The following is a 55,153-nucleotide window of genomic DNA, read 5'->3' on the forward strand; positions in this document are numbered from 1 at the left end:
GACTGCCGGGGTCAACTCGGAGGAAGGTGGGGATGACGTCAAGTCATCATGCCCCTTATGTCCAGGGCTTCACGCATGCTACAATGGCCGGTACAATGGGCTGCGATACCGTGAGGTGGAGCGAATCCCAAAAAGCCGGTCTCAGTTCGGATCGGGGTCTGCAACTCGACCCCGTGAAGTCGGAGTCGCTAGTAATCGCAGATCAGCAACGCTGCGGTGAATACGTTCCCGGGCCTTGTACACACCGCCCGTCACGTCACGAAAGTCGGCAACACCCGAAGCCGGTGGCCCAACCCCTTGTGGGAGGGAGCCGTCGAAGGTGGGGCTGGCGATTGGGACGAAGTCGTAACAAGGTAGCCGTACCGGAAGGTGCGGCTGGATCACCTCCTTTCTAAGGAGCACCTTCACCTGAAAGGGTGTAAGGAGCCCGCGACCTGCGAATGTCGGGTCGGGGTGCTCAATGGCGGAGACACTGGTTAGTCGGATGCCGGCAACGGTCACGGATGTCTAGTACACGCCCTTTGGGGTGTAGGAACGGTGGATGTGATGCGGCTGGGGTTCGGCGTTAAGCACCCTGTTGGGTCCTGAAAGAACAACCCGGTGGTTGTTTCTTTCGGAGCCATGGCCTTCACCTGTGGGTGGGGGATGGTTGCCAGGCATGGCCTGGTCTCGCATACCGTCGGCGGGTTGTCGGGCTGGTGTGGGGCTGTGGGTTGTGGGTTGGTCGTTTGTTGAGAATTGCACAGTGGACGCGAGCATCTTTGTGGTCAAGTTGTCAAGGGCGAACGGTGGATGCCTTGGCACCAGGAGCCGATGAAGGACGTGGGAGGCCGCGATAGGCCTGGGGGAGCTGTCAACCGAGCTGTGATCCCAGGGTGTCCGAATGGGGGAACCCGGCATCAGTCATGTGGTGTCACCTGCACCTGAACACATAGGGTGTATGGAGGGAACGCGGGGAAGTGAAACATCTCAGTACCCGTAGGAAGAGAAAACAAATTTAGTGATTCCGTGAGTAGTGGCGAGCGAAAGCGGATTGAGGCTAAACCGGCTGCGTGTGATACCTGTCAGGGGTTGCGTGGTCGGGGTTGTGGGACCCTGCGACACGAGCTGACACTCGTGTGAGGAGTTACAAAGCCAGTTGCTAGCCGAACAGTCTGGAAAGGCTGACCGTAGGCGGTGATAGTCCGGTAGGTGAAAGTGGCTGGTCTCCTGTGGGTGTTCCCGAGTAGCGGCGGACCCCTGTAATCTGCCGTGAATCTGCCAGGACCACCTGGTAAGCCTAAATACTTCCTGGTGACCGATAGCGGACGAGTACCGTGAGGGAATGGTGAAAAGTACCCCGGGAGGGGAGTGAAATAGTACCTGAAACCGTTCGCCTACAATCCGTCGGAGCCTTGCGGGGTGACGGCGTGCCTTTTGAAGAATGAGCCTGCGAGTTAGTGGCATGTGGCGAGGTTAACCCGTGTGGGGGAGCCGTAGCGAAAGCGAGTCTGAATAGGGCGATTCAGTCGCGTGTCCTAGACCCGAAGCGGAGTGATCTAGCCATGGGCAGGCTGAAGCGCGGGTAAGACCGCGTGGAGGGCCGAACCCACCAACGTTGAAAAGTTGGGGGATGACCTGTGGTTAGGGGTGAAAGGCCAATCAAACTCCGTGATAGCTGGTTCTCCCCGAAATGCATTTAGGTGCAGCGTCGCGTGTTTCTTGCCGGAGGTAGAGCACTGGATGGTCTAGGGGGCCCACAAGCTTACCGAAATCAGCCAAACTCCGAATGCCGGTAAGTGAGAGCGCGGCAGTGAGACTGCGGGGGATAAGCTTCGTAGTCGAGAGGGAAACAGCCCAGATCACCAGCTAAGGCCCCTAAGCGTGTGCTAAGTGGAAAAGGATGTGGGGTCGCATAGACAACCAGGAGGTTGGCTTAGAAGCAGCCACCCTTTAAAGAGTGCGTAATAGCTCACTGGTCAAGTGGTTCCGCGCCGACAATGTAGCGGGGCTCAAGCACACCGCCGAAGCTGTGGCATTCACATTTTTACCTCGCTTGGACGTGATTCCTTGTGCAGGTGTGTGGATGGGTAGGGGAGCGTCGTGCCGCGAGTGAAGCATCCGAGTGATCGAGGTGTGGACGCGGCACGAGTGAGAATGCAGGCATGAGTAGCGAAAGAAGGGTGAGAAACCCTTCCGCCGGATGACCAAGGGTTCCAGGGCCAGGCTAATCCGCCCTGGGTGAGTCGGGACCTAAGGCGAGGCCGAGAGGCGTAGTCGATGGACAACGGGTTGATATTCCCGTACCCGCGAAAGAGCGTCCCTGATGAACCTCGTTGTGCTAACCACCCGAACCTGGGGCGGTCTTCGGACCTAACTGGGGGAGCGTGGGAACCTGGCGGGTAGTAGTCAAGCGATGGGGTGACGCAGGAAGGTAGCTGAGCCCGGCCGGTGGTTGTGCCGGGGTAAGCGTGTAGGCCGTGCTGTAGGCAAATCCGCAGCACACATAGGCTGAGACGTGATGCCGAGCCGATTCAGGTGAAGTCAGTGATCCTATGCTGCCGAGAAAAGCCTCTAGCGAGTTCTTAGCGGCCCGTACCCCAAACCGACACAGGTGGTCAGGTAGAGAATACCGAGGCGATCGGGCGAACTGTGGTTAAGGAACTCGGCAAATTGCCCCCGTAACTTAGGGAGAAGGGGGGCCGGAGACGTGAAGCCCCGCGCGGGTGGAGCGTTGTATGGCCGCAGAGAGCAGGGGGAAGCGACTGTTTACTAAAAACACAGGTCCATGCGAAGAAGTAATTCGATGTATATGGACTGACGCCTGCCCGGTGCTGGAACGTTAAGGGGACCTGTTAGCTCTTCGGGGCGAAGCGGAGAACTTAAGCGCCAGTAAACGGCGGTGGTAACTATAACCATCCTAAGGTAGCGAAATTCCTTGTCGGGTAAGTTCCGACCTGCACGAATGGCGTAACGACTTCCCCACTGTCTCAACCACAGGCCCGGCGAAATTGCATTACGAGTAAAGATGCTCGTTACGCGCGGCAGGACGGAAAGACCCCGGGACCTTTACTATAGCTTGACATTGGTATCCGAATTAGCTTGTGTAGGATAGGTGGGAGCCGGTGAAGCTCATACGCCAGTATGGGTGGAGGCAATCTTGAAATACCACTCTGGTTGATTTGGGTATCTAACTTCGGACCGTTATCCGGTTCAGGGACAGTGTCTGGTGGGTAGTTTAACTGGGGCGGTTGCCTCCTAAAGGGTAACGGAGGCGCCCAAAGGTTCCCTCAGCCTGGTTGGCAATCAGGTGTTGAGTGCAAGTACACAAGGGAGCTTGACTGTGAGACTGACAGGTCGAGCAGGGACGAAAGTCGGGACTAGTGATCCGGCACTTGCGAGTGGAAGCGGTGTCGCTCAACGGATAAAAGGTACCCCGGGGATAACAGGCTGATCTTCCCCAAGAGTCCATATCGACGGGATGGTTTGGCACCTCGATGTCGGCTCGTCGCATCCTGGGGCTGTAGCAGGTCCCAAGGGTTGGGCTGTTCGCCCATTAAAGCGGTACGCGAGCTGGGTTTAGAACGTCGTGAGACAGTTCGGTCCCTATCCGCCGTGCGCGTAGGATACTTGAGAAGGGCTGTCCCTAGTACGAGAGGACCGGGACGGACGAACCTCTGGTGTGCCAGTTGTCCCGCCAGGGGCACGGCTGGTTAGCTACGTTCGGAAGGGATAACCGCTGAAAGCATCTAAGCGGGAAGCTCGCTTCAAGATGAGGTATCCCACCCACTTTGTGGGGTAAGGCCCCCAGCTAGACGACTGGGTTGATAGGCCGGAAATGTAAGCCCGGTAACGGGTTCAGTTGACCGGTACTAATAGGCCGAGGACTTGACTACTAAGCTGCTACGCGTCCACTGTGCAACTCTCGATGAACGAACAACAGACCACGTGTGGTGTTGTTTGATATGTCGATAGAGTTACGGCGGTCATGGCGGAGGGGAAACGCCCGGTTACATTCCGAACCCGGAAGCTAAGCCCTCCAGCGCCGATGGTACTGCACTCGGGAGGGTGTGGGAGAGTAGGACACCGCCGGACAATCTTTCGTTCAGGGCCACCCCAATCGGGGTGGCCCTGAACGCATTTGGTCGAGGCCGGGTCGCCACCGCGGCCCGCCGGCCCGCCGACGGCACCGCGCCGGTCAGCGGCGGGGACGCCGGGGGCCGGCGAGCCGCAGGGCGTTGCAGACGTCGACGACACCGCGCACGTCCCAGGCGATCTCGGCGGCCACCTGCCGGGCGTCCGGGCCCGCCACGACGCCCGTGAGGATGACGACCCGGTTCTGCGCGGTCACCACGATCTGCTGGCCGCGGGTGGTCCAGTCGCTGCTCAACCGCTGGGCGACCAGCGCGGCCAACCGGGCGTCCTCGTCGCCGGGCGCCGGCCGGGGCGACTCGGGACGGAACGCGCCATCGTCCGGGTACGGCCAGGGCATGAGCATGTGGGCGTCCTCTCGCCAGAGTGCGGGTGCGGGTGACCGTGTCGGCTCAGCGGGACGGCGTGTCGGCCGGCGCCGGGTGGCCGGCCCGGTCCGGTCCGACCACGGTGGCCGTCAGCCCGGCGGGCTCGCCCGCCCCGGCCGGGGAGAGCCGCCGGACGGCCTCCTCCGGGCTGACGAAGATCGGGAACAGGCCGTCCAGCCGCATGGTGTGCAGGACGGTGAGGATGAAGCGGGACGGGGCGGCGAGGCAGAGCACGGCGCCGCGTTCGCGGGCGTCGCGGTGGGCCCGGACGAGCAGGCCGAGCCCGTTCGCGTCGATCAGGTGGACCCGGGTCAGGTCGACCACGACGTGCCCGCAGACGTCGACCGCCTGCCGCAGCGCGGTCCGCAGGTCGTCGGCGATGTCGACGTCGATGTCACCGGAGGCGGTCGCCACGGCGACGTCGTCGAGGTGGTCCACCCCCAGCACCCCGCCGGCCACCTGGGTGCCGCGCCCGGCCTCGCCGCCGCGGCCGGCGTCCGGGCCGAGGAGGCTGCAGCGGGGGCAGCGGTGCGGGCCCGTCGCGAAGGGCGAGCCGCTCCAGCCGTGTTCGGCGACGAGGGTCCAGACGACCTCGGCGTCCGGCAGGACGCATGCGGTTCCCGTCGTCACGTCTCCGCAGCTGTCGCAGATCAGCGTCATCGAGTTGTCGTCCGGTACGACGGTCATGGCTTCCTCCACGGGAGGTCGGGCGAGGCGACGTGCCGGTCCACGACCGGCGGCGTCGGGTTGGAATCGAGGTCCGGCCGCGTCCGGCGGGCCGGCACGGGCGGGCGCCGGGGGCCCGCGGTGGCGGCCACGAGAGCGACGCCGAGGACGGCGGAGCCGGCCGGGACGGCCAGGCGCCACAGGCCGGACCGACCGGTGTCGAGGCCGACGATGCGGGCCAGGATGATGCCGAGGACGGCGGTGACGATGCCGGTCACCAGGGCCAGCCAGGCCGGCACCTCCCGCCGGCGGAGGAGCGCCAGCCAGCCCGTCGCGGCGACGAGGAGACCCACGGCGAGTGCGGTGAGGAGACCGGCGACGGTCATCTGCTCCCTCCTCCGCAGGATCGGTCGGCCGACGGCTGCCGCTCCGGCGGGCCCGGCCCGACCACGGTGAGCGGCGGACCGGCCCAGTGTCGTCCACCACCCTGGGCGGCGCCCGTGGCGCGGGCCACGCGGTTGTATGACAGTTGCGTGACAAAACCGTCGAACGCCGGACACGGTTGGGCGTTCGTGCCTGCCTTGGGGATGATGCGGGTTATGACGGGCGTGCTGGTGATCGAGGACGACGACCGGATCCGTCTGGCGCTGCTGCTCGCGCTCGAGGACGAGGGCTACGCCGTCCGGGGGGCGGCCACCGCCGAGGAGGGGCTGCGGATGCAGCGCCGGGAGCCGGCCGACAACGTGCTGGTCGACCTGATGCTGCCGGGCCTCGACGGCTTCGAGTGCATCCGGCAGCTACGCCGCGACGACGACGTACCCATCGTGGTGGTCAGCGCCCGCGACGACACCCACGACATCGTGGCGGCGTTGGAGGCCGGCGCCGACGACTACGTGGTCAAGCCGGTGGCGGTCAAGGAGCTGTCGGCGCGACTGCGGGCGCTGCGCCGCCGGGCCCGGGCGGTGCCCGCGCCCGTGCCGGTCCTCACGTTCGGCCCCTTGGAGATCAGCCCGGACGCGGGGGAGGTGCGTCGGGCCGGCCGACCGGTGCCGGTGACCCGCACCGAGTTCCGGTTGCTGTGCGAGCTGGCCGAGCACGCCGGCCGGGTGCTGTCGCGCCAGCAGCTGCTCCAGCGGGTCTGGGGCTACGACACCGGTGACGAGCGGCTCGTCGACGTGCATGTGGGCCGGCTGCGGCAGAAGATCGAGGACGATCCGGGCAGCCCCCGGCACCTGGTCACCCTGCGCGGCCTCGGCTACAAGCTGACCCGGTGAGGCGGCTCGGGCTGCGGGCCCGGGTGTCCGCCGGATTCGCCGTCGGCGCGCTGCTGCTGTCGGCGTCCATGGCGCTGGTCTCGTACGAGTTGACCAGGCGGTCCCTGCTCGACGAGCGGGAGCGCACCGCGGTGCGGGCGGCGTACTTCGACGCGGCGGTGGTGCGTACCGGGCTGGACACGGAGGACCCCGACGTCGTGGAGGTGCTGCGGTCCCTCGACACCGGCGGCAACCGCCGACCGCTGTTGCACCGCGGCGACGACTGGTACGCCCGCACCGCCGACGCCGGCCTGACCGCCGCCATCCCGGTCGACCTGCAGCAGCTCGTCCGGGCGGGGGAGCCGGCCGTGCAGCGGGTGCGGGTCAACGGCCAGCCCACCCTGCTCGTCGGCCTGCCGCTGGCCCCGTCCACCAGCTACTACGAGCTGACCTCGCTGCGCGAGCTGGACGAGACCCTCCAGGTCCTGGCGCTCGCGCTGACCGCCGTCGCCATCGTGGTGTCCGGCTCCGGCGCCGCCCTGGGCTGGTACGCCACCCGGCACAGCCTGCGCCCGTTGACCGCGGTGGCCGACGCCGCCCAGGAGATCGCCGACGGCAACTTCTCCGCCCGGCTCGCGCCCACCACCGACCCGGACCTCACCCGCCTCTCCACGTCGTTCAACCACATGGTCGACCAGCTCTCCCAGCGCATCGAGCGGGATCGCCGCTTCGCCGCCGACGTCAGCCACGAGCTGCGCTCGCCGCTGCAGACCCTGGCGGCGGCGGCCAGCGTCCTGGCCCGCCGCCGGGAGCACCTCGACGACCGGACCGCCACCGCGGCCGGCCTGGTGGCCGACGAGATCACCCGGTTCCAGCAGCTGGTCAACGACCTGATCCAGCTCGCCCGCAGCGACCAGCCGGCGGACCGGGGGCCGGTCGACGTGGCGGCGCTGGCCCGCCGGGTGTGCCAGGCGCGCGGGCTGCCGGGCGCGCTCGTGCACGCGGCCGGCGGGGCCGCCACGACCTGGCTGGTCGACCAGCGCCGCGTCGAGCAGATCCTGGCCAACCTGGTCGACAACGCGGTCCGCCATGGCGGTGGCCCGGTGGCGGTGCGGCTGTCGCAGCGGGGCGGGACGGGCATCGTCGAGGTCGACGACGAGGGGCCGGGCGTGCCCCCGGCCGACCGGGACGTCGTCTTCGACCGTTTCGTCCGTGGCCGTGCCGCGCACGCCCGCGCGGCCGGCGACGGCACCGGCCTCGGGCTCGCCATCGTCGCCCAGCACGCCGCCGCGCACCGGGGACGCGCCGGTGTGGGCGACCGTCCCGGCGGGGGCGCCCGCTTCCGGGTCGAGCTGCCCGGTGTGTCATCGTGAGCCGCCGCGCGCGCCAGCCGGGACGGTGGCGGGGCACCGGTGCTGCGCTCGTCGCCCTCATGCTGCTCGTCGGCTGCGGCGTCCCGACGGAGGACGCCCCCCGCACCGTGGCGCCCCCGCCCGGGCCGTTCCCCACCTCGGGCACGCTCGTGGCGACCCCGACCCCGACCCTGACGGCGGGGCGGGCGACGGCGGTGCTCTGCTTCGTCCGCGACGACCGTCTGGTGCCTGTCGAGCGCCGAGTGGACGCCACGCCTACCGTCGACGCCCAGCTCCAGCAACTGCTCGCCGGCCCGACCACCGCCGAGCGCGACAGCGGCCTCAGCACCGCCCTGCCGGGGGCCGTCGAGGCCGCCGTCGCCCGGCCCCGGGGCATCGACGTCGAGGTCGACGTCGGTGAGGCAGGCGACGAGACGGGCCGCAGCGACGAGGTCCTCGCCTTCGGCCAGATCGTCTGCACCCTGACCGCCCGCTCCGACGTCGACACCGTGGCGTTCCTGCGGGGTGGGGCGCCGCTCGGGGTGCCGCGCGCCGACGGGTCGCTGTCCCGGCGCCCCCTCACCGTCGCCGACTACGCCGACCTCGTCGCGCCCCGGTGACGGCCGGCCTCCCGGCCAGGCGGAGCCGACGGGTCGCCTGCGGCGGCAGGCAAGAGCAGGCGGGCCGCCCCGGTCGGCCGGCACCGCAGCAGGCGGGCCGACCGCCACCGGAGCAGGCGGCCCGCGGACCGGCACTGGAGCAGGCGGGCCGACCGCCACCGGAGCAGGCGGCCCGCGGACCGGCACTGGAGCAGGCGGCCCGCGGACCGGCACTGGAGTAGGCGGCCCGTGGACCGGCGGGGGCCGGGACTGGGCAGGGTGCCGAAGGCCGTCGCCCCCGGTCAGCCCTCTGGGGTGCCGGGGGTCATCCGCTGAAGGCGGTCAGGAACCGGTCGCGGAAGGCGTCCATGGGCCAGACCGGGGCGCCCGGGCCGGGCCGCAGGCCGTCGGTCCAGCCCCAGCCCGCGATCCGGTCCAGCACGGCCGGATCGCGGGCGACGACGGTGACCGGCACATCCCGGCCGGCGCCGTCGCCGGTGACGACCGGGGCAGGCTGGTGGTCGCCGAGGAACACCAGCACGAGGTCGTCGTCGCCGTGTCTCTCCACGTAGGACACGAGGGCGGCCAGCGAGTATCCGACGGCCCGGCGGTAGCCGGCACGCGCCTGCGACGACGGGCTCTCCTCGGCCGCCCCGTGGAAAACGCTGCCGTCGCCGACCGCCGCCCAGTCGACCAGCCGGGGGATCTTCGTCCAGGGGGAGTGGCTCGACACGAGCGCGATCTCGGCCATCACCGGCGCCCGGTCCGCCCGAGCCCGCTCCAGGCGCTCGAAGGCGGCCAGCGTGTACTGGTCGGGCATCGGGGCGTAGCCGAACCTCGGCCCCCGGTAGCCGAGGCCGCGACCGTCGTAGAAGCGCTGGTAGCCGAAGAAGGCGCCCTCCGGCCAGGGTCGGGTGGCGGCCGGCATCACGCCCACCGTGCGCCAGCCGGCCCGCCGGAACGCGCCGCCCGTCAACCGGTCGCTGGCCAGCAGGCTGCGGTGCCGCTGCTCGGTGTCGATCCACAGCCCGGACAGCAGCGTGGCGTGGGCCAGCCAGCTGCCGCCGCCAACCGTCGACGAGGTGAGGAAACCGCTGCGGGAGGCGTAGCCGGCCGCGCGCAGGCGGCGGTCCCCGTCGGCGAGCACCGCGCCGACGGCCGGGGCGAACTCCGGGTCCTCCACCGCGTCGCGCCCGTAGCTCTCCACGAAGGCGACCACCACGTCCTTGCCCCGCAGCGCGGTCAGCAGCCGGTCGCCGGGGACGTCCCGGAACGGATCGGCCCCGACCTGGGCCGCGAAGACCTCCCGGTCCCGCAGCCGGGCGCGTACCTCGCGCGCGTGGCCGCCGACCAGGTCGGTGGCGGCCGTGTCGGCGACCGGTACGCCGGGGACGATCCGCACGCCGAACGCGGCGCAGGCCAGCCACACGACCACCAGCGCCGCGACTCCCCGCCGCGTGGCCGTGCGGCGTCGGACCAGCAGGCGGGTCAGCCGCAGCACGGACCGCGTCGTCCCGACGACCAGGGCGGCGAGCAGCAGCACGGCCGCGACGACCGCGCCGGTCGCGCCCGCCCGGCCCATCGAGTCGGTGAGGAACCCGACGGCGTCGTCGAGCAGCGCCCAGTCGAGCACCAGGTCGAACGGGCGGCCGAGCGCCGCGAGGAAGCCCAGGTCGGCGACCTTCAGCACGGTCAGCAGGCCGAGCAGCGCGCCGGCGAGCGCCGCCACCGGCCGCCGCGCCCGCGCCGGCAGGGCGAGCAGCAGGGCGACGGCGAGCAGCCCCTCCAGGGGGATCCGCACGAACCCGCCGGGCGTGAGCCGACCGGGCTGGTGCGGCACGGTCAGGGCGGCCAGCACCAGCAGGGCGGCCGACGCGGTGGTCGCCCGCGCCGCGACCCGGCGCGCTCTCCGCCGAGCCCCGACCTGCCCGGGGGTACGCGCCGTCGAGTCGCGGTCGGTCGGCGCGGGCGGGCGGCGGTCGGTCGCGGGCGGCGGCGGGTCCGGGCGCGTCGCGGGCGGCGGCGGGTCCGGGTGCGGCGCGGGCGAGGGGCGGTCAGTCACGGGCGGCGACGAGTTCCCGGTGTACCGGCGACGGCCGCGCGCCGACCGGGCTCGCCGACCCGGGCCGCCGGGGCGGGGCCGCTCGGGCGGGCCGGTGCCGCCACAGCCAGCCGACGTCGCGGCCGAACGACTCGACGAGCAGGGCCAGCGCCACCACCAGCACGAGTACGCCCCCCGGCCCCGGCAGTACCCCGGTCGCCGCCACCAGCAGCAGGACGCCCTGCGCCGCCGCGACGACCTTGCGCCAGTACCGCGCGGGCAGCGGCCGGCGCATCCAGGGCAGCGCCCAGCCCGCGGCGACGAAGGCGTACCGCATGGCGCCGAGGAGGAGCACCCAGCCGCCCACGGCCGGTGCGACGTGCAGGCCGAGGACGAGGATGAGGAACGCGTCGACCTCCATGTCGAAGCGCGCCCCGAGCGCGCTGGCGGTGCCCGTACGCCGGGCCACGTACCCGTCGACCGCGTCGAGCGCCAGCGCCACGGCGGTGAGGGCGACCAGCACCCCCACCGGCGCGGCCCGGTCGACGGCGGCCGGGAGCGCGTCCACGGTCAGCGCCGTCACGCCACCGACGAGGAGGGCCCGGGCCAGCGTCACCCGGTCGGCCGGCCCGAGGACGTGCCCCGCCGCGCGGCTCAGCCCGCAGCTGAGCGCCAGGCACAGCACCGCCCCGTACGCGGTCCCGGCGAGCCAGCCCGCCGGCCCGAGGCCGACCGCGCCGGCCAGCCCCGCCAGCAGGACGATCTGGACGACGAACCCGATTGCCGGGCCTTTTCGAACCGTGGGCACCGTGCCTCCGTGTCTATGACCGATGACTCTCGACAGGAAACACGGGAAATGCCGCCGTCCGGTTCGCTCCGGACGCGGGTGAGGGGGAACCGGTGACCCGCGAGGCGCGCGCCTTCTGGCTCCGTACGCCCGGCGAGGGCGAGATCCGGGCGGTGCCGCTGCCCGTCCCCGGCCCCGGCGAGGTGCTCGTGCGCAGCCGCTACTCCGGTGTCAGCCGGGGCACCGAGACCCTGGTCTTCGCCGGCCGCGTCCCCGCCGACCAGCACTCCGCGATGCGCGCGCCGTTTCAGGAGGGCGACTTTCCGGCACCGGTGAAGTACGGCTACCTCAGCGTGGGCGTGGTCGAGCAGGGGCCGGCCGAGCTGCGCGGCCGGACGGTGTTCTGCCTGCACCCGCACCAGACGGCGTACGTGGTCCCGGCCGAGGCGGTGGTGCCCGTACCGGATGCGGTGCCGCCGGCCCGCGCGGTGCTCGCCGGGACCGTGGAGACCGCGGTGAACGCGCTCTGGGACGCCGCGCCCCTGGTCGGTGACCGGGTGAGCGTGGTCGGCGGCGGCATGGTCGGCTGCTGCGTCGCGGCCCTGCTCGCCCGCTTCCCCGGCGTGCGGGTCGAGCTGGTCGACGCCGACCCGGCCCGGGCGGAGGTCGCCGCCGCGCTCGGCGTCGGGTTCGCCCCGCCCGCGCGGGCCGTCGGCGGGCGGGACCTCGTGGTGCACGCGAGCGCCACCGCCGCCGGCCTGCGGCGGTCGCTGGAGCTGCTCCGCCCCGAGGGCACGGTCGTGGAGCTGAGCTGGTACGGCGACCGGACCGTCGACCTGGCGCTGGGCGGGGCGTTCCACTCCGGACGGCTGACCATCCGCAGCAGCCAGGTGGGCGCGGTCGCGCCGGCCCGGCGGGACAGCCGCACCTTCGCCGACCGGCTGGCGCTGGCCCTGGACCTGCTGGCCGATCCCGCCTTCGACGCGCTGCTGACCGGGGAGTCCCCGTTCGCGGAGCTGCCCGACGTGCTTGCCCGCCTGGCCGCGGGCAGCCTGCCCGCGCTGTGCCACCTCATCACCTACGACGGGAAGTGATCCGTGTTCAGCGTTACCGTCCGTGACCACATGATGATCGCGCACAGCTTCCGGGGGGAGGTGTTCGGCCCGGCGCAGCGCCTGCACGGGGCGACCTTCGTCGTCGACGCCACCTTCCGCCGCGCCGACCTCGACGCCGACGGCGTCGTCGTCGACATCGGACTGGCCACCGAGCAGCTCAGGGCCGTGCTCGGGGAGCTGACCTACCGCAACCTGGACGACGAGCCGGCCTTCGCCGGGGTGAACACGACCACGGAGGTGCTCGCCCGGACGGTCGCCGACCGCCTCGCCGAGCGGGTGCGGGCCGGCGACCTCGGCGCGGGCGCCCGCGCGCTCGCCGGCATCACCGTCACGCTGCACGAGTCGCATGTCGCCTGGGCCAGCTACGAGCGGCCCCTCTGAGGCCCGGGTGGGCGACCACGAGGCCGCAGCGGGCGGAAGCGGGGCCGCGTCGGGCGACCACGAGGCCCCGCCTGGCGGAAGCCGGGCCGCGCCGGGCGGAGGCGTGGGCGTGGCGGGCGGAGGCGTGGGCGTGGCGGGCGGAGGCGTGGGCGTGGCGGGCGGAGGCGAGGGCGTGGCGGGCGGAGGCGAGGGCGTGGCGGGCGGAGGCGAGGGCGTGGCGGGCCCGACGGTCGCCCGGCGCCGCCGGGCGACCGTGCACGTCGTGCTGCCGAACGACATCGACGACCCGGCCACGCCGAGCGGCGGCAACACGTACGACCGCCGGCTCTGCCGGGGCCTGTCGGCGGCCGGCTGGGCGGTCCGGGAGCACGCCGTGCCCGGCGACTGGCCCCATCCCGACGCGTCCGCGCGTGCCGGGCTCGCCCGGCTGCTCACGGCGCTGCCCGACGGGGCGGTGGTCCTGCTCGACGGGCTGGTCGCCTCGTCCGCGCCGCAGGCGCTGACCCCGCAGGGCCGGCGGCTGCGCCTCGTCGTCGTGGTGCACATGCCGCTGGAGCACGACGACGAGGGCGCGGCCCTGAGAGCCGCCGTCGCGGTGGTCACCACCAGCGAGTGGACCCGGCGGCGGCTGCTCGGCCGGTACGCGCTGCCCGCCGACCGGGTGCACGTCGCCCCGCCGGGTGTCGACCCGGCCCCGCCCGCGCCCGGGACGCCGGCCGGCGGGAACCTGCTCTGCGTCGCGGCGGTCGCCCCGCACAAGGGGCACGACGTGCTGGTGGAGGGCCTGGCGGCGGTCGCCGACCTGCCGTGGGACTGCGTCTGCGTGGGCGCGCTGACCCGGGACCCGGGGTTCGTGGCGCGGCTGCGCCGGCAGGTGGTCGGGCACGGCCTCGCCGACCGGGTGCGCCTGGTCGGCCCGCGCACCGGGGCGGCCCTCGACGCCGCGTACGCCGCCGCCGACCTGCTGGTGCTGGCCTCGCGCCGGGAGACGTACGGGATGGTGGTCACCGAGGCGCTCGCGCGCGGGATCCCGGTGCTGGGCACCGCCGCCGGCGGGCTGCCCGAGGCCCTGGGCCGCGCGCCGGACGGCGCGCCGCCGGGCCTGCTGGTGCCGCCCGACGACCCGGCGGCCCTGGCCGGCGCCCTGCGGCGCTGGCTCGGCGAGCCGGGGCTGCGCCGGCGGCTGCGGCGGGCGGCGCGCGACCGGCGGGAGACGCTCGACGGCTGGCCGGTCGCCGCGACGGTGGCGGGCGCCGTGCTGGAAGGGGTGACGACCGCATGACCGTGGAGCTGCCGCCGCACTTCGCGGACTGGCTGACGCTGCGTGAGCCCGCCGACGCGGCGGCCCGCGCCGGGGACCTGGTGGACCTCGCCCGCCGCCGGTTGGCCCCCGGGCCGCTGGTCGTGCACGACCTCGGCACGGGCACCGGGTCGATGGGTCGCTGGCTGGCCCCGCGACTGCCCGGCCCGCAGCACTGGGTCCTGCACGACCAGGACGCCCACCTGCTGGCCCGCGCGGCCGCCGGGCTGCCCCGGGCCGCCGACGGCGGCCCGGTCACCGCCGAGGTCCGGCGCGGCGACCTCACCCGGCTGTCCGCCGCCGACCTGGCCGGCGCGTCGCTGGTGACCGCGTCCGCGCTGCTGGACATGTTCACCGCCGAGGAGGTCGAGCGCCTCGTCGCGGCCTGCGCCGGGGCCGGCCGCCCGACGCTGCTGGCCCTCTCGGTGACCGGCCGGGTGCGGCTCACCCCGGCCGACCCGTGGGACGCGGAGATCGCCGCCGCGTTCAACGACCACCAGCGCCGCACGGTCGGCGGGCGCGTCCTGCTCGGGCCCGACGCCGTCGACGCCTGCGCGGCGGCGTTCGCCCGGCACGGCGTCGACGTGGCGCTGCGGCCCAGCCCGTGGCGGCTCGGCCCGGAGCAGGCCGCACTGGCCGGCGAGTGGTTCACCGGCTGGCTCGACGCCGCCCGCGAGCAGCGGCCCGAGATGGTCGGCCAGACCCGGGCGTACGCCCGCCGGCGCCGCGCCGAGATCGCCGCCGGCCGGCTCGGCGTGCTGGTCGACCACCTGGACCTGCTGGCGGGGTGTGGCTGAACCCGGGAGGTGTCCGGTGCGTGCCTACCGACAGGAAAACCGCCGAGGGAGGGCCGAGGTGGAGGCGACGTGACCGCGCCGGCGCGGCGGTTCGGGGCGTGGGCGCCGGCCCTCGGCGGCCTGGCCGTGCTCCTCGTGCTGCTGGGCTGGCTGGGCGCCGGCCCGTTCCTCGACGGGCTCCGGCTGATCGACGCCCCGGCGCTGGCCGCCGCGCTCGCCATCGGGGCGGTGACCACCGTCTGCTGCGCCTGGCGGTGGAGCCTGGTGGCCGGGGGACTGGGGGTGCGGCTGCCGCTGCCGACCGCGGTCGCGCACTGCTACCGCGCGGTGTTCCTCAACGCGACGCTCCCCGGCGGGGTGCTGGGTGACGTGCACCGGGCGGTGCGGCACGGCCGCGACGTCGGCGACGTCGGCCGGGGCGTCCGCGCGGTGGTCTGGGAGCGCACGGCCGGGCAGGTGGTGCTGGCCGCCGTCGCGGTGGTCGTGCTCGCCGCGTTCCCCTCCCCGGTCCGGCCGTACCTGCCGGCCGTCGGCGCGCTGCTGGTGGCGGCCGGGCTCGGCGCCGTCGTGCTGGCCCGCGCGCTGCCCACCGCCGGGCCGTCGCGGTGGGCGCGGGCGGCCCGCGCGGCGACGGCCGACGTCCGGGCCGGGCTGCTCGCCCGCCGGACCTGGCTGGGGGTGCTCGTGGCGTCCACCGTGGCCGTCGCCGGCCACCTGGCCACGTTCGTGCTGGCCGCACGCACCGCGGGCTCCACCGCGCCGCTGACCCTGCTGGTGCCGCTGACGCTGCTGGCCCTGCTGGCCATGGGGGTGCCGGCGAACGTAGCCGGCTTCGGCCCCCGGGAGGGCGTGGCCGCGTGGGCCTTCGGCGCCGCCGGCCTGACCGCCGCCGAGGGCGTGGCCACCGCCACGGTGTACGGGGCCCTGGTGCTCGTCGCGAGTCTTCCCGGCGCCGCCGTCCTGGTGGCCCGTCGTGTCCGCGTGCCCGCCGGCACCGTCTGACGAGGAGTCCGATGTCCGAAACCCCGCCCGCCGCCACGGTCCGTACGCAGGTCACGGTCCCGTTGAGGTTCCCCGACGGATACGCCACCACCGCGCGGGTGTTCTCCTTCGACGGCCTGGCCGACGGCCGGGAGCACCTCGCGTTCGGCCTCGGTGACCGGGCCGGCCCGCGCGACCGGGGGGCGGCGCCCCCGTCGTCGCCGCCGCTGGTGCGCCCGCACAGCGAGTGCCTGACCGGGGACGTGTTCGGCAGCCAGCGCTGCGACTGCGGCCCACAGTTGCGCGAGGCGGTCGAACGCATCGCCGCCGCCGGCGGCTACCTGCTCTACCTGCGCCAGGAGGGACGCGGCATCGGCCTGTACGCCAAGCTCGACGCGTACGCGCTGCAGGACGCCGGGCTGGACACGTACGAGGCGAACCTGGCGCTGGGGCACCGGCCCGACGAGCGGGACTACACCGTGGCCGCGCAGATGCTCGCCGCCCTGGGCGTGGAGCGGGTCGCGCTGCTGAGCAACAACCCGGACAAGGCGGCGCAGCTCGGCCGCCTCGGGGTGGTGGTCGCCTCGCGGGTCGCCACCGGGGTCCACCTGTCCCCGGCCAACGCCGGCTACCTGGCGGCGAAGGTCAGCCACGGCGACCACGCCCTCGACCTCCCGCTCGTCCGTGACTGAGCGCCCGTACGTCCTGCTCAGCTGCGCGACGTCGATGGACGGCTACCTGGACGACGCGAGCGGGCAGCGGCTGGTGCTGTCCAACGAGGCGGACCTGGACCGGGTCGACGAGGTCCGGGCCGGCTGCGACGCGATCCTGGTCGGCGCGGGCACGGTCCGGCGGGACAACCCGCGCCTGCTGGTCCGCTCCGCGCGGCGCCGCGCCGCCCGCCTCGCCCGCGGCCTGCCGGCCTCACCGCTCAGGGTGACGTGGACGGGCTGCGGCGACCTGGACCCGGCCGCCCGGCTCTTCACCACCGGCGACGCCGACCGGATCGTACACTGCGCCACCTCGACGGTGGAGAAGACCGCGGACCGGCTGGCCGGCCTGGCCACGGTGGTGGACGCGGGCGAGCCCGTGGACCCGGCGCGGGCGCTGGCCGACCTCGCCGCGCGGGGCGTGCGCCGGCTGATGGTGGAGGGCGGGGCGAGCGTGCTCGCGCAGTTCCTCACTGCCGGCCTCGCCGACGAGTTGCACCTGGTGGTGGCCCCGTTCTTCGTCGGCGACCGCCGGGCGCCCCGGTTCGTCGGCGACGGCCGCTTCCCGTGGCACCCCGGCCGCCGCGCCCGGGTGGCGGAGGCCCGCCAGATCGGCGACGTGGTGCTGATCCGCTACGCCCTCTCGGCGCGGTGCGACGGAGGCTGAGCCCACCCGGCGTTGCCCGGGCGCCCGCCGGCCGGACTGTGCACGGACGGGCCTGGTGGCACGTGCGGCGCGGCCCCGTCGCCTGGGCCCGGGGAGCGGCTCCGGCGGTCAGCGGCGTGCCTCGAACGACTCCCGGTCGAGGAACATCAGCCGGGCCCGCTTGTCGGGCAGGTCGATCAGCGGGCCGGCGACGAAGCCGGTCCGCAGCAGCCGGTCCACCGCCTTGTCGTTGCGCGCGTCCGGCTCCATCACGATCCGCCGGCGCAGCGGGTCGGCGAAGACGAAGCCGAGGAACACGCCCAGCAGCGCGCCTGTGAAGCCCCGCTCGGTCGTGGTCGGCGGGCCGATCAGCAGGTGCGCCCCGTGGTCGCCGGGCCGGACGTCATAGCACTGGCCGACCGGGTCGGCCGCCGGCTCGTACGTCTGGAACAGCGCGACCGGCACGCCGTCGCGGTGCACCAGCCACGCGTGGTGGGTGGTCAGCGAGTCCAGGTAGCGGTAGATCTCGGCGACCCGCTCGCGACCGGCGTCGCGCATGCCCCAGAACCGGGCCCGTTCCTCGCTGACCCAACCGTGGATCAGGTCGACGTCGGTGTCCGGGTCGACGGGGCGGATCGCCACCCGGCCGAACCCGTCGACGTCCTGTCCGTAGGTGTTGGTCGCCTCACGCATCGCGCCCACCGTACGACGATTCCGGTCGATGCGCCCGGACGTGGCCCCCGTGGCGCCCGGCCGGCGCGAGGCGGGGGCTCACGCCGGGTCCCCGCCGGCGACCGCGACCGCCGGGGCACCCGCGCCGGCCCGGCGGCGGGCGGCGGGGACGACCAGGGGGGTGCCGGTCTCCGGGTCGTCGATGACCCGGCAGGGCAGCCGGAAGACCTCCTCGACCAGCTCCGCGGTGACCACCTCCCGGGGCGGGCCGGCGGCGACCACCCGACCGTCGCGCATCGCGATCAGGTGCGTCGCGTAGCGGGCGGCGTGGTTGAGGTCGTGCAGCACCGCCACCAGGGTGCGGCCCTGCTCCTCGTGCAGCCGGGCGCAGAGGTCGAGGATCTCGATCTGGTGGGCGATGTCCAGGTAGGTGGTCGGCTCGTCCAGCAGCAGCAGGGGCGTCTGCTGGGCCAGCGCCATCGCGATCCACACCCGCTGCCGCTGCCCGCCGGACAGCTCGTCGACCGGCCGGTCGGCCAGGTCGGCCACCCCGGTCGCGGCCATCGACTCGGCGACCACCCGCTCGTCCTCGCGCGACCACTGCCGCAGCAGCCCCTGGTGCGGGTACCGGCCGCGCGCGACGAGTTCGGCGACGCCGATGCCGTCCGGGGCGACGGACGTCTGCGGCAGCAGGCCGAGGGTGCGCGCGACGCCCCGGGCCGGCAGCCGGTGGATGTCCTCCCCGTCCAGCAGCACCGCCCCGGCCGTCGGCTTCAGCAGCCGGGACAGGGCGCGCAGCAGAGTCGACTTGCCGCAGGCGTTGGGGCCGATGATGACGGTGAAGGAGCGGTCGGGTACGGCGACGCTCAGGTCCTCGGCGATGGTCCGCCGTTCGTAGGCGAGGGTCATCGCGCTGCCGCTCAGCCGGGACTGCATGCTCCGTGCTCCGTTCTCGTCGTGGGTGACCCGCCGGCCGTCCCCGGTCACAGCCGGCCGGCCCGGCGTTCGGTGGCGAGCAGCCAGATCAGGTAGGCGCCGCCCAGCACCCCGGTCACCACGCCCACCGGCAGTTGGTGCCCGGGGAACGCGCGTACCGCGAGTTGGTCGGCGGCGACCAGCAGCACCGCCCCGACGGCCGCCGACGGCAGCAGGTTCGGCCCCGGTGCCCGGGTCAGCCGCCGGGCCAGGTGCGGCGCGGTGAGCGCCACGAAGTTCACCGGCCCGGCGGCGGCTGCGGCGAGGGAGACCAGCAGCACCGCCGCCGCCAGCACGACCAGGCGCACCCGCTCCACGCGTACGCCGAGGGCGGAGGCGGTGTCGTCGCCCATCTCGACCAGGCGCAGGGCCGGCCCGAAGCCGACCAGCAGCACGGGCACCAGCACCGCCAGCGCGACCAGCAGCGGCAGCGCGTTGACCCAGCCGCGCCCGTCCAGGCTGCCGGTGAGCCAGAGGACGGCGCGGGCGGCGTCCATCAGCTGGGCCCGGGTCAGCAGCCAGCCGTTGACCCCGGTCAGGATCGCCATGGTGCCGATGCCGACCAGGATCAGCCGGAACCCGTGCACGCCGCGCCGCCAGGCGAGCGCGTACACCAGGATGCCGGTGGCGAGGCCGCCGATCACCGCCGCCGAGGCCAGCAGCATGCTGCTGCCGCCGAGCACGACCACGACCAGCGCGCCGGTCGACGCGCCCTGGGTGAAGCCGAGCATGTCGGGGCTGCCCAGCGGGTTGCGGACCAGCGACTGGAAGACCGCGCCGGCCAGCGCGAGCGCGGCGCCGACGCAGAGCGCGGTCACCAGCCGGGGCAGCCGCAGCTCGGTGACGATGAACTCCTCGGCCGGGCTGCCCCGGCCGGCGAGGGCGCGCAGCACGTCGGCGGGGCCCATCGGGTAGTCGCCGCTGCCGATGGCGAGCACGCTCAGCGCCAGGGCGAGCACCACGCAGGTGAGGCCGACGGCGACGGCGCGGGGGCGCAGCCGCAGGGACACGCCGCCGGGGGTGCGGATGGTGATCACGGGTGGGCCACCCGCCCGCGCAGCACCAGCCAGAGGAAGAGCGGCCCGCCCGCCACGGCGGTCACCATGCCGACCTGGAGCTCGCCCGGTCGGCTCAGCACCCGGCCCAGCACGTCGGCGCCGAGCAGCAGCACCGGGGCGAGCACCGCGCAGTACGGCAGCAGCCAGCGCAGGTCCGGCCCGGTGAGCGCGCGGACCAGGTGCGGCACGAGCAGACCGACGAAGACGATCGGCCCGCAGGCCGCCGTGGCGGCGCCGCAGAGCAGCGTGATCGCCACGATGACGGTGCCTCGGACGAGGGCCGGCCGGGCGCCGAGCGCGCGCGCCGCGTCGTCGCCGAGCGCCAGTGCGTTGAGCGCGCGGGTGGCGGCCAGGGCGACCAGCAGGCCCGCCGTGATGAACGGCGCGACCGTGCGTACGGTCGATGCCTCGGCGCTGGCGAGCGAGCCGACCGTCCAGAACCGCAGCCGTTCCAGCGACGCCGTGTCGAGCAGCATCACCGCGCTGACGTACGAGTAGAGGGTGGCGTTGAGCGCCGCGCCGGCCAGCGCCAGCCGGGCGGGGGTGGCCCCGCGCCCGCCGCCGACGAGGTAGACGGCGGCGGTGACGACGGCCGCGCCGAGCAGCGCGAACCAGACCTGGCCGCCGACGCCGCCGACGCCGAGCAGCGCCGCCGCGCTGGCCACCGCCGCCGAGGCGCCGGCGTTGATGCCGAGCAGCCCGGGGTCGGCCAGCGGGTTGCGGGTCAGCGCCTGCATCACCGCGCCGGCCACGCCGAGCGCCGCGCCGGCGAGCAGGCCGAGCAGCGTACGCGGCAGCCGCATCCGGTGCACGACGGCGTACTCGGCGGCGTCGCGGTGCAGCAGGCCCTGCCACACGTCGGTGAGCGGGAGCTGCTTGGCGCCCACGGCGATGCTGAGCACCGCGACGGCGACGAGCAGCAGCACCGACGCCGCGAGGCCGGCGGCCCGCAGCGCGGCGCGGCCACGCCGGGGCGTGACGGGCGGTGCCGGTGGCGCGCCGATGCGTGAGGTGAGGGTGACGGACAGTGTGGGCTCCGATGTGGTGCGTGATTCCGGGCGGGGCTTGACAGCGATTTAGGTTAGGTTAACCTAACTCCGCTGTCCATGGTCCTTCGCCCGACCCTGATCGAAAGACACCGCCATGCCGCATCCCGTGTCCGCCCGCCGACTCTCCCGCCGGGGCCTGCTCGCCGCCGGTGGCGCCGCCACCCTGGCCGCCCTGCTCGCCGGCTGCGGCCGGGACGACGACTCCGCCCCCGCCGTGGCCGGCTCTGGCGGACCCTGGTCGTTCACGGACGACCGCAACGAGAAGGTGAGCGCCGCCAACCGCCCGACCCGGGTGGTCGCCTTCACCGGGGTCGCCGCGGCGCTGGTCGACTTCGGACTCGACAAGCAGATCGTCGGCGTGTTCGGCGAGACGAAGCGCGCCGACGGCAGCGCCGAGCCGCAGGCCGGCGACCTGAACGTGGACGCCGTGGAGGTCCTCGGCAACGTCTGGGGCGAGTTCAGCCTGGAGAAGTACGCGGCCCTGCGACCGGAACTGCTCGTCACCCACATGTACGACCCGGGTGCCCTGTGGTACGTGCCGGACGAGAGCAAGGACAAGATCCTCCCGCTCGCCCCCAGCGTGGCGATCACCACCGCCCGGGTGCCGATGACCAAGCCGATCGAGCGGTACGCGCAGCTCGCCGAGTCTCTCGGCGCCGACCTGTCCGCGAAGAAGGTCACCGACGCGAAGGCCCGCTTCGAGGCCGCCGCCGAGGCGGTCCGCCAGGCGGTCAGGGCGAACCCGGGCATCAAGGTGCTGGCCTCCTCCGGCAGCCCCGACCTGTTCTACGTCTCCAACCCGAAGGTCAGCACCGACCTGATGTACTTCGCCGAGCTGGGCGTGGAGATCGTCGTCCCCACCAAGCTGGAGGCCGGCGACTACTTCGAGGCGCTGAGCTGGGAGAACGCGGGCAAGTTCCCGGCCGACCTGATCCTGCTCGACAACCGCAGCACCGCCCTGCAGCCCAAGGACATGGCCAGCAAGCCGACCTGGCAGCAACTCCCGGCGGTCAAGGCCAACCAGATCACCCCGTGGGACGCGGTGCCCCGCTTCTCGTACGCCGGCGCCGCGCCGCTGCTGGAGAACCTGGCCACCGCCATCCGCAACGCGAAGAAGGTGACCGCGTGACCACGGCGGTCGCCCTCCAGTACCGCTTCTACGCCGCGCAGGTCGTCGGCGCGCGGCGGATCGGCGCCTCCCTGATCCGGGTCACCCTCGGCGGGCCGGAACTCGCCGACTTCGCCGGCGGCGGCCGGGACCAGAGCGTCTCCCTGTTCCTGCCGCACCCCGGCCAGCCCGCGCCGGTGCTCCCGGTCGATGCGGGGGAGGACTGGTTCGGCGCGTACCGGGCGATGGACCCCGACGTGCGCGCGGTGATGCGCTCCTACACCATCCGGGAGCAGCGGCCCGAGCGCGCCGAGGTGGACATCGACTTCGTCAGCCACGGCGACACCGGCCCCGCCTCCCGCTGGGCGGGGCACGCCCTGCCGGGCGACCGGGTGGTGCTGCTCGGCCCGGCCGTGCGCGACAACCGCAGCGTCTGCTTCCGCCCGCCGGCCGGCACGGACTCGGTCCTGCTGGTCGCCGACGAGACCGCGCTGCCCGCCGCCGCCGGGATCCTGGCCTGGCTGCCTGCCGACGCGCGGGTGCGGGCCTTCATCGAGGTGCCCGACGCGGTGGACATCCAGGAGCTGCCCACCGACGCGCGGGCCGAGGTGCGCTGGATCGTGCGGGGCCGCACCGCCCCCGGCAGCACCCTGCTGGCGGACGCGGTCCGCGCCGCCCGGCTGCCGGCCGGCACCCCGTACGCCTGGGTCGCCGGCGAGTCGTCGATGGTGCGGGCGGTGCGGCGGCACCTCGTGAGCGAGCGTGGCCTGGACCGGCGTCACGTCACGTTCGCCGGCTACTGGCGTCGGGGCGCCTCCGAGGAGGACCTGCGCGCCGAGGCGACCGCCGCGGCCGTCGCCTGACGGTCGGGCGACCGCGGCCTGACGGTCGGCGGCCCGGCGGCGGCACAGCGGCGGTTCGGGCGCCGCCCGGTGGACCGGGCGGCGCCGGGTCAGAACTCCCGGTACATCACGTGCAGGCCGACCCGGCCGAGGGCGGGGTGCGCGAACGCGCCGGGCACGGTGCCGACCACGGCGAAGCCCTCGCGCCGGTACAGCTCGACGGCCGAGGCGTTCGTCTCGACCACCGCGTTGAACTGCATGCCCGCGTACCCCCGGTCGCGGGCCCAGTCGAGCGCGTGCCGGCACAGCGCGGTGCCCACGCCCCGGCCGCGCGCCGCGCGGTCGACCATGAAGCTCGCGGTGGAGACGTGCGACCCCGGCCCGGGGCGGTTGCTGCCCATCTTGGCGGTGCCGAGCACCCGGTCGCCGTCGACCGCCACCACGGTGCGGCCCGGCGCGGCCTCCACCCACATGTCGTACGCCTGCTCGGCGGTCATCTCCGGGTCGTAGGGGAAGGTCTCCCGCGCCCGGACCACCTCACGGACGATCGGCCACACCTGGGCCCAGTCGGCCTCGTCGAACTCGCGGATCAGCACGCCGGCACCCTAGGGGGCCGCCACCGGGTCGGCAAGGCGTTTCCGGCGGGACCGGACCGCGCACGACAGCGTGTCGCCGACGCCTCGCGGCCGGGCACCGCCGGACCAGGCCGGTACGGCGGTCGCCGCCCGGCTGTCCCGTCGACCCGCCGGCGTCCCGGCCCGTGCGTGTCCACCCCCGGCCGTGCGGCGGGCGGCTCAGCCGAGGCGTACCTGCGCCGGCCGTTCGGGCCGGGGGGCGCCGTCGAGCGTGGTGCCGGCCGGGGCATCGGGCCGGGCCGGCATGATGGGGGCGTCCCGGCCGGTGCCCCCGCGGCCGTTCCCGTCGCGCGTCGACTCCTCGTGGTAGTCCTGCTCCACGTTGACCGACCAGACGTCGTGGCGGGTCCCGCAGGCGATGTTCTCGGCGGTCAGCATCGCCGTGAGCATCGAGTGGTCCTGGTTGTTGTAGCGGTGCATGCCGTTGCGGCCGACCGGGTGCACGTTCGGCACCTCCCGCGCCAGCCAGTCCCGGATCACGTCCACGTTGCGCTGGTAGCGCTCGTCGTAGACCGGGTAGGCCTTCGGCATCCGCACCACGTACCCGGCCTCGACGACGCCCGGCCGGACCAGGCCGAGCCGCTCCAGCTCGGCCGTCGCGGCGGCGACCAGGTCGGCGTCCGGCGTACGCCAGGTCTCGTCGTCCTCGAAGACGAAGTACTCCAGCCCCAGGCAGGTGCGGCCGTCCTTGACCAGGTACGGCGACCACGACCCGAAGTTCTGGATCCGGCCGACCCTGACCGCCGGGTCGTGCACGTAGATCCAGTTGTCCGGGAACGAGAACTCCTCGGGCACCACGAGCGCGACGGTCAGGAAGTCCCGGTACCGCAGGTCGGCCGCGGCGGCCAGCACCTCCGGCGGGGCGGCCGGGCGCAGCGCGGCCACCAGTTCCGAGATCGGCATCGAGGAGACGACGTGCTCGGCGGGCTCGGTCCGCTGCCCGCCCACCCCGTTGACGGTGACCGCCACCGCCCGGCGGTGCGTCGGGTCGCGGTGCACGGCGGTCACCCAGCTGCCGGTCTCCACCCGGCCGCCGCGCCGGCGGACCTCCTCGGCGCAGCGTTCCCACATCATCCCCGGGCCGAGCCTCGGATACTGGAACTCCTCGATCAGGCTGGTCACGTCCTTGCGGTTGCGCCGGGGCAGCACGGCGTTGCGCACCGCCTTGGCCAGCGACAGGTTCTTGATCCGCTGCGCGGCCCAGTCGGCCTGCAACCGGTCGGCCGGCATCCCCCAGACCTTCTCGGTGTACGTCTTGAAGAACATCGAGTACAGCCGCCAACCGAACCGGGCCGAGACCCAGCCCTCGAAGTGCGACTGGTCCTTCGGCGGGCGCAGCCGGGCCCGGGCGTACGAGCCCAGGCACAGCGCCGCCTCCCGGACGCCCAGGTTGCGCAGGGCGTTCGCGGCGCTCAGCGGGTAGTCGAACAGCGCGCCCCGGTAGTAGATCCGGCTCATCCGGGGCCGCAGCAGGAAGTCCTCGTCGGGCAGGATCTCGTGCCAGAACTCCTCGACCCGGGCGACCTTGGTGAAGAACCGGTGCCCGCCGATGTCGAAGCGCCACCCGTCCCGTTCGACGGTGCGGCTGATCCCGCCCACCACGTCGTCGGACTCGAACACCCGGACCGGGGCGCCCCGCCGGAGCAGCTCGTACGCCGCGGTCAGGCCCGCCGGTCCCGCGCCGATGACCACCGTGCCGCGCTGTTCGTCCATGCCCTGCCGCTCCCTGCTTCCGCCTGCCGGAGGCGGCCCGCTTACCCGGCATCGGCCCGAACTCACCCGGATCCGGATGCCGGTTCCGCCGCCCGGCGACCTGGCCGGGCGGCCACCCCGGCCCCGAGCGCCCCGCCGGGCGGCCGGGGCCGGCGCGCCGCGTACAGGTGTCAAGCGCCCCGGAACGGGGATGTGGCACCGTTCTGGCGGCCGGATCGGGAGACGCGGTGATGGACAGGTGGCGGGCCGTCGCGGACGCGCGGCGGCGAGCCGGGCGCCTGCCCGCCCGGCTCGCCCGGCGTGGCCACGGCCTGCGGCGCGCCGCCGCGCGGGCCGCCGACCGGGTGCCGGTGCCGTGGCTGTTCGTCGTCGGCGTCTTCCTCGGCACCAAGATCGTGCTCAGCCTCGTCGGGGTGCTCGCGTTGAGCGCCTTCGACGACGTGCCGTGGGCGCCGCCGCCGGACGAGACGACGATGCGCGAGCAGCAGCGGGCGGTCTCCGGGCACCGCGCGGTCTCGCTCTGGTTCGCCTGGGACTCGTTTCTCTATGACCACCTGGCCCGGCTTTCGCTCGACGAGCCGTGGCGGGACTTCGGCTTCCCGCTGCTCTATCCGTTCCTGGCCCGGCCGCTGGCCCCGCTGCTGGGCGGCAACACCGCGCTGGCGCTGCTGCTCGTCGCCAACGTCGCGTTCCTGCTGATGCTCTACTACGCCCACCGGCTGGGCGAGCGGCTGCTCGGCGACGACGCGGCGGCCCGCCGGTTCGTCCGCTACCTGGTGCTGCTGCCGGCCGCGTTCCTGTTCCAGGCGGCGCTGACCGAGTCGCTCTTCCTCTGCCTCGCGCTCGCCGCCTTCCACTACGCCGAGCGGCGGCGCTGGCTGCTCGTGGGCGTCGTGGGGTTCTTCCTGTCGCTGAGCCGCTCGGTCGGGTTCTTCGTGGTGCTCCCGCTGGCCCTGGTGCTGCTGCGGCAGCACGGCTACCGGCTGGGCCCGCGTGCGCTGGGGACGTACCTCCGCGTCGGTTGGCCGCTGGTGCTGGTGCCCCCCGGCTGGCTGGCCTTCATGGCCTTCTGCCGGTGGCAGAGCGGCGACTGGTTCGCCTACAAGCACGCCCAGGAGAGGGGCTGGGGCATCTCCGTGCAGAACCCGCTGGCGGTGCTGTGGCACGGCCTGACGGGCACGCCGCCGCGGGACGCCCTGCGGGTGTGGTTCGCCGTCGTGGTGCTGGTGGTCCTGGTAGCGGGCGTCCGCCACCTTGGGCTGCCCTACCTCGCGTACGGGTTGATCATGGTCCTGGTGCCGCTGTCGATGGGGCCGCCGGTCTACAAGAGCCTGCTGCGCTACCTGCTCGCCGCGTTCCCGGTGGGCCTGGTGCTGGCCCGTTGGGCCCGGCACGCCACCGCCGACGCCTGGCTGACCGCCGCCCTCGCCCTCCTCCAGGGCGCTCTCTTCGTCACCTGGCTCGCCTACTGGACCCACTTCATCATCTGACGGGCCCGGTGCCGTCTTCACCTGACGAGCCTGGCTCTCTATGATCGGTTGAAAATTTCGCCGACTGTCAGGTCGCAACTGGCAAAAAGCTACGGGCGCGGAACCGCGCCGGGAAGGGCTGGCATGGCGCTGTCCGCGACCGTCCTCGCCGAGCTGCGCGGCATCGTCGGCCCGGCCCACGTGCACGACGCGGCCGGCGACCTCGTGGCGTACGCCCGGGACGCAACCCCGCTCTTCTCGCACCGGCCCGACGCGGTGGTGTTCCCCGCCGACACCGCCGAGGTCGCCGCCGTGCTGGCCCTGGCCACCCGGCACGGGGTGCCGGTGGTGCCGCGCGGCGCGGGCTCCAACCTGTGCGCCGCGACCGTGCCGCTGCACGGCGGGATCGTGCTGGTGCTGACCCGGCTGAACGCGATCCTGGAGGTCAGCGCCGACGAGCTGCTGGCCCGGGTGCAGCCCGGCGTGACCAGCGCCGCGCTGGCCGACGCCGCCGCGGCGCGCGGCCTGCTCTGGGCGCCCGACCCGGGCAGCCGCACCGTCGCCACCGTCGGCGGCACCATCGCCACCTGCGCCGGCGGGCTGCGCGGGCTGAAGTACGGGGTGACCCGCAACTACGTGCTGGGCCTGGAGGCGGTGCTGCCCACCGGCGAGGTGATCCGCACCGGCGGTCGGCTGTGGAAGGACGTCGCCGGCTACGACCTGACCCGGCTGCTCACCGGCTCCGAGGGCACCCTCGCGGTGATCACCGAGGCGACGGTGGCGCTGCTGCCCGCGCCCGCGTCGAGCAACACCGGGGTCGCCTACTTCCCGACGCTCGCCGAGGCGGGGGAGGCCGTCGCCCGGGTGATCCGGGCCGGCGTGGTGCCGGCGACGCTGGAGTTCCTCGACCGGGCCTGCATCACGGCGGTGGAGGACTTCGCCCACCTGGGGCTGCGCGCCGACGCGGGAGCGCTGCTGCTCTTCGGCGACGACGGCCCGCCGGACCTGGTCGCCTCCCACCTCGACCGGATCGGCGCGGCCTGCGTCGACGCCGGCGCGGTGGAGGTCACCACCGCCCGCGAGGTCGCCCAGGCCGAGGCGCTGCTGGCCGCCCGCCGCTGCGCGCTGCCGGCGCTGTCCCGCCGGGGCGGGGTGACGATCCTGGAGGACGCCACCGTGCCCCGGCCGCGCATCGCCGAGATGGTCGACCGGATCGACGCGATCGCCGTCCGGCACGACGTCGCCATCGCCACCTTCGGCCACGCCGGGGACGGCAACCTGCACCCCACCTGCGTCCTCGACTCCGCCGAGGACCACGACGCGGTACGCCGGGCCGAGGCGGCCTTCGCGGACGTCTTCGCCGCCGCCCTCGACCTCGGCGGCACCATCACCGGCGAGCACGGGGTGGGGGCAGCGAAGCTGCCGTTCCTCGCCGCCCGGCTCGGCGACGACCAGCTCGCCCTGCTGCGCCGGATCAAGAGCGCCTTCGACCCGGCGGGCGTCCTCAACCCCGGAAAGCTGGGCTCGTGACCGGCGACGTGTTCAACCCGGAGCAGCTGTCCCGCTGCATCTCCTGCGGGTTCTGCCTGCCGGCATGCCCCACGTACGCGATGACCGGCGACGAGGCGTCCTCGCCGCGCGGTCGGATCACGCTGATGCGGGCGCTGCAGGACGGCACCCTGCCCCCGGACGACGACACGCTCGCCGAGCAGTCCTCGTTCTGCCTGGGCTGCCGCGCCTGCGAGCCGGTCTGCCCCGCCGGGGTGGAGTACGGCAGCCTGCTGGAACAGTGGCGGGTGCACCAGTGGCGCGGCCCGCGCCGGCCGCTGGTGGCCCGCGCGCTGATGCTGCTGGTCGAGCAGCGGTGGGTGCTGCGGCTGCTCGGCCTGGTCCGCCGCGCCGCCCACGGCCCGGCCGCCGCCCTGCCGCCCGAGCCCGGTGCTTCCGACGCCCTGCCGCCTGAGCCCGGTGCTTCCGACGCCCTGCCGCCCGAGCCCGGTGCTGCCGGCGGGCCGGACGCGCAGCTCATGCTGGGCTGCGTCGAGCGGGGCCTGTTCCCGGCGGTCAGCCGGGCCGCCCGGGCACTCGACCCGGGGCTGGCCGCCCCCACCGCGCAGGGCTGCTGCGGCGCGCTGCACGCGCACAACGGCGACCTGGCCGGCGGCGAGCGGCTGGCCGAGCGCCTCGGCGAGGACCTGCCGGGCACGATCGTCACCACCTCCGGCGGCTGCGCGGCGCACCTCGCCTCCGTGCTCGGCCGGGACCGGGTGCGCGAGCTGTCCACCTGGCTCGCCGAGCGGCCCGCCGGCGCCGAGCTGCGGGTGGCCGGCCGACGCGCCCGGGTCGCCCTCCAGGACTCCTGCCACCTGCGCAACGGCCTCGGCGTCTTCGCCGAGCCGCGGGCGCTGCTGCGCCAGGTCGCCGACTACGTGGAGCTGCCCTCGGCGGCCACCTGCTGCGGCGCCGCCGGCACGTACTCACTGCTGCGGCCGAAGGAGTCGCGGCGGATCCTGGACGCGAAGCTCGACGAGATCGAGGCCGCCGGGGTCGACCTGGTGGTGGCCGTCAACCCGGGCTGCCTGCGGCAGCTGCGCACCGGGCTGCGCCGTCGCCGATCCCCCGTCCGGGCCGTGCACCTGGCCGAGCTGCTCACCCGCGTCGAGCCGGCGTCCCGACCCGACTGAGCGGGGTCGGACGCCGGCTCGCGGCCTCACTCGGTGCGGATGCCGTCGGGCCGGGTCAGCCGCCACAGCGCCGGCAGGCTGAGCCCGGTGACCAGCAGCACCACCGCCGCGCCGAGCCCGGTGGAGATGCCGACCACCGGCCAGGCGACCGTGACCGGCGCCCGCACCATCCGCAGCAGCACCGCGCCGAGCGCCAGCCCGAAGACCACCGCCAGGACGAGCCCGATCGCCACGGGCACGGTCGTCTGCCACAGCACCGACCAGCTCAACGTGCCGCGCCGGGTGCCCACCGCGACCAGCATCGCCAGGAGGCGGCGGCGTTCCCGCAGCTGTTCCAGCACGCCGACCAGCATGCTGGCCCCGATCAGCAGCAGGGCGACCGCCGCGCCGACGTAGAGACCGCGTTGGATGTTGACGAACTGGGTGTTCCGCGTGGTCCCGGTGAGGGTGAGTACCGAGGCGAACGGGTCGGCCCCGGCGGCGACGTTGCGGACGTGCTCCAGCGCGTCCGGCCGGTCGGCCGCGAGCCGCAGGTACGCGTCCGCGTTCAGCGGGCCCAGCCGGGCGGCGTCGACCGCGCCGGGGGTGGCCAGCACCCTGGTCTGCGCGCGGCCGACGGGGTCGGGGCGGATCGGCGCCTCCCGGGCGTCCCGGGGCACCTGCCAGGCCGACCCGTCGACGCCCGGCACCGTGACGGTGGCACCCGGCCGGATGTCCGCCTGCGGTGCCGTGGCGTCGCGGACCAGGAAGACGTCGCCGTCGGCGCACCGGTCGAGCCGGGCGAACTCGGCCAGCGCGGCGCAGTCGCCGATCCGCAGGTCGGCGAGCGTGCCGCCGCCCGCGACCCCGACGACGGTCCGCAGGGTGCCGTTGCTGCCGCTCACGCCGGGCGTGACGGCCAGCCGGTCCAGCGCCGCGGCGGCGTCGGGGCGGGCGGCGAACTCCACCAGGACCTGGGCCCGGGTGGTGTCCTGCCCGGTGTCGACGGTGAACTGGTTGGAGACGCCGGCGAAGAGCATCTGGAGCCCGATGGTGCCCGCCACCGCGACCGCGATGCCGTTGACCAGGCGCGTCGAGGCGGCGCTGTCGAGCTGGATGCGGCGCACCGCGAGCTGCCACGGCACGGGACCGCCGCGCAGCCGGCGTACCAGCAGGTCCGTCAGCCAGGGCAGCAGGGTGACCACGCCGATCAGCAGCAGCACCGCGCCGGCCGCCGTCTGCCGCTCGGTGCCCAGCGGCGCGACACCGGCGGCGCCGGGCAGCAGCAGGCCGAGCCCGGCCGCCGGCAGCAGCAGCCGCCACGCCAGCCGGCGGCGCACCGGCGTCGCCCGCCGGGTCACCCCCAGCGGCTCGACCAGCACGGTGCGCATGGCCACCAGGGTCACCACGGCGGCGAGCGCTGGCACCGCCACCACCACGGCGGCGACCAGGGGCAGCGGTGGGCGCACGTCCGCGGCGTACACGCTGAGGTCCATCAGGGTGACCAGCGGCACCACCTGGCGGCCGAGCGCGAAGAGCGCGCCGCCGACCGCGACGCCGAGCAGCGCGGCGGCGGCCGCCTCCCCGCCGGCGATCCGCCGGAGCATCGCGGCGTCCGCGCCCACCAGCCGCAGCGCGGCCAGCCGCCGGTCGCGGCGTTCGCCGCCGAACCGCACCGCCGCGCCGAGGAAGACGGCGATGGGCAGCAGCAGGACGACGAAGATGACGACCACCAGCACCATCAGCACGGGACCGAGGCCCTCGCCGGGCAGCCCGCCGCCGAACGCGTCCAGCCGGGTCGCGCCGTCCGCCACGGTCAGCCGGTCGCTGCCCAGGTAGAAGGCCAGCTCCCGGGGGCCGGCCAGGCCCTCGTCGCCGATGATCCCGGTGACCCGGGCCCCGCCCAGCCGGGGCGCGAACAGCGCGCCGTCGGCGGAGTCGAGCAGGTCGCGCAGCGCGGGGGAGACCACGACCTCGCCCGCGCGGGGCAGCGTCGCCACCCCCGGCGGCGCCGGGGCGGCCGGCCCCTCGGCCTGCACCATCCGGCCCCGCACGGGCTGCCCCCGGAACTCGGTGTCGACCTGCCGGAGCAGCAGCGTGTCCGCGGCGGCGGCCGGGATCGCTTCACCCATCCGCAGGTCGTCGCGGGCGTCGCCGCGCGCCTCGCGGGCGTCCAGCGCGCCGGGCACCGCGGCGGCGAGCAGCAGCATCGCCACCCCGACCCCCACGCCGACCGCCGTCAGCACCGTGCGCAGCCAGCCGTCCCGGCCGCCGGTCAGCACCATCCGGGCGCCCATGGCCAGGTCGGCCGCGCCGTGGCGCAGCCGCGTCACGCCACGACCTCCAGGTCGCGGGTGCGGCCGTCGCGCACCACCACCTCCCGATCGGAGTACGCGGCGACCCGCGCCTCGTGCGTCACCAGCACCACCGCCGCGCCAGTCTCCCGGGCGGCAGCGGTGAGCAGCCGCATCACCCGCTCGCCGTTGAGCGAGTCCAGCGCGCCGGTCGGCTCGTCGGCGAAGACCACCCGGGGGCGGGTGACCAGCGCCCGGGCGACCGCCACCCGCTGCCCCTGCCCGCCCGAGACCTCGCCGGGCCGCTTGCCGGCCACCTCGGCGACCTCCAGGCGGTCCAGCCACTCGGCGGCCCGGCGCTCCGCCTCGCGGCGGCCGACCCGGTCCAGCCGCAGCGGCAGCGCCACGTTCTCCATGCAGGTCAGTTCCGGCACGAGCTGGCCGAACTGGAAGACGAAGCCGAACGACTCCCGGCGCAGGGCGCTGCGCTCGGCGTCGGTGAGGGTCGCGAGGTCACGGCCGGCGAAGAGCACCCGGCCGGAGTCGGGCCGGACGATGCCGGCGAGGCAGTGCAGCAGGGTGGACTTGCCGGAGCCCGAGGAGCCCATCACGGCGAGCACCTCGCCCTCGTGGACGCGCAGGCTGGCGCCGGCGAGCGCCCGGGTGGGGCCGAACGAGCGGTGCAGGTCCTCGGCGACCAGCAGCGGCGCGGTCACGACCGGACCGCCGCGGCGAGGTCGTCGAGACGGGCGGCGGTCAGCTCCAGCCAGCGCAGGTCGGCCTCCAGGTGGAACAGTGCGTGGTCGCAGATCAACTGCTCGGCGAGGTCGCCGTCGCGCTTGCGGCGGGTCAGCTCGCGCATCATCCGCAGGTGCTCGCCGCGCTGCACGTCGAGGAGGTCGGCGGCGGAGCGGCCGGTCAGCAGGGCCAGCACCACCTTGGTGTAGAGGATGCTCTGCAGGTACGGCTCGGGCTTCTCCGCCCGGGCCAGCCACTGCCCGACGTCGGTGACGCCGGCTTCGGTGATCGCGTACCGCTTGCGCTCCGGGCCCTCGCCGGGCTCGACCGCCTCCACCTCCACCAGGCCGCTGCGCAGCAGGCGAGAGAGGGTGGCGTAGACCTGCCCGTACGCGAGCGGGCGGGCGTGGCCGAAGCGCTCGTCGTAGAGGCGTTTGATGTCGTAGCCGTGGCGGGGGGTGGCCTCCAGCAGGCCGAGGAAGGTCTGTCCGATCGACATGACGGGCACTATACACATCATGTATACGCGGTGTGTATACCGGTAAGGTGTGGCGGTATCCGTCGCATGGGAGGTCGCGTGTTCGCCCTGTCCCTGACCGAGGACGTCGAGATGCGTCCCCTCGAACCCTGGCGGGCCGAGGAGTTCCTCGCCCACCTGGACCGGGCCCGCGTGCACATCGCGCCCTGGGTGCCGTCGTCGTTCGTGGCCACCGACCTCGACTCCGCCCGGGCCGTGCTCCAGCGCGCCGCCGACCGGTGGGCGCGCGACGCGGGTGGCATCTGGGGCCTGTGGCGGCAGGGCACGCTGGTCGGCGGGGTCATGCTCGTCTCGTTCGACACGGCGAGGGGCGTCTGCGAGGCGGGCTGCTGGCTGGAGCCCGCCGCCGAGGGCCACGGGCTGGTCAGCCGGGCGGTGGAGCGGATCGTCGACTGGGCCGTCGAGGAGCGGGGCATCCACCGGGTCGAGTGGCGCACCAACGCCCGCAACGCCCGCAGCATCGCCACCGCCAAGCGGCTGGGCATGCGCCACGACGGGACGCTGCGCGAGGTCTATCCCGGCCCGGACGGGCGGATCGACCTTCAGGTGTGGTCGGTGCTGGCGCCCGAGTGGCGGGCCCGCCGGTCAGACGTGGGCGAGCACCGCGTCGAGTGAGCGGGGCACCCGGTCCGGCCCCAGCGCGCGCACCAGCAGCTTCGCGTACGCGCTCTCGCGGCCGGACCGGGTGCCGAGGAATCCGCCGGGCACGCCGGGCCACGATCGCCGAGGTGAGCGGCGCAGGTTCCAGCTGTTCCAGCGACAGCCGGCCCAGCAGGGGCGCGACGTCGAGGCGCAGCTGCGCCGTGCAAGCGAGTTGCGGCGGGGCCGGGTCGGCGGCGCGCCGCCGACCCGGGGTCAGCGCCGGCCCTCGCGGCGCCTCAGCGTGCGCTCGTAGTCCTGGAACCGCGCCTTGGCGATGACCGAGCGGTCCGCCGTGCGGAGCACCAGCCCCTCGGACCGGCCGGCCGGCCCGTCCAGGGCCACCGTGGTCCGCGGCAGGTGGTCGACGAGGAACGTGTGGGTCTTGTCGATCTCGCGGGGCAGTTCCCCTGCGGCGACGGTGGCGAGGCGGGGCACGGTCGCCAGGCCCAGCGCGTCGGCCCGCGCGACGAGGTCGGCCTCGCCGAGGAAGCGCTGGCCGCCGCCGTCGCGCCAGGCCGAGATCCGCTGGGTTGCCCAGGAGAGCATCGGCGCGGGGTCGTCCAGCACCGCCACGTCGAACAGCCGGTGCCCGACCTGCCGACTGGAGGTGTAGTGCCGGGAGGCGGCGGTCATCTTGCCGCCGTACACCTCGAGGTAGAGGACCATGACCCGGTCGTCGGCCGCCGCGCCGGTCAGCCGCTCGGCCACGTCGCGCAGCGCGTCGACGATGCCGAGCGCCGGGTTGCCGATCAGGTCGCCCCGCGCGTACAGCAGCTCCTCCCGGCTGCCGATCAGGTACGCGCCGTCGGGCAGCACGACGATCCGGGCGTTCGTCCCGTCGATCTTCTCGGTGAGGGTGGCCGGCCCGGTGAACTCGACGCACTCCGCCAGCAGCCCGCCGTCGCGGGGGTCGAGGGCGTGGTAGGTCGGGATCGACGGGTACTTGGTCAGCGAGTTGATCGCCCGCAGGTCGACCGTCCGGACGTCGAGGCTGGACACGGCTTCCTCCTGGGTGGCAGCTCCGCCGCACCGGGCTGCGACGCGGCGCTGGGCGGGCAGCGTAACCGCCCGCGCCGGGACGCCTCGCGGCAATTTTCGGCCCGCCGTGTCCATCCTGGACCGTCGACGGGCGGAAATGTCGTACCCGACGGCGACCATCCATCCATGGCTGTCCCCGCTCTCACCCCGCACACCGACCAGCCGCGTTCGGTGCCGCTGCGCGAGGCGCGCACCCGGTTCACCCAGCTCGTCGCGCTGGCCGAGCTGACCGACGCCGTCACCGTCGTCACCCGTGACGGCGATCCCCGACCGGTCGCGGCGATCGTGCCGGCCGCCGCCGCCCGCACGGCCGCCCAGGCCCGCGCCGACGCGGACCGCCTCGCCGCCGTGACCGCCGGCTGGGCCCGCCGGCTCGACGAGGCGCACCGGCGCAGCAGCCGGCGGCACTCCGCCGAGCTGCGCGCGGTCACCGCCGCCCTCGCCGAGGCGTGGGCCGAGCTCGACCGCCGCGTCCGGCCGGGCAGCGACCCCGACCTCGCCAGGCTGCGCGCCGCCCACGCCGACCTGCTGGCCGCCGACCCCGCGCCCTGACGAGTGCGCTCGCCCCGGGCCCTCGCCAGCCGGACGGCCCGGTTGCCGCGCGACCGCGCCCTGACGGCAGCGGCGGGCCCGTCGCCGCAGACCCGCGCCGTGGTGGCGTCAGACGGCCGGGTACGCGTGGGTCTCCGCCGCCTTGACCGCGGCCCAGACCGGCTGCCCGGGAGCCAACCGGAGCTGGGCGGCGGCGGCCGGCGTGACGTCCGCCGCCACCCCGATCGGCCCGTCGAGCCGCACCCGCAGGTTGTCGCCGTGCCGCTGCACCCCGACCACGGTCGCCGCCCAGGTGTTGCGCGGGCTGCCCTCCGGCCGGGCCGGGTGCAGGGCCACCGCCGACGGCCGGAAGGCGACGAACGCGTCCCCGTCGATCCGGTCGGCGACGGTGAGGGTCAGCCCGTCGGCGACCCGGACGCGGTGCCCGTCGGCGCGGCCCCGGTGCAGGTTCAGCCCGACCAGCCGGGCCACGTAGTCGGTGCGGGGCCGCGCGGTGACCGTCGCGGCGTCGCCCTCCTGCACCACCCGCCCCTCCTCGACGATCACCAGCCGGTCGGCCAGCACCAGGGCGTCCAGCGGATCGTGGGTCACCAGCAGGGTGGCCCCCGGGTGCGCGGCGAGGTGCCGGTGCAGCTCGGCCCGGGTGTCCAGCTTGGTGCGCGCGTCGAGGGCGGCGAGCGGCTCGTCCAGCAGCAGCAGCGCCGGCGCGACGGCGAGCGCGCGGGCCAGCGCCACCCGCTGCGCCTGCCCGCCGGAGAGCTGCCGGGGCCGGCGGTGGGCGTGCTCGGCCAGGCCGACCCGGTCGAGCCAGGCGCGGGCGGTCTCCCGGGCGGCGCGCCGGTCGGCGCCGTGCCGCCGCGGCCCGAACGCCACGTTGTCCAGGGCCGTGAGGTGCGGGAAGAGCAGGTAGTCCTGGAACACCACGCCGACGGGTCGGCGCTCCGTCGGCGTCCAGGCGCGCCGCGCCGGCCGGTCCAGGTCGACGCCGTCGAGGGTGAGGTGGCCGGCGGTCAGCGGGAGCAGGCCCGCGAGGGCCCGCAGCGCGGTGGTCTTGCCCGCGCCGTTGGGGCCGAGCAGCGCGACGACCTCGCCGGCGGCGGCCCGCAGCGGCACGTCGAGGCGGAATCCGCCCCGGTCCACGACGAGGTGGGCGTCGAGCAGGGGCGCGCTCACGGGCTGGTGATCCAGCGGTCGCGCAGCCCGGCCAGGATGGCCACCGAGACGGTGAGCAGGACGAGGCTGAGCACCACGGCGGCCTGCACGTCCGTCTCCAGCGCCAGGTAGACCGCCAGCGGCATGGTCTGCGTCCGGCCGGGATAGTTGCCCGCGAAGGTGATGGTGGCACCGAACTCGCCGAGCGCCCGGGCCCAGCACAGCACCGCCCCGGCGGCCAGGCCGGGGGCCACCAGGGGCAGGGTGACGTGGGTGAACGTCGTCCATCGGCCCGCGCCGAGGGTCGCCGCCGCCTCCTCGTACCGGCGGTCCGCGCCGCGCAGCGCGCCCTCGACGGCGATGACGAGGAACGGCATCGCGACGAACGCCTCGGCCAGCACGACGCCGGCGGTGGTGAACGGCAGGGTGATCCCGAAGGTCGCGTCGAGCCAGCCGCCGAGCAGGCCCCGCCGGCCGAAGACCAGCAGCAGCGCCACCCCGCCGACCACGGGCGGCAGCACCAGCGGCACGGTGACGAGGGCGCGTACCAGGCGGCGGCCGGGGAACTCGACGCGGGCCAGCAGCCACGCCAGCGGCACCCCGAGCAGGAGGCAGAGCAGGGTGGCGAGGGTGGCGGTCAGCAGGGACAGCCGCAGCGCGGTGAGCACGCCCGGCTCGGTGAGCCGCTGCGGCAGGGTGGCCCACGGCGTACGGGCCAGCAGCCCGACCAGCGGCAGGACGAGGAACGCGAGGCCGAGCACGGCCGGCAGCAGCAGCGCGACCGGCGCCCCGGCGCTCCGCCGTCGCCGCACGCCGTCGGTACGACTCACGGTGCCTGGAAGCCGGCCCCGGTGAGCGCCGTCCGCCCCCGCTCCGAGCGGACGTACGCGACGAAGGCCCGCCCGCCGTCCCGGTTGGGCGCGTCCCGCAGCGCCACGATCGGGTAGTCGTTGACGGCGCGGGCGGACTCGGGGAACTCGACGGCGGTCACGTCGGCCGCGGCGGCCAGCGCGTCCGTGCGGTAGACGAGGGCCGCGTCGACCTCGCCGAGGCGCACCTTCGACAGCGCGCCCCGGACGTCCTGCTCCAGGGTGACCGGGGTGAGGCTGACCGAGGCGGCGTCGAGCGCCGTGCGCGCCGCCGCGCCGCAGGGCACCTGCTCGGCGCAGAGCGCGACGGTCAGCCCGGGGCGGGTCAGGTCGGCCAGCCCGGTCACGCCGCGCGGGTTGCCCTTCGGCACGGCGACGACGAGCTGGTTGCGGGCGAAGATGGCGGGGTCGCCGTCGGCGTTGCCGGCCTCGGTGACCGTGGCCATGTTCCGCGTCGCCGCCGCGGCGAACACGTCGGCCGGCGCGCCCTGGTTGATCTGGGCGGCCAGGGCCGAGCTGCCGGCGAAGTTGAAGACCACGGTGGTGCCCGGGTGGGCCGCCTCGAAGTCCCGGCCGAGCCGGGTGAACGACTCGGTCAGCGAGGCCGCGGCGAACACCGTCACCGTGCCGCCGACGCCCGTGCCGCCGGCCGGGCCCCCGGCGGCCGAGCCGCCGCCGCAGCCCGCCAGGCCCGCGAGGGCGAGCACCGTCGCCACCGTACGCGGCCAGCGCCGGCCCGGGCGTCCGGGCCGTGGCCGAGATGTCGCCGTCACGACGTCTGCCTCCCTCTGCCGCTGCTGGCCGGGGTGGTGGCCCGTTCCACCACCACCGTGGTCGACTTGATCACCGCGACGGCCAGCGAGCCGACCCGCAGGTCCAGCTCGTCGACGGCCTCCCGGCTCATCAGCGAGACGATCCGGAACGGCCCGGCCTGGATGTCGACCTGCGCCATGACGGTGTCCTTGACGACGTTGACCACGATGCCGCGCAGCCGGTTGCGGGCCGAGGAGGAGTCCGACCGCTCGTCGGGGTCGGCGGCCTGCCCGCGCGCGAACGCGGCGAGGTCGACCCCGTCGATCACCCGGTGCCCGTGCTCGTCGCGGCCGGCGGTGAGCCGGCCGGCGTCCACCCACCGGCGCACGGTGTCGGCGCTGACCCCGAGCAACTCGGCCGCCTCGCCGATGCGGAACGTCGTCACCGGCCCATCCTAACCATCCGGCAGATGCGATGGGTCAGCCCCCTTGACCCTCGCGAATGCCGTCCCCTGTGCGGCTGGCCCTGGCGTTCGCGGGAGGCGGCACGCATCGTGCGGTCGGCATGCGGGAAGGCGGCATGCGTCGGGGGTGGACGCCGCCGGGGCGGGCGACGTCGACGCACGGCGGGGTCGGCCGGCGGCACGGGCGCCGCCGCCGACGGGCCGGCGCCACGGGCCGTCGCGGCAGGGCGGGTCGGATAAACGGGTGCGGGCCGGGGCCGGCCGGCGACGCGGGCGCGATTCGGCCGGGGTGTCGACACGGACCGTGCCGGTCGCTTTCCGTACTGTCGCGGCGGTGCGGCGTGGACCACAATGGAGGGCTCGCGCGGGCGGCGACCGGGAGGCCGAGTTGGGTCAGGACAAGGAGACCGGCAGCGACTCGCCGGGACTGCCGGCCGTGGCGGCGGCGTCCGGTGGCGTGTCGCGGTCCAGGCAGGTGCGCCTGGCGGCGCTGCTGCTCCTGCTGGTGGTGGTCGCGGTCGCCGCGGTGCGGGTGATCGTCGCCAGCGGCCCGCCCACCTGGGACGAGCTGCGCGAGCGGGCCGGGCTGACCAACCGCGACAGGCTGCTCATCGGGGTGAAGGACGACCAGCCCGGGGTGGCGCAGAAGCTGGAGAACGGCGCGTTCGAGGGCTTCGACATCGACATCGCCTACATGATCGCCGAGGACCTGGGCTTCGACGCGCCGGAGGTGACGCTGCTGCCGATCGAGAGCGAGGACCGGGCCCGACGGCAGGCCCGCGACACCGACGGCAGCTTCGTCACGGTCGACCTGGTCATCGCCTCCTACAGCATCACCGAGGAGCGCCGGGACCAGGGCGTGGTCTTCTCCTTCCCCTACCTGGAGACCGAGCAGTCGGTGCTGACGCGGGCGTCCGACCGCCGGCAGGTCGCCAGCCTGCGGGACCTCGACAAGGCGAAGGTCTGCACGCTGGGGACGTCCACGTCGGAGCAGCGCCTGCGCGAGGCGGGCGCGAACCCGATCGGTCGCAACCGGATCAGCCAGTGCGTCCAGGCGCTCTACGACGGTGAGGTCGACGCCGTCACCACCGACGCGGCGATCCTGGCCGGCTTCGTGGGCCCGCGTCCGCCCGGCGAGCTGCCGCCGGCGACGAAGCTGCTGCGGCGTACGGAGCTGCGGCACTGGGACATCGGCGCGGACGCGGCAGAGAAGTGGGGGGTGAACACGGGGCCCAACCCGGCGATGCGGGACCTCGTCAACCTCTCCCTCTACCAGTCCGCGAAGGGCCCGGACGGCGATCGGTGGAAGGCGGCGTTCGACCGCTATCTGGCCTCGGAGCAGCAGTACAGCAACCCGCAGCAGGTGGCGGTCGGCCGGCAGCCGGAGCCCGAGGAGAAGGTGGAGGTGCGGCAGTGGCCGTGGGAGAGGTGGGCGCTGCCGTCTCCGAGCCGGCCGCCGTCGGGCGTCCGGACCGCCGCCCGGGAACGAAGCAGGCGCAACAGGCGCAGCAGTGGCTGCTGACGCTGTTGCCCGCGTTCCCGGTGCTGCTGCTCGTGCTGCGGCTGTGGCGGCTGAGCCGGCAGGACATGCCGACGATGCTGCTGCTGGTGCAGTACGTCAGCCCGCTCGGGCTGCTCAGCGCCCTGCTGATCGCGCTGGTGTGGGCGTTCCCGCTCGTCGTGCTGGTGCTGGCCGCCCTCGGCCGGCTGCTCCAGGTCAGCGCGCCTGACCGGTTCGACCCCGAACGCTCGCTGCTCGCCTACGGCACCGTGCGTACCCCCGGCTGGGTCCTGGTGGCGGCGATCGCGCTGGCCGCCCTCACCTGGCAGTTGCGGTTTCTGCCGCTGCTGTTGATGCTCGCCCTCGGGCTGCTGGCGCTGCGGACCCGGCTGCGCCACCCGGACCGGCCCCGCCGGCTCCTGGTCACCGGCCTGGTGCTGCCCGTCGTCGCGGGGGCCGCGAGCTACGCCTGCCTGGCGCCGGCCGTCGTGGCCGCCGCCCGGCACGGGGAGCTGGCCACGGCCCTGCTGCTGGTCGTGCCGCCGCTGGGGGCGGCGGTGCTCACCGGCCCGGTGCCGCGCCCGGTCGCCCCGGCGCTGACCCGCACCCTGGCGTACGCGGTGGCGGCGGTGGTGCCGCTGGTGATGGGCGTGGTCTTCCTGCGGGTCCCGTTGCTGCCCGCCGTCGCCGTGGAGGTCGGCGCCGAGTCGGGCCCGGCCCGGGAGGTGGTACGCGGCCAGGCGGTCACCGTCACCGACCGGATGACGATCGTGCTCGACGGGCGGGGCGAGGTGCGCTTCCTGCCCAACGACCTGGTACGCGGCCAGCGGCTCTGCCCCGACCCCGGGCGGATCCCGGTCAGCCGGGTCGACGTGTACGGCTGGCACGTGGAGGAGACGGCGCTGGACTGGATGATCCCCCGGCAGCCGGTGGGCCGGCCGGACCCGCGCTGCCTCGGCCGCCTGCCGGCCCCCGGTCCCGCCGCCCCGCCCTCCCCGGGCCCCCGCTGACCCAACGCGGGCCGCGTCCGCGGCCTGTCCGTCGACCGGCGGGCGGAACGGCGTCCCGTCCCGCCCGTGGCCGCGACCGGGCGGGTCAGCAGTTGCGCAGCTCGGGGGACTGGTTGAGCAGCTGGCCCCGGGCGGAGACGAACCGCCGGTAGGCGTCGGAGTCGACTGCCGCCGGGCGGAACGCGGCGACCCGGTGGCAGTTCTGGAACGCGAGCTTCACCTGGAAGTGCCGCTCCAGCCCGGCCCGGATGGCGTCGCTGGCGAGCGCCCGCAGCAGTTGGCCGCGCTCGGCGTCGGTGGGCGGCGGGATCACGTTGTCGGCGTGGTCCGTGCCGGTGGACTCCAGCTCGTCGACCACCCGACTGACGGTCTGCCAGGCGTACGGCAGCGAGTCGCGGACGCAGGCGATGAACTCGGTGTCGTCGACGGGACCGCGCTCGGCGGCGTCGAGCAGGGCGGGGGAGACGGTGAGAGACATGCTTCTCCTCGGGTTCACTGATAATGACTACGATTGCCATTACCGACTCGTGTCGAGCAGACCACGGGCGGCGACGCCCCGTCAAGCACCGACAGGCGCGCCGTGGCGACACAGCGTGACGTGCCGACACCGCAGGCGGTGAGCCGGGGAAGAGGTGGCGGTGGCGGTCAGCCCCGCCGGGCGGTGCGGCCCTTGAGGCGGCGGCCCAGCTCGCGGGCGATCTCCCGGTCGGCGTCCCGCGCGGCCAGCGCCTGCCGCTTGTCGTACGACTTGCGGCCCTTGGCCAGGGCGAGTTCGACCTTTGCCCAGCCGCCCGCGAAGTACATCGACAGCGGCACCAGGGTCAGCCCGCCCTCGCGGGTCTTCTCCAGGATCCGGGCGATCTCCACCCGGCGCAGCAGCAGCTTGCGGGTCCGTCGGGGCGCGTGGTTGGTCCAGCTGCCGAAGCCGTACTCGGCGATGTGCAGGCCGTGCAGCATGAGCTCGCCGTCGTGTTCCTGGGCGAACGCGTCGACCAGCGACGCCCGGCCCTCGCGCAGCGACTTGACCTCCGTGCCGGCCAGCACGAGACCCGCCTCGTAGGTCTTCAGGATCGTGTAGTCGTGCCGCGCCTTCTTGTTCGAGGCGATCAGCGTGCGCTCGGTCTGCCGGCCCGCGTTCACCCGGTGGAGGATATCCGCCCGGCGCCCCGGGTGACGGGCCTGGTGCCCGTTCAGAGCCGGCGGGCCTCCCCGGCCAGGCCGGCGAGCAGGCGGGCGACCGCGGGCGGGTGGTGCCGCCCGGCGGCGGTGGCCGCGTACACCCGGCGGGCCGGCGCGTCGTCGGCATGCAGGCGCAGCAGGGCCAGGTTGGCCGGGGCGGCCCGGACAGCCAGCGCCGGCACCAGCGCGACCCCGAGACCGGCCGCCACGCAGCCCAGCTTGCCGGTCCAGTCCGCGGCGACGATGTCCACCCGGGGCCGGAAGCCGGGCGGCATGGTGGCGCGCATCAATGGGTCCTCGCCGTTGGGCGACCCGGCGACGAACGGGTCGTCGGCCAGCTCCGCCAGGCGCACCGTGCGGCGCCGGGCCAGCCGGTGCTGCCGGGCGACCGCGACCAGCAGGCGCTCGTCGAGCAGGTGGTGCAGGTCGAAGCGCCCGGGGTCCAGCGGGCGGTCGGGCGGCGCGCTCACCACGGCGACGTCGGCGTCGCCGGCGAGCAGCCGCTCCAGCAGGTCCGGCGTCCGCCCCTCCACCACCGACAGGGCCACCCGCGGGTGCGCCTCCCGGAACCCGGCCAGCGCGCGCGGCACGAGGGCCGCCATCGCGGTCGGGAACGCGCCCACCCGCAGCCGGCCGCCACCCAGCCCGCGCAGCGCGTCGAGGTCCCGGTGCGCGGTGGCCAGCCGCTCCAGCACCGCGTCGGCGTGTGGCAGCAGGCACCGCCCCGGCTCGGTCAGCGCCACGCCGCGCGGAAGACGGTCGAACAGCACCACCCCGAGGTCCGCCTCCAGCGCGGCGACCTGCCGGGAGACCGCCGACTGCGTGTAGCGCAGCTCGCGGGCGGCGGCTGTGATCGAGCCGTGCCGGGCCACCGTCCGGAACACCTCCAGGGCCAGCGGTTGCATCCCGCGAGCGTACGCGACCCATGCGCCGTCTACATGGCGGCCATCGGAAAGATTCGTTGGTCGCATGGCAGCGCACTGCCTACGGTTTCCCGCATGACAAAGATCGCCGTACTCGGCACCGGGCGGATGGGGGCGTCGATCGCCCTGCGCCTGCTCGACGCCGGTCACCAGGTGACGGTGTGGAACCGCACCGCCGCCCGCGCCGCGCCGCTCGGGCAGGCCGGCGCGGACGTGGCCCGGACGCCGGCCGGGGCCGCCCGCGACGCCGAGGTCGCCATCACGATGCTCACCGATGCCGCCGCCGCCGAGGCGGTGCTGTTCGGGCCGGACGGGGCCGCCCCGGCCCTGCCGCCGGGCGCCTGCCTCGTCGAGATGTCCACCATCGGCCCGGCCGCCGTCCACGCTCTGGCGACGCGGCTGCCCGCCACCGTCGACCTCGTCGACGCCCCGGTGGGCGGGAGCGTGGCCGCCGCCCGCGCCGGCCGGCTGCGGGTGCTCGCCGGTGGCACCGACGACGCCGTCGCCCGGGTCGGCCCCGTCCTGGCGGCGCTCGGCGCCGTACGCCACTGCGGCGGCACCGGCAGCGGCGCCGCGCTGAAGCTCGTGCTCAACACGGCGTTGCTCGTGGCCCTCGGCGGGCTGGCCGACACCCTCGCGGTCGCCCGCGCCGTCGGCGTCGACCCGGCCGCCGCCCTCGACGCGCTGGCTGGCGGTCCGCTCGGCGGCGTGCTCGGGCGGGCCGCCGCCCGCGACGCCGACTTCCCGGTCGCCCTCGCCGGCAAGGATCTCGACCTGGCCCGCACCGCGCTCGGCGCCACCGAGGCCCCGCTGGTCCGGGCGACCCGCACCGTGCTCGACGCCGCCCCCGACCCAACCACCGACATCGCCACCCTCGTCAACCTGGAGTGCTCGTGAACCTCACCCTCGACAACCCGCCGGCTGTCGCCGCGCCGTTCGGCGACCGGTTCGCCCACGTGGCCCGCCTCGACCTGCCCGGCGGCGCCCTGCTGGTGCTCGCCGGCCAGGTCGCCGTCGACGACGCCGGCCACCTGGTCGGGCCGGGCGACATCGTCGCGCAGTCCGAACGGATCTTCGAGATCGTCGGCGGCGTGCTGTCGGCCCACGGCGCGGGACTGGCGGACGTGCTGCACATCCGGACGTTCATGACCGACCTCGGCGACCTGCCCGGGTACGCCTCGGTCCGGCGCCGGCTCTTCACCGCCACGCCCCCGCCCGCCAGCACGACGGTGGAGGTGAACCGCCTCTTCCTGCCGGGCGCGCTGATCGAGGTGGAGGTCACGGCCGCCGTCACCGGCCCGGGCGCCGCGGCCTGATCCGTGCCGGCCCGGTCACGTCCGGCGGTGGCCGGGCCGGCGTGCGTGGTCGCGGGCACCCTGGGCCGACCGCGGGGGCGGGGCGTCGCCGGACCAGCCGGGCGGCGGCGCGGGCCGGCCCCGCGACACGCCGTTAGCACGCTCGTTCGACACGCCGGCCACGTGGAGACATCGCACGATCGCAGCCAGTAGTCTCGGGCGGTCCTCGCCGGTCGGACGCGTCACGGCCACCCCGCCCGGCGGGGGCATCCGGTCAGCCCCGCCGCCCGAGGAGCGTCCGTGGAGTCGATGACCCGCCAGCGCCAGCCGTCCGGGGAGGACGACCACCCCGACGACGCCTCCGCCACCGCGCTGCTGCCGGAGCTTGAGGACGCGGATTGGATGCACCACGCGCGGGAGTTCGCCCACACCAGCTTCTGGGCGGTCGCCCGCCGACTGCCCCGGCTGGTCCGGGAGGCGGTCGCGCTGGCCTGGGCCACCAGCCGCCGGGACACCGTCGCCTCGATCGGCCTGAACGTCGCCGCCGGGGTGATGACCACCTTCGGGCTGCTCGCCACGACCAGCGTCCTGCGCGAGCTGTTCACCGCCGGGCCCACCCCGGACCGCGTCCGCGCCGCGCTGCCGGCGCTGACCCTGGCGGCGGCGGCCGTGGCCGCCCGGGGCGGGCTGACGATCGCGGCCGGCTGGGCGCAGGCCCGGCTGACCCCCCAGATCAACTACGAGGTCGAGCTGCGGCTCTTCGAAGCCACCACGGCGGTCGACCTGGCCGCGTTCGACGACGCCGGGTTCGCCGAGGAGATGGACCGGGCCCGGGACCGGGGCATGGGCGAGGCGGCCTACATCGTCGACCACACCGTCAACCTGGTCACCGGGGTGGTGGGAATGCTCGCCACCGCGGTGGCGGTGACGGTGATCCAGCCGGTGCTGCTGCCCTGCCTGCTGCTCGCGGCGGTGCCGCAGGCGGCCACCGCCGTCCGGATCGCCCGCCGGCAGTATCTGGCCATGCTGGCCAGGATCACCCGGCAGCGGCGGATGCGGATGCTGGCCCAGCTGATGGCCAACCGGCATACGGCCGCCGAGGTCCGGTCCTACCAGATGCGCGACTTCCTGCTCGCCGAGTACCGCGCCATGATGACCGTCGAGACCCGCGCCCACCTGCGGCTCGTCCGCGCGCAGACGACCACCCGGGTGGCCGGCGCGACCGCTGCTGGCCTCGCCACCTTCGGCGTCTACGCGGTCCTCGCCGCGCTGCTGCTGAACGGCATGGTCGCGCTCGCCGCCGCCGCGACCGCCCTGTTCGCCCTCCAGTCCGCCCGCACGAGCCTCAACGTCGCGGTCCTCGCCACGAACTCGCTCTACGAGGACGCCCTCTATTACCAGGACTACCGCGACTTCCTCGACCGGGCCGGGGCGCGGGTCCCGGCCGGCGGCGGGCGGGCGGTGGACGGGTTCGACGCGGTCGAGCTGGACCGCGTCAGCCTCCGCTACCCGGACACCGAGCGGCCGGCCGTCGACGAGGTCAGCCTCACCGTGCGGCGCGGCCAGGTGGTCGCCCTGGTCGGCGAGAACGGCTCCGGCAAGACGACCCTGGCCAAGCTCATCGCCGGGCTCTACCGGCCGACCGGCGGCGCGGTCCGCTGGGACGGGGTCGACGCCCGCGAGCTGGATCCGCGGGCCACGGGCGCGCACGTGGCGGTGATGACGCAGGACTGGTGGAAGTTCCCGTTCACCGCCCGGCAGAACATCCGCATCGGGCGGCACGACCGGGCGCCCGAGCGGCCGGGGCCCAGCGTGCGCGACGCCGCGCGCGCGGCGGCCGCGCACGACATAATCGCGGGCCTGCCCTTCGGGTACGACACCCTGCTCGACCGCGAGTTCAACGTGGCCTTAGCGAGGAATCCCGGTCGCTTCAGGGCCGGGAGGAATCGCGTCACGAGCCTGGACGTTTCTGGTTTTCGATGTACTCGCGGATGGCGGCTAGGGGTGCCCCACCGCACGATCCGGCAAAGTACGACGGTGACCATAGGTGGCCGTGCGTGATGTGCCGGTTGATCCGGCCGGTGAACTCCTGCCGAAGGTAGTGCGTGGAGACGCCCTTGAGTCTGTTGACCAGGGTCGATATCGGTAGCTTCGGCGGGTAGTGGACGAGGAGATGGACGTGGTCGTCTTCGCCGTTGAACTCCCGCAGTTCCGCACCGAGCTTGGCGCACACGTCAGCCATGATGTGCCCGCACCGGGCGAGCATGGCGTCATCGAGCACGTCCCGCCGATTCTTGGTGACGAAGACAAGATGTACGTGCAGGTTGTGCACGACGCTCCGACCGCGGCGAAAATTCGGATCTGGGGTCCATCGGGGTGACATAGACAAGAATGTTAGACTGTGGACGTGAAGGTCGTCGTGCAGGTGCGCCTGTTCCCCAACGCCGACCAGGAGGCGGCGTTGCGGAACACGCTGAGCCTGTGCAACGAGGCCGCCAATCTCGCCTCGGTTGAGGCGTTCCAGCGGCGAGTCCACGCGAAACAGGCGCTCCAGCGGCTTACCTACGGCCGCTTGAAGGCCCTGGGCTTGTCGGCGCAGCCGGCGATCCACGTCGCCCGCAAGGTTGCCGGCGCGTACGCCACCCTGAACGCCAACATTCGTGCCGGAAATCTCGGCAAGCCCGGGTCGAAACGCCGCCGCAACGCCGAGGCGAAGCCGATCGGATTCCGTCGGGACGCCGCGCAGCCGTTCGACGACCGCTGCCTGTCCTGGCAGATGCCCACCCGCACGGTCTCCATCTGGACCATCGCGGGGCGGCAGGCCGGCATCCGATTCGGCTGCTCCGCGCAGCAGTACGCGGTGCTGTCCGCCCACCGCAAGGGCGAATCCGATCTGGTGCACCGTGACGGCAAGTGGTACCTGCACGCCACCTGCGACATCCCTGATGTTGAGGTGAAGGAGCCTGACGGGTTCCTCGGCGTCGACCTGGGCATCGCGAACATCGCCACCACCAACGACGGGACCCGGCACTGCGGCAAGGGTTTGAACCGGGTGCGTCACCGTAACCAGCGGCTACGGGCCAAGCTCCAACGCATCGGCACCAAATCGGCCAAGCGGCTGTTGAAGGCCCGCCGCCGCAAGGAAGCCCGGTTCGCGGCCGACACCAACCATCGCATCGCCAAGCAGATCGTGACCGAGGCCGAACGCACCGGCCGCGGCATCGCCCTGGAGAACCTCACGGGCATCCGCGACCGGGTACGGCTCCGACGGCCCCAGCGGGTCACACTGCACAGGTGGGCGTTCCACCAACTCGGCCAGTTCATCGCCTACAAAGCGACACGAGCCGGGCTGGCCCTCGTCCACGTCGATCCGGCGTACACCTCGCAGGGCTGCTCCACCTGCGGGCACACCGCCAAAGCCAACCGCCCCCACCAATCCACCTTCCGATGCACGTCCTGCGGCTTCGCTGAGCACGCCGACGTGAACGCAGCCCGCAACATCGCCACACGCGGTGCCACGGACTGGGCAGCAGTCAGCCTGCCGAACGCGGCGTGACCGATACAGCCAGCATCGAGCACGATCTGCAAGCTCGGCCCTTCAAGGCCCGAGAAGCTGACGGACGGCCAGGACCTCTCCGGCGGGCAGTGGCAGCGGCTCGTCGCCGCCCGGGGCCTCTACCGGCACGCCGCCCTGTTGATCTGCGACGAGCCGTCGGCCGCCCTGGACGCGCGGGCCGAACACGCGCTCTTCCAGCACCTGCGTCGCCGTCCCGACCGGGCCGTCGTGCTGATCACCCACCGGCTGGCCAACGTCCGGCACGCCGACCAGATCTTCGTGATGGAGCAGGGCCGGCTCGTCCAGCAGGGCACCCACGACGAGTTGATGTCGGCCGACGGCCTCTACCGGGAGCTGTTCGACCTGCAGGCCAGCGGCTACCTCGCCCGTTCCCCGGCGGCCGGCGACGGCCTGCCCCGCTGACCGGCCGCCCCGCCGGTGGCCGTGCGGTCCGCTGGCCGGCGGCCCGACGTCGGCGGGCGAGGCGCACCGGAGACCGACGAGCGGTCCGGGTGGCTCCGGTGTTGACTTCCAGCGCACTCGAATTCCTAGCGTGGCCGGGACGTCCGGCGGACCCACGCCGGGCGCGGCGACACGAGGAGCACGAGCATGCGTTACCGCGTCCTGGGCGGCACCGGCATCGAGGTGAGCGTCCACGCCCTCGGCACGATGATGTTCGGCGCGGTCGGCAACCCCGACCACGACGACTGCGTCCGGATCATCCACGCCGCCCTCGACCGAGGCGTCAACCTGGTCGACACCGCCGACATGTACTCGGCCGGCGAGAGCGAACGCATCGTCGGCCGGGCGCTGCGGGGCCGCCGGGACGACGTCGTGCTCGCCACCAAGGTGCACTTCCCGATGGGGGAGGGGCGCAACCGGGGCGGCAACTCCCGACGCTGGATCATGCGGGCCGTCGAGGACAGCCTCCGTCGGCTCGACACCGACTGGATCGACCTCTACCAGGTGCACCGCCCCGACCACACCACCGACATCGAGGAGACCCTCGGCGTCCTGAGCGACCTCGTCCGGGCCGGCACGATCCGGGCGTTCGGCTGCTCCACCTTCCCGGCCGAGGAGATCGTCGAGGCGCAGCACGTCGCCGAGCGGCGCGGCCTCGGCCGGTTCCGCACCGAGCAGCCGCCGTACTCGATCCTGGCCCGGGGCATCGAGGCCGACGTGCTCCCGGTCTGCCAGCGGTACGGCATGGGGGTGCTCGTCTGGAGTCCGCTCGCCTCGGGCTTCCTGTCCGGCCGCTACCGCCACGGCCGCCCCGTCGACCTGGCCGCCGGCCGACCCGCGCTCACCCCGGCCCGGTTCGACCCGTCGATCCCCGGCAACGCCGCCAAGTACCAGGCGGTCGAGCGGCTGGTCGAGCTGGCCGGGGACGTCGGCTGCTCGCTGCCGGAGCTGGCCGTGGCGTTCACCGTGGCCCACCCCGGGGTCACCTCGGCGATCCTCGGGCCGCGGACGATGGAGCAGCTCGACGGGCTGCTCGCCGGCGCCGCGCTGACCCTCGACGACGCCACGCTGGACCGGATCGACGAGATCGTCCCACCCGGCACCGACCTGTACGCCCCGGACGGCGTCTGGCGCCCGCCGGCGCTCACCGATCCGGCCCGCCGTCGCCGCCCGACCGCCGACCGGCCCGCCGCCTGACCGCCGGCAGCCCGCCTAATCACCTGGCGCGGATCATGCTCGGGGAGGCAGACTTCGGGGGTGGATCATCGGGCGATGGTGGGGCTGAGCAAGCGGATGTCGCTGGCGTTGCGGCACCAGCCCGCCCGGTTCGGCCTCGCGCCCGACGGGGCCGGCTGGGTGCCGGTCGACGACCTGCTCACCGCGCTGCGGGTCGACCGCGTCGACCTCGACGCCGTCGTCGCCGGCAACGACAAGCAGCGCTTCGCCGTCGAACGCGGCCCCGACGGCGTCGAGCGGATCCGGGCCAACCAGGGGCACTCCATCCCGGTCGACCTGGGGCTCACGCCGTGTCCGCCGCCGGCGCGGCTCTACCACGGCACCAGCAGCGTCGCCCTCGACTCCATCCGGGCGACCGGCCTGCACCGGGGCGGCCGGCACCACGTCCACCTGTCACCGGACGTGGTGACCGCCCGGCAGGTGGGCGCCCGCCGGCGGGGAGACGTGGTGATCCTGACGGTGGACGCGGCGGGGATGGCCCGCGACGGGCACGCCTTCTACCGCAGCGCCAACGGGGTCTGGCTCACCGACGCGGTGCCCGCCCGCTACCTCGCGGTCTGACCGGCCACGCCCCGAGCCCGACGGAGCCGGCGCTGGACGATACGGGCCCGGGTCAGGCCGCGCGTCGGCACCGGGCCCGGGTCAGGCAGTGCGGTGCCGACCGGGGCAGGCAACGCGGTGCGGCCCGGGTCAGGCCGCGCGGTGCCGGCCCCCCGGGGTCAGGCCGCCCGCTGCGCGAGGAAGTCGGCGAGCACCCGGGTGTGGGTGGAGAAGGCCAACTCCGTCGGCTCGGTGAGCACCAGCCACTCGGTGGCCTCCTCGGTGGGTGCCGAGGGCGGCAGCGCCTCGGCCCGCTGCTCGGGCAGCTCCCCGAAGACCATCATCGTGCCGCCGGCCGGGGCGCTGTGCACCGCGAAGAGGCGGGCGTCGGCGGCGTCGGCGCGCAGGCCGGTCTCCTCCCACAGCTCCCGGACCAGGGCGTCCTGCCACTCCTCGCCGTACTCGATGAAGCCGCCCGGCAGCGCGAGCAGGCCGCGCGCCGGCTCGATGTCCCGGCGGACGACGACCACGCCGAGGCCCGCGTCCGTGCGGACCGGCAGCACCGCCACCGCGACGGGCAGCGGGTTGCGCCAGACGGTCTCGCCGCAGGCCGCACAGACCCGCGGCCACCGGGCCGCCGCCGGGTAGGCCACGCCGCAGAAGGAGCAGTGGGAGTACGCGGCGGCCGTCATGCCGAAGCACGTTACCCGCCCCGCTCCGGAGCCGCCCGGCAGCGGTCCTGCGGTCACGAACCGCCCGCGCGGAGGGCGTCGCGGGCCTCCATCAGGGCGAAGCCGAGCAGGTTCGCGCCCTGCCATGTCCGCGGATCCTCCGTGCGCGGATCGTCGGCGGCCAGCCCGATGCCCCAGACGCGGTCCACCGGGCTGGCCTCCACGAGCACCCGCTCGCCGGTGGTCAGCAGGAACGCCCGCAGATCGTCGTGCTGGCCGAACTTGGCGACGCTGCCCGCCACCACGATGTCGTAGCGTCGGGCCGCCCAGGTCGCCTCGTCGAAACCGCGCACGCGGCGGCCGAGCGACTTGGCGCGGTGCGGGTGCCCGGCCGCCAGGACCTGGGCGGCGACGTCCGCGTCGCCGAACAGGATCGCCTTGTGCCACATCATCCAGTGCTCGGCGGTGGCATACGTCCGGCCGCCGTCGCGGAACGGGGCCGGCCACCACTGGCTCAGGCAGCCGGGCCCGACGCCGCCGTCGCGGCGCGGCCGGTGGCCCCAGAAGTGCAGGTAGCGGACCCTCTCGCCGGCCTGCGTGGCGGCGACGAGGTCGGCGACGGATCGCGGCGACATGCCGGAGAGTCTGCCCGACGGCTCCGACAGAACGCCGCACGTCTCTCCGGCGGCGGCGCCCTCAGCGGTCGCCGTCGTCGTCGGGCGCGTCGCCGGGCCGCCCGCGTAGCCGCCGTTCGCGCATGCCTCGGGCGAGCTCGGTCGCGAGGGCCTGCAGGGGCGGCGTCCAGAACCGACGGAAGTGGTCGAGCCACTGGTCGACCTCCCGCAGGGGCCGGGGGTCGACGGCGTAGAGCCGCCGGGTCCCCTCCGCGCGCACGGTGGCGAAGCCGTTGTCCCGCAACACCTTGAGGTGCTGCGAGACGGCGGGCTGGGAGATCCCGAACTCGCGCCGGATCACGTCGCACAGCCCGCCGGCGGTCATCTCACCGTCGGTGAGCAGTTCGAGGATGCGGCGCCGCACCGGGTCGCCGAGCACATCGAAGGCGTGCACCCGTCATTTATATCAACTTCAACTTAATTAGGCGAGATCTGATGAACGCGGGTCGGTGTCGGAGACGCGACGGCCCGTCGTACGCCGGTGCGCCCTGACCCCGACCACCCGCGGCGCCGCGCCGGCCGTCGTCGCCCCCTGGGATCGCCGGCCCCGGGCGACGATGTCGCACCCGTGGTCCATGATCCTTGTCGTGACGGCGGCGCCGGGTCCATCCGGCGTCGGCGTGGTCACGGCGGCGCCGCGCGGCGGCGGACGGGAGGTTCGGACAGTGGCAGACGCGGAACTGGCCGCGTGGAGACGGCGCAGCACCGTGCGGGTGGTGCCGCCCGCGCGGCCCCGCAAGCTGGCCAAGGTGCCCTTCGTGGAGCTGGCCGACGGGCGGTTGCAGGGCGTGGTGTCCAGCGGGTCGGACGTCGAGCGGGTCTACGTGTCCTCGATCGCGGCCGGCACCCACGCCTACCACTGCAGCACCAACAACAACCGCCCCTGCGGCGGGCTGCGCGGTGCCCTGTGCAAGCACCTGCACGCCCTGGTGGACGAGGCCGTCCTCCAGTACGGCGTCGACCGGGTCGCCCGCTACCTGCGGGTCGAGGTCGGCGACGGGGCGAGCAGCGGCGCGGACCTGATCGCCACCCTGGACGCGCGGCACGAGCCGACGCCCGCCGCGGTCGTGTTCAGCCGCTTCCTGCGCCACCTGTCCTATCTGGAACTCCCCGGCAGCACGGTGCCCCTGCCCGAGCTGCACTGGTTCCCAGCCACCGGGGCGGGCCGCTGATGCTCGGCACGCAGCTCGCCGTCCTGCGTGACGGCGCACCGACCGGTCTGACCGACGCCCTCGATCTCGTCGCCGGTCTCGACGGCGCCCTGGTCCGTGGGTTCGCCCGGGTCAACGAGGAGGACGCGGCGGCGCTGGCCGCGCTGGCCGGAGCGCTCGCCCCCACCCCGCTCGGCGACCTGGTGGCCGAGGCGGTCGGAAAGGTGACCGCCGGTTCGGTGACCGAGGACCATCTCGTCGCCCTCGCCGGTGCCCGGTGCGCGCTGCTCGGCGCGGCCCACGACGCGTTGCTCGGGCAGCTCGACACCGCCCTCGGCCGGGCGCGCGCGCCCTGGGCGCAGGGCCCGCCCGGGCCCGCGGCGGACGCGCCGCCGCCGCTCGCCGGCGTCCGCGCGTGGCTGCACGAGCTGGCGCTCGCGGGGTGGGGCGGCGTCGACCACGAGCTCGTCGCCGCGGCCGCGACGCCGATCGAGGCCGCGCTCGCCGAGCCGGGCCTGCGTCGGCTGGCGGTGCTGCTCGACGGCCTGGCCGCCGAGCTGCGGGCCTGCGCGCCGGTCGCCACGATGGCGCATCCGCCGGTCCGGCGCTGGGCCGACCTGTGGGCGCGGGGCCTGCTGCTCGCCCAGGACGCGGCGGCCGTGACCGCCCCGCCGGCCGTCGAGGAGGTGTCCGGGCGGCTCCTCGTGCTCGGTGTCGACGTGCACGAGCACGACACCGCCGTGCAGGCACAGGTGCACGGCATCCTCGAACCGGCCGGCGGTGGGACGCCCCGCCTGGTCCGCGCCGCCGTCGGGGCGGTCAAGGTGGAGACGATCGTCGGGCCGGCGCTGTGGCGCCTGCTGGATGCCCACCCCGTGCTGTTGGCCGCGCTGGCCGAACGGCGGGGCCTGACGGTCAGCGGCCTTCCGCTGCGCGGCGCGGATCTGATCTGGCGTGACGACCGGGCGCGACCCGGCGAGGCAGCCGACCCGTTCGCCACCGCGCGGGTCCTGCTGCCGGCGGCGGTCGCGGCGGCGCCGGCGCCGCTGGACCGGCACCCGGTCGGGATCGCCGAGCCCGTCCTGCTGGAGGGCTACACCGTGCGCGACGACGACGGCGCGCTCACCGTCGAGCTCGACGGCCATCCGCTCGCCGTCGCGGTCGACCGGCTGCCGTCCTGCGGCCCGCTCACGCCCGACCTGGTCGCGGCCTCGTCGGCGTGCCTCGGCCTGATCCGGTGGGACGACGGCCGGTGGCTGCTCCAGCCGCTGGCGGTGCAGGCCACCGTCAAGCGCAAGCCGGTCGGCGCGCACACCGGCGACTGGGCGTGCGGAGTCACCGACCCGAAGGCCGCCAAGGCCGACGCCAAGGCGGGCGACGCCGTGGCGGTGCTACGCGAGCGCGCGGGACGGTTGCTGCGCCGATGACCGACTCCCTCGCCCCCGCGGACCACGCCGACGCCAACCGACGCCAGGTGCTCTACTGGCGCCTGCTCGCCCGGCTCTTCGACCCCGACGAGCAGCCCGCCCTGGAGTCGGCCAGCATGGCGGTCGTCGACGACCTCGGCCTGCCGGCCGCCCTGCTGGACCCGGCGGTGTCGGTGGACACCGTCGTCCAGCGCTTCCCGGCCCTCGCCGCCGAGCTGCGCGGCCTGCTCCAACCGGGGCAGGACGCGGGCGCGGGCCAGCCGCCGGCCGGTGGGCACACCCCGCCCGGCCCCGCCGCCACGACCGACGCCGGGGCCGGCGCCGACACCGGATCGGGCGCCACGACGGGCACCGGGTCGGGCATCGACCTCGGGCCCGGCGTCGACACCAGGCCGGGCGCCCCGGCGGGGGCCAGCCCCGCCAGCACGACGGGCGCCGGATCCGGCGCGGTGGCGGACACGGTGTCCGGCGCCGTCGGGTCGGGCGGTGCGGGATCGGGCGGTGACGGGCCGGCGACCGGGCCGGGCGCCGCGGAGGTACGCCGCGCCGCGCTGGTGTCGAAGCTGCTGCTCAACGTGTTCGCCACCGGCCACGGGGCGGTCGATGCCGGTCAACTGGCCCGGTGGCAGTCCGACGCGGGCTGGTTCGAGCAGGCGCTCGGCCTGGAGCCCGGGGGGCTGCGCCGGCAGGGCGGTGCCGACGGCCTCGGCGGGGTGCTCGCCGGCCTCGAGGGCGACCTGGTTCGCCGGATGCACCTGCGGGAGGTGCTGGCCGACCCGGTGCTGGCCAGCCGGCTGACGCCGAGCATGTCGCTGATCGAGCAACTGCTGCGGGACAAGGCCAACCTCTCCGGCGTGGCCCTGGCCAACGCCAAGGCGCTCATCCGCCGCTTCGTCGACGAGGTCGCGGAGGTGCTGCGTACGCAGGTCGCGCAGACCAGCGTCGGCGTCGTCGACCGGTCCGTGCCGCCGAAGCGCGTGTACCGCAACCTCGACCTCGACCGCACCATCTGGCAGAACCTGCCCAACTGGAGCCCGGAGGACGAGCGCCTCTACGTCGACCGGCTCTACTACCGGCAGACGGCCCGCCGGGTCACGCCGGCCCGGCTGATCGTGGTGGTGGACCAGTCGGGCTCCATGGTCGACTCGATGGTCAACTGCACCATCCTCGCGTCGATC

At 74.6% G+C, this 55,153-nt stretch carries 52 protein-coding genes, 3 rRNA genes and 4 pseudogenes (1 of these 59 cut by a window edge); 33 read left to right on the forward strand and 26 right to left on the reverse strand.

Features of this window, described 5'->3' with window-relative positions:
- From ACGF5C_RS08650 to rrf, 3 genes are all read left to right on the forward strand, one after another.
- A 16S ribosomal RNA gene (locus ACGF5C_RS08650) occupies positions 1 to 391 on the forward strand; the annotation flags it as partial.
- Between the two features lie 374 nt (positions 392 to 765).
- A 23S ribosomal RNA gene (locus ACGF5C_RS08655) occupies positions 766 to 3,875 on the forward strand.
- Positions 3,876 to 3,957: 82 nt separating this feature from the next.
- Positions 3,958 to 4,074, forward strand: a 5S ribosomal RNA gene (gene rrf, locus ACGF5C_RS08660).
- Positions 4,075 to 4,177: 103 nt separating this feature from the next.
- On the opposite strand, the gene ACGF5C_RS08665 is transcribed toward rrf, so the two are convergent.
- The 3 genes from ACGF5C_RS08665 to ACGF5C_RS08675 are packed head-to-tail and all read right to left on the reverse strand — an operon-like array spanning position 4,178 to position 5,551.
- Positions 4,178 to 4,477, reverse strand: a complete 300-nt coding sequence (locus ACGF5C_RS08665) for a BON domain-containing protein (protein WP_393298431.1) — start codon at positions 4,475 to 4,477, stop codon at positions 4,178 to 4,180.
- Positions 4,478 to 4,523: 46 nt separating this feature from the next.
- Positions 4,524 to 5,186 (reverse strand): STAS domain-containing protein, encoded by a 663-nt coding sequence (locus ACGF5C_RS08670; RefSeq protein WP_393298434.1) that lies wholly within the window; start codon positions 5,184 to 5,186, stop codon positions 4,524 to 4,526.
- Positions 5,183 to 5,551: a GlsB/YeaQ/YmgE family stress response membrane protein gene (locus tag ACGF5C_RS08675; RefSeq protein WP_393298437.1), complete on the reverse strand. Its 369-nt coding sequence runs from the start codon at positions 5,549 to 5,551 to the stop codon at positions 5,183 to 5,185. The genes ACGF5C_RS08670 and ACGF5C_RS08675 overlap by 4 nt, the downstream gene beginning before the upstream one ends.
- Before the next feature lie 213 nt (positions 5,552 to 5,764).
- Here ACGF5C_RS08675 and ACGF5C_RS08680 point away from each other — a divergent pair, with 213 nt between their 5' ends.
- The 3 genes from ACGF5C_RS08680 to ACGF5C_RS08690 are packed head-to-tail and all read left to right on the forward strand — an operon-like array spanning position 5,765 to position 8,390.
- Positions 5,765 to 6,439, forward strand: a complete 675-nt coding sequence (locus ACGF5C_RS08680; RefSeq protein WP_350686351.1) for a response regulator transcription factor — start codon at positions 5,765 to 5,767, stop codon at positions 6,437 to 6,439.
- Positions 6,440 to 6,462: 23 nt separating this feature from the next.
- Positions 6,463 to 7,791 carry a sensor histidine kinase gene (locus ACGF5C_RS08685; protein ID WP_393299124.1) on the forward strand — a complete coding sequence of 443 codons (1,329 nt, stop codon included), beginning with the start codon at positions 6,463 to 6,465 and terminating at the stop codon, positions 7,789 to 7,791.
- A gap of 59 nt (positions 7,792 to 7,850) precedes the next feature.
- Positions 7,851 to 8,390, forward strand: coding sequence for a GerMN domain-containing protein (locus tag ACGF5C_RS08690; RefSeq protein ID WP_393299127.1), 540 nt, complete (start codon positions 7,851 to 7,853; stop codon positions 8,388 to 8,390).
- A 304-nt stretch (positions 8,391 to 8,694) separates the two neighbouring features.
- On the opposite strand, the pseudogene ACGF5C_RS08695 reads toward ACGF5C_RS08690, so the two are convergent.
- Positions 8,695 to 11,218 (reverse strand): annotated as a pseudogene (locus ACGF5C_RS08695) (CDP-alcohol phosphatidyltransferase family protein).
- A 92-nt stretch (positions 11,219 to 11,310) separates the two neighbouring features.
- Between ACGF5C_RS08695 and ACGF5C_RS08700 the strand changes: the two are divergent.
- From ACGF5C_RS08700 to ACGF5C_RS08730, 7 genes are all read left to right on the forward strand, one after another.
- Positions 11,311 to 12,291: a dehydrogenase gene (locus tag ACGF5C_RS08700; protein ID WP_393298440.1), complete on the forward strand. Its 981-nt coding sequence runs from the start codon at positions 11,311 to 11,313 to the stop codon at positions 12,289 to 12,291.
- A 3-nt stretch (positions 12,292 to 12,294) separates the two neighbouring features.
- Complete coding sequence (locus ACGF5C_RS08705; RefSeq protein WP_393298443.1) at positions 12,295 to 12,693, forward strand: 6-pyruvoyl tetrahydropterin synthase family protein; 399 nt, start codon at positions 12,295 to 12,297, stop codon at positions 12,691 to 12,693.
- 214 nt (positions 12,694 to 12,907) lie between these two features.
- Complete coding sequence (locus tag ACGF5C_RS08710; RefSeq protein ID WP_393299130.1) at positions 12,908 to 13,975, forward strand: glycosyltransferase family 4 protein; 1,068 nt, start codon at positions 12,908 to 12,910, stop codon at positions 13,973 to 13,975.
- The gene (locus ACGF5C_RS08715) at positions 13,972 to 14,790 is read left to right on the forward strand and encodes a methyltransferase domain-containing protein (RefSeq protein WP_393298446.1); all 819 of its coding nucleotides are present in this window, start codon (positions 13,972 to 13,974) and stop codon (positions 14,788 to 14,790) included. Before ACGF5C_RS08710 ends, ACGF5C_RS08715 begins: the two co-directional genes overlap by 4 nt.
- A 69-nt stretch (positions 14,791 to 14,859) precedes the next feature.
- The gene (locus tag ACGF5C_RS08720; RefSeq protein WP_393298449.1) at positions 14,860 to 15,792 is read left to right on the forward strand and encodes a lysylphosphatidylglycerol synthase domain-containing protein; all 933 of its coding nucleotides are present in this window, start codon (positions 14,860 to 14,862) and stop codon (positions 15,790 to 15,792) included.
- An 11-nt stretch (positions 15,793 to 15,803) separates the two neighbouring features.
- Positions 15,804 to 16,463, forward strand: a complete 660-nt coding sequence (gene ribA, locus ACGF5C_RS08725) for a GTP cyclohydrolase II (protein WP_393298452.1) — start codon at positions 15,804 to 15,806, stop codon at positions 16,461 to 16,463.
- Positions 16,456 to 17,148, forward strand: a complete 693-nt coding sequence (locus tag ACGF5C_RS08730; RefSeq protein ID WP_393298455.1) for a RibD family protein — start codon at positions 16,456 to 16,458, stop codon at positions 17,146 to 17,148. The genes ribA and ACGF5C_RS08730 overlap by 8 nt, the downstream gene beginning before the upstream one ends.
- Positions 17,149 to 17,256: 108 nt before the next feature.
- Here ACGF5C_RS08730 and ACGF5C_RS08735 read toward each other — a convergent pair whose 3' ends face one another.
- From ACGF5C_RS08735 to ACGF5C_RS08750, 4 genes are all read right to left on the reverse strand, one after another.
- The gene (locus ACGF5C_RS08735; protein WP_393298458.1) at positions 17,257 to 17,820 is read right to left on the reverse strand and encodes a GNAT family N-acetyltransferase; all 564 of its coding nucleotides are present in this window, start codon (positions 17,818 to 17,820) and stop codon (positions 17,257 to 17,259) included.
- 78 nt (positions 17,821 to 17,898) lie between these two features.
- The gene (locus tag ACGF5C_RS08740) at positions 17,899 to 18,735 is read right to left on the reverse strand and encodes an ABC transporter ATP-binding protein (protein WP_357461670.1); all 837 of its coding nucleotides are present in this window, start codon (positions 18,733 to 18,735) and stop codon (positions 17,899 to 17,901) included.
- 47 nt (positions 18,736 to 18,782) lie between these two features.
- A complete protein-coding gene (locus ACGF5C_RS08745) occupies positions 18,783 to 19,811 on the reverse strand; it encodes a FecCD family ABC transporter permease (protein WP_393298462.1) in 1,029 nt (342 codons plus the stop codon).
- Positions 19,808 to 20,908, reverse strand: coding sequence for a FecCD family ABC transporter permease (locus ACGF5C_RS08750; protein ID WP_393299133.1), 1,101 nt, complete (start codon positions 20,906 to 20,908; stop codon positions 19,808 to 19,810). The genes ACGF5C_RS08745 and ACGF5C_RS08750 overlap by 4 nt, the downstream gene beginning before the upstream one ends.
- Before the next feature lie 67 nt (positions 20,909 to 20,975).
- On the opposite strand from ACGF5C_RS08750, the gene ACGF5C_RS08755 reads away from it, so the two are divergent.
- Positions 20,976 to 22,010: an ABC transporter substrate-binding protein gene (locus tag ACGF5C_RS08755; protein ID WP_393298465.1), complete on the forward strand. Its 1,035-nt coding sequence runs from the start codon at positions 20,976 to 20,978 to the stop codon at positions 22,008 to 22,010.
- Positions 22,007 to 22,852, forward strand: a complete 846-nt coding sequence (locus ACGF5C_RS08760; RefSeq protein ID WP_393298468.1) for a siderophore-interacting protein — start codon at positions 22,007 to 22,009, stop codon at positions 22,850 to 22,852. The genes ACGF5C_RS08755 and ACGF5C_RS08760 overlap by 4 nt, the downstream gene beginning before the upstream one ends.
- Before the next feature lie 89 nt (positions 22,853 to 22,941).
- Here the strand turns inward: ACGF5C_RS08760 and ACGF5C_RS08765 are convergent, their stop codons facing one another.
- Together ACGF5C_RS08765 and ACGF5C_RS08770 are read right to left on the reverse strand one after the other, a co-directional pair.
- On the reverse strand, positions 22,942 to 23,427 hold the full coding sequence (locus ACGF5C_RS08765; RefSeq protein WP_393298471.1) for a GNAT family N-acetyltransferase: 486 nt from the start codon (positions 23,425 to 23,427) through the stop codon (positions 22,942 to 22,944).
- Between the two features lie 198 nt (positions 23,428 to 23,625).
- Positions 23,626 to 25,179: an NAD(P)/FAD-dependent oxidoreductase gene (locus tag ACGF5C_RS08770; protein WP_393298474.1), complete on the reverse strand. Its 1,554-nt coding sequence runs from the start codon at positions 25,177 to 25,179 to the stop codon at positions 23,626 to 23,628.
- Between the two features lie 230 nt (positions 25,180 to 25,409).
- On the opposite strand from ACGF5C_RS08770, the gene ACGF5C_RS08775 reads away from it, so the two are divergent.
- The 3 genes from ACGF5C_RS08775 (at position 25,410) to ACGF5C_RS08785 (ending at position 29,332) form a co-directional block, all read left to right on the forward strand.
- Positions 25,410 to 26,669 carry a hypothetical protein gene (locus ACGF5C_RS08775; RefSeq protein ID WP_393298477.1) on the forward strand — a complete coding sequence of 420 codons (1,260 nt, stop codon included), beginning with the start codon at positions 25,410 to 25,412 and terminating at the stop codon, positions 26,667 to 26,669.
- Between the two features lie 123 nt (positions 26,670 to 26,792).
- Positions 26,793 to 28,178 (forward strand): FAD-binding oxidoreductase, encoded by a 1,386-nt coding sequence (locus ACGF5C_RS08780; RefSeq protein WP_393298480.1) that lies wholly within the window; start codon positions 26,793 to 26,795, stop codon positions 28,176 to 28,178.
- Positions 28,175 to 29,332 carry a (Fe-S)-binding protein gene (locus ACGF5C_RS08785; RefSeq protein WP_393298483.1) on the forward strand — a complete coding sequence of 386 codons (1,158 nt, stop codon included), beginning with the start codon at positions 28,175 to 28,177 and terminating at the stop codon, positions 29,330 to 29,332. The genes ACGF5C_RS08780 and ACGF5C_RS08785 overlap by 4 nt, the downstream gene beginning before the upstream one ends.
- 26 nt (positions 29,333 to 29,358) lie before the next feature.
- Here ACGF5C_RS08785 and ACGF5C_RS08790 read toward each other — a convergent pair whose 3' ends face one another.
- Genes ACGF5C_RS08790 through ACGF5C_RS08800 form a run of 3 tightly spaced genes read right to left on the reverse strand, consistent with a single transcriptional unit; the run spans position 29,359 to position 32,842 of the window.
- On the reverse strand, positions 29,359 to 31,644 hold the full coding sequence (locus tag ACGF5C_RS08790; RefSeq protein WP_393298486.1) for an FtsX-like permease family protein: 2,286 nt from the start codon (positions 31,642 to 31,644) through the stop codon (positions 29,359 to 29,361).
- Complete coding sequence (locus tag ACGF5C_RS08795; protein ID WP_393298489.1) at positions 31,641 to 32,321, reverse strand: ABC transporter ATP-binding protein; 681 nt, start codon at positions 32,319 to 32,321, stop codon at positions 31,641 to 31,643. The genes ACGF5C_RS08790 and ACGF5C_RS08795 overlap by 4 nt, the downstream gene beginning before the upstream one ends.
- Positions 32,318 to 32,842, reverse strand: a complete 525-nt coding sequence (locus ACGF5C_RS08800) for a PadR family transcriptional regulator (RefSeq protein WP_350707260.1) — start codon at positions 32,840 to 32,842, stop codon at positions 32,318 to 32,320. The genes ACGF5C_RS08795 and ACGF5C_RS08800 overlap by 4 nt, the downstream gene beginning before the upstream one ends.
- Before the next feature lie 78 nt (positions 32,843 to 32,920).
- Between ACGF5C_RS08800 and ACGF5C_RS08805 the strand changes: the two genes are divergently transcribed.
- Positions 32,921 to 33,496 (forward strand): GNAT family N-acetyltransferase, encoded by a 576-nt coding sequence (locus ACGF5C_RS08805; RefSeq protein ID WP_393298493.1) that lies wholly within the window; start codon positions 32,921 to 32,923, stop codon positions 33,494 to 33,496.
- Here the strand turns inward: ACGF5C_RS08805 and ACGF5C_RS08810 are convergent.
- The gene (locus ACGF5C_RS08810; protein WP_393298497.1) at positions 33,467 to 33,589 is read right to left on the reverse strand and encodes a hypothetical protein; all 123 of its coding nucleotides are present in this window, start codon (positions 33,587 to 33,589) and stop codon (positions 33,467 to 33,469) included. The two genes, ACGF5C_RS08805 and ACGF5C_RS08810, sit on opposite strands and share 30 nt — an antisense overlap.
- Before the next feature lie 147 nt (positions 33,590 to 33,736).
- Positions 33,737 to 34,522, reverse strand: coding sequence for an RNA ligase family protein (locus tag ACGF5C_RS08815; protein WP_393298500.1), 786 nt, complete (start codon positions 34,520 to 34,522; stop codon positions 33,737 to 33,739).
- A 165-nt stretch (positions 34,523 to 34,687) separates the two neighbouring features.
- On the opposite strand from ACGF5C_RS08815, the gene ACGF5C_RS08820 reads away from it, so the two are divergent.
- On the forward strand, positions 34,688 to 35,113 hold the full coding sequence (locus tag ACGF5C_RS08820; RefSeq protein WP_357701938.1) for a type II toxin-antitoxin system Phd/YefM family antitoxin: 426 nt from the start codon (positions 34,688 to 34,690) through the stop codon (positions 35,111 to 35,113).
- A gap of 108 nt (positions 35,114 to 35,221) precedes the next feature.
- On the opposite strand, the gene ACGF5C_RS08825 is transcribed toward ACGF5C_RS08820, so the two are convergent.
- Genes ACGF5C_RS08825 through ACGF5C_RS08840 form a run of 4 tightly spaced genes read right to left on the reverse strand, consistent with a single transcriptional unit; the run spans position 35,222 to position 38,332 of the window.
- Positions 35,222 to 36,286 (reverse strand): ABC transporter ATP-binding protein, encoded by a 1,065-nt coding sequence (locus ACGF5C_RS08825; protein WP_393298503.1) that lies wholly within the window; start codon positions 36,284 to 36,286, stop codon positions 35,222 to 35,224.
- Positions 36,283 to 37,095 (reverse strand): ABC transporter permease, encoded by an 813-nt coding sequence (locus ACGF5C_RS08830; RefSeq protein WP_393298506.1) that lies wholly within the window; start codon positions 37,093 to 37,095, stop codon positions 36,283 to 36,285. The genes ACGF5C_RS08825 and ACGF5C_RS08830 overlap by 4 nt, the downstream gene beginning before the upstream one ends.
- Positions 37,092 to 37,850, reverse strand: a complete 759-nt coding sequence (modA, locus tag ACGF5C_RS08835; protein WP_393299136.1) for a molybdate ABC transporter substrate-binding protein — start codon at positions 37,848 to 37,850, stop codon at positions 37,092 to 37,094. Before modA ends, ACGF5C_RS08830 begins: the two co-directional genes overlap by 4 nt.
- A 53-nt stretch (positions 37,851 to 37,903) precedes the next feature.
- Positions 37,904 to 38,332 (reverse strand): molybdopterin-binding protein, encoded by a 429-nt coding sequence (locus ACGF5C_RS08840; RefSeq protein ID WP_393298509.1) that lies wholly within the window; start codon positions 38,330 to 38,332, stop codon positions 37,904 to 37,906.
- 352 nt (positions 38,333 to 38,684) lie between these two features.
- Between ACGF5C_RS08840 and ACGF5C_RS08845 the strand changes: the two genes are divergently transcribed.
- Together ACGF5C_RS08845 and ACGF5C_RS08850 are read left to right on the forward strand one after the other, a co-directional pair.
- Positions 38,685 to 39,872 carry a transporter substrate-binding domain-containing protein gene (locus tag ACGF5C_RS08845; protein ID WP_393298512.1) on the forward strand — a complete coding sequence of 396 codons (1,188 nt, stop codon included), beginning with the start codon at positions 38,685 to 38,687 and terminating at the stop codon, positions 39,870 to 39,872.
- Entirely contained in the window at positions 39,764 to 40,861 is a 1,098-nt protein-coding gene (locus ACGF5C_RS08850) for a hypothetical protein (RefSeq protein WP_393298515.1), read from the forward strand. Before ACGF5C_RS08845 ends, ACGF5C_RS08850 begins: the two co-directional genes overlap by 109 nt.
- A gap of 85 nt (positions 40,862 to 40,946) precedes the next feature.
- Here the strand turns inward: ACGF5C_RS08850 and ACGF5C_RS08855 are convergent, their stop codons facing one another.
- From ACGF5C_RS08855 to ACGF5C_RS08865, 3 genes are all read right to left on the reverse strand, one after another.
- Positions 40,947 to 41,339 (reverse strand): SCO5389 family protein, encoded by a 393-nt coding sequence (locus tag ACGF5C_RS08855; RefSeq protein ID WP_393298517.1) that lies wholly within the window; start codon positions 41,337 to 41,339, stop codon positions 40,947 to 40,949.
- A 167-nt stretch (positions 41,340 to 41,506) separates the two neighbouring features.
- Complete coding sequence (gene smpB, locus ACGF5C_RS08860) at positions 41,507 to 42,001, reverse strand: SsrA-binding protein SmpB (RefSeq protein WP_393298520.1); 495 nt, start codon at positions 41,999 to 42,001, stop codon at positions 41,507 to 41,509.
- Between the two features lie 50 nt (positions 42,002 to 42,051).
- Positions 42,052 to 42,945: a LysR family transcriptional regulator gene (locus tag ACGF5C_RS08865; protein WP_393298523.1), complete on the reverse strand. Its 894-nt coding sequence runs from the start codon at positions 42,943 to 42,945 to the stop codon at positions 42,052 to 42,054.
- Between the two features lie 93 nt (positions 42,946 to 43,038).
- Here ACGF5C_RS08865 and ACGF5C_RS08870 point away from each other — a divergent pair, with 93 nt between their 5' ends.
- From ACGF5C_RS08870 to ACGF5C_RS08880, 3 genes are all read left to right on the forward strand, one after another.
- The gene (locus ACGF5C_RS08870) at positions 43,039 to 43,860 is read left to right on the forward strand and encodes an NAD(P)-dependent oxidoreductase (protein ID WP_393298526.1); all 822 of its coding nucleotides are present in this window, start codon (positions 43,039 to 43,041) and stop codon (positions 43,858 to 43,860) included.
- Entirely contained in the window at positions 43,857 to 44,279 is a 423-nt protein-coding gene (locus ACGF5C_RS08875) for a RidA family protein (RefSeq protein WP_393298529.1), read from the forward strand. The genes ACGF5C_RS08870 and ACGF5C_RS08875 overlap by 4 nt, the downstream gene beginning before the upstream one ends.
- Positions 44,280 to 44,567: 288 nt before the next feature.
- Complete coding sequence (locus ACGF5C_RS08880; protein WP_393299139.1) at positions 44,568 to 46,319, forward strand: ATP-binding cassette domain-containing protein; 1,752 nt, start codon at positions 44,568 to 44,570, stop codon at positions 46,317 to 46,319.
- Here ACGF5C_RS08880 and tnpA read toward each other — a convergent pair.
- Positions 46,210 to 46,641, reverse strand: coding sequence for an IS200/IS605 family transposase (gene tnpA / locus ACGF5C_RS08885; protein WP_393298532.1), 432 nt, complete (start codon positions 46,639 to 46,641; stop codon positions 46,210 to 46,212). The genes ACGF5C_RS08880 and tnpA overlap by 110 nt on opposite strands.
- Before the next feature lie 24 nt (positions 46,642 to 46,665).
- Here tnpA and ACGF5C_RS08890 point away from each other — a divergent pair, with 24 nt between their 5' ends.
- The 4 genes and pseudogenes from ACGF5C_RS08890 to ACGF5C_RS08905 all read left to right on the forward strand — a co-directional run bounded on the left by ACGF5C_RS08890 (position 46,666) and on the right by ACGF5C_RS08905 (position 50,073).
- Complete coding sequence (locus ACGF5C_RS08890; RefSeq protein WP_393298535.1) at positions 46,666 to 47,814, forward strand: RNA-guided endonuclease InsQ/TnpB family protein; 1,149 nt, start codon at positions 46,666 to 46,668, stop codon at positions 47,812 to 47,814.
- 63 nt (positions 47,815 to 47,877) lie between these two features.
- A pseudogene (locus tag ACGF5C_RS08895) lies at positions 47,878 to 48,237 on the forward strand (ATP-binding cassette domain-containing protein); the annotation flags it as partial.
- Between the two features lie 186 nt (positions 48,238 to 48,423).
- Positions 48,424 to 49,473 (forward strand): aldo/keto reductase, encoded by a 1,050-nt coding sequence (locus tag ACGF5C_RS08900; RefSeq protein WP_393298538.1) that lies wholly within the window; start codon positions 48,424 to 48,426, stop codon positions 49,471 to 49,473.
- Positions 49,474 to 49,533: 60 nt separating this feature from the next.
- Positions 49,534 to 50,073, forward strand: a complete 540-nt coding sequence (locus tag ACGF5C_RS08905) for an RNA 2'-phosphotransferase (protein ID WP_393298541.1) — start codon at positions 49,534 to 49,536, stop codon at positions 50,071 to 50,073.
- A 158-nt stretch (positions 50,074 to 50,231) separates the two neighbouring features.
- Here ACGF5C_RS08905 and ACGF5C_RS08910 read toward each other — a convergent pair whose 3' ends face one another.
- From ACGF5C_RS08910 to ACGF5C_RS08920, 3 genes are all read right to left on the reverse strand, one after another.
- Entirely contained in the window at positions 50,232 to 50,744 is a 513-nt protein-coding gene (locus tag ACGF5C_RS08910) for an NUDIX domain-containing protein (protein ID WP_393298544.1), read from the reverse strand.
- 53 nt (positions 50,745 to 50,797) lie between these two features.
- Positions 50,798 to 51,358 (reverse strand): NADAR family protein, encoded by a 561-nt coding sequence (locus ACGF5C_RS08915; RefSeq protein WP_393298547.1) that lies wholly within the window; start codon positions 51,356 to 51,358, stop codon positions 50,798 to 50,800.
- A gap of 61 nt (positions 51,359 to 51,419) precedes the next feature.
- Positions 51,420 to 51,791 carry a metalloregulator ArsR/SmtB family transcription factor gene (locus ACGF5C_RS08920; RefSeq protein ID WP_357461723.1) on the reverse strand — a complete coding sequence of 124 codons (372 nt, stop codon included), beginning with the start codon at positions 51,789 to 51,791 and terminating at the stop codon, positions 51,420 to 51,422.
- 271 nt (positions 51,792 to 52,062) lie between these two features.
- On the opposite strand from ACGF5C_RS08920, the gene ACGF5C_RS08925 reads away from it, so the two are divergent.
- The 4 genes and pseudogenes from ACGF5C_RS08925 to ACGF5C_RS08940 form a co-directional block, all read left to right on the forward strand.
- Positions 52,063 to 52,569, forward strand: coding sequence for a hypothetical protein (locus ACGF5C_RS08925; protein WP_393298550.1), 507 nt, complete (start codon positions 52,063 to 52,065; stop codon positions 52,567 to 52,569).
- Positions 52,569 to 53,975: a hypothetical protein gene (locus tag ACGF5C_RS08930; RefSeq protein ID WP_393298553.1), complete on the forward strand. Its 1,407-nt coding sequence runs from the start codon at positions 52,569 to 52,571 to the stop codon at positions 53,973 to 53,975. Before ACGF5C_RS08925 ends, ACGF5C_RS08930 begins: the two co-directional genes overlap by 1 nt.
- Positions 53,972 to 54,259, forward strand: a pseudogene (locus tag ACGF5C_RS08935) (VWA containing CoxE family protein); the annotation flags it as partial. The gene ACGF5C_RS08930 and the pseudogene ACGF5C_RS08935, both read left to right, overlap by 4 nt.
- A gap of 165 nt (positions 54,260 to 54,424) precedes the next feature.
- Positions 54,425 to 55,153, forward strand: a pseudogene (locus ACGF5C_RS08940) (VWA domain-containing protein); its annotated part runs 414 nt beyond the window's last position; the annotation flags it as partial.

It is taken from the genome of Micromonospora sp. NPDC047620 (genome assembly GCF_043205005.1).
GTDB lineage: Bacteria > Actinomycetota > Actinomycetes > Mycobacteriales > Micromonosporaceae > Micromonospora.

Excerpts from the sequence above, each read along its gene's own strand:
- ACGF5C_RS08665 (WP_393298431.1), bottom strand. The coding sequence starts at position 4,477 with ATGCTCATGCCCTGGCCGTACCCGGACGATGGCGCGTTCCGTCCCGAG.
- ACGF5C_RS08670 (WP_393298434.1), bottom strand. The coding sequence starts at position 5,186 with ATGACCGTCGTACCGGACGACAACTCGATGACGCTGATCTGCGACAGC.
- ACGF5C_RS08675 (WP_393298437.1), bottom strand. The coding sequence starts at position 5,551 with ATGACCGTCGCCGGTCTCCTCACCGCACTCGCCGTGGGTCTCCTCGTC.
- ACGF5C_RS08680 (WP_350686351.1), top strand. The coding sequence starts at position 5,765 with ATGACGGGCGTGCTGGTGATCGAGGACGACGACCGGATCCGTCTGGCG.
- ACGF5C_RS08690 (WP_393299127.1), top strand. The coding sequence starts at position 7,851 with ATGCTGCTCGTCGGCTGCGGCGTCCCGACGGAGGACGCCCCCCGCACC.
- ACGF5C_RS08715 (WP_393298446.1), top strand. The coding sequence starts at position 13,972 with ATGACCGTGGAGCTGCCGCCGCACTTCGCGGACTGGCTGACGCTGCGT.
- ribA (WP_393298452.1), top strand. The coding sequence starts at position 15,804 with ATGTCCGAAACCCCGCCCGCCGCCACGGTCCGTACGCAGGTCACGGTC.
- ACGF5C_RS08735 (WP_393298458.1), bottom strand. The coding sequence starts at position 17,820 with ATGCGTGAGGCGACCAACACCTACGGACAGGACGTCGACGGGTTCGGC.
- ACGF5C_RS08740 (WP_357461670.1), bottom strand. The coding sequence starts at position 18,735 with ATGCAGTCCCGGCTGAGCGGCAGCGCGATGACCCTCGCCTACGAACGG.
- ACGF5C_RS08755 (WP_393298465.1), top strand. The coding sequence starts at position 20,976 with ATGCCGCATCCCGTGTCCGCCCGCCGACTCTCCCGCCGGGGCCTGCTC.
- ACGF5C_RS08770 (WP_393298474.1), bottom strand. The coding sequence starts at position 25,179 with ATGGACGAACAGCGCGGCACGGTGGTCATCGGCGCGGGACCGGCGGGC.
- ACGF5C_RS08775 (WP_393298477.1), top strand. The coding sequence starts at position 25,410 with ATGGACAGGTGGCGGGCCGTCGCGGACGCGCGGCGGCGAGCCGGGCGC.
- ACGF5C_RS08780 (WP_393298480.1), top strand. The coding sequence starts at position 26,793 with ATGGCGCTGTCCGCGACCGTCCTCGCCGAGCTGCGCGGCATCGTCGGC.
- ACGF5C_RS08800 (WP_350707260.1), bottom strand. The coding sequence starts at position 32,842 with ATGTCGATCGGACAGACCTTCCTCGGCCTGCTGGAGGCCACCCCCCGC.
- ACGF5C_RS08820 (WP_357701938.1), top strand. The coding sequence starts at position 34,688 with ATGGCTGTCCCCGCTCTCACCCCGCACACCGACCAGCCGCGTTCGGTG.
- ACGF5C_RS08855 (WP_393298517.1), bottom strand. The coding sequence starts at position 41,339 with ATGTCTCTCACCGTCTCCCCCGCCCTGCTCGACGCCGCCGAGCGCGGT.
- ACGF5C_RS08865 (WP_393298523.1), bottom strand. The coding sequence starts at position 42,945 with ATGCAACCGCTGGCCCTGGAGGTGTTCCGGACGGTGGCCCGGCACGGC.
- ACGF5C_RS08870 (WP_393298526.1), top strand. The coding sequence starts at position 43,039 with ATGACAAAGATCGCCGTACTCGGCACCGGGCGGATGGGGGCGTCGATC.
- ACGF5C_RS08880 (WP_393299139.1), top strand. The coding sequence starts at position 44,568 with ATGACCCGCCAGCGCCAGCCGTCCGGGGAGGACGACCACCCCGACGAC.
- tnpA (WP_393298532.1), bottom strand. The coding sequence starts at position 46,641 with ATGTCACCCCGATGGACCCCAGATCCGAATTTTCGCCGCGGTCGGAGC.
- ACGF5C_RS08900 (WP_393298538.1), top strand. The coding sequence starts at position 48,424 with ATGCGTTACCGCGTCCTGGGCGGCACCGGCATCGAGGTGAGCGTCCAC.
- ACGF5C_RS08910 (WP_393298544.1), bottom strand. The coding sequence starts at position 50,744 with ATGACGGCCGCCGCGTACTCCCACTGCTCCTTCTGCGGCGTGGCCTAC.
- ACGF5C_RS08915 (WP_393298547.1), bottom strand. The coding sequence starts at position 51,358 with ATGTCGCCGCGATCCGTCGCCGACCTCGTCGCCGCCACGCAGGCCGGC.
- ACGF5C_RS08930 (WP_393298553.1), top strand. The coding sequence starts at position 52,569 with ATGCTCGGCACGCAGCTCGCCGTCCTGCGTGACGGCGCACCGACCGGT.